Source organism: Nocardia otitidiscaviarum NBRC 14405 (assembly GCF_000308635.1).
Classification (GTDB): Bacteria; Actinomycetota; Actinomycetes; order Mycobacteriales; family Mycobacteriaceae; genus Nocardia; species Nocardia otitidiscaviarum.
Genome location: NZ_BAGD01000061.1, coordinates 114,135 through 170,983, shown reverse-complemented (window position 1 = coordinate 170,983; position 56,849 = coordinate 114,135). Strand labels below are relative to the sequence as shown.

The 56,849-nt window shown below is 68.3% G+C and carries 51 protein-coding genes and 1 pseudogene (2 of these 52 cut by a window edge); 20 read left to right on the top strand and 32 right to left on the bottom strand.

What is annotated here, in order from left to right:
* Positions 1–1,067, bottom strand: partial view of an alkaline phosphatase family protein gene (locus ON31_RS11995; RefSeq protein ID WP_172544852.1) — the 5' portion only. The gene continues 76 nt to the left of window position 1, outside the view; 1,067 of the gene's 1,143 nt are visible here — the first part of the coding sequence; it begins with the start codon at positions 1,065–1,067; the stop codon falls past the left edge of the window.
* A gap of 177 nt (positions 1,068–1,244) precedes the next feature.
* Here ON31_RS11995 and ON31_RS11990 point away from each other — a divergent pair, with 177 nt between their 5' ends.
* Entirely contained in the window at positions 1,245–1,736 is a 492-nt protein-coding gene (locus tag ON31_RS11990) for a nitroreductase/quinone reductase family protein (protein ID WP_051037120.1), read from the top strand.
* Between the two features lie 34 nt (positions 1,737–1,770).
* On the opposite strand, the gene ON31_RS11985 is transcribed toward ON31_RS11990, so the two are convergent.
* The 7 genes from ON31_RS11985 to ON31_RS11955 form a co-directional block, all read right to left on the bottom strand.
* Positions 1,771–2,130, bottom strand: a complete 360-nt coding sequence (locus tag ON31_RS11985) for a DUF6188 family protein (RefSeq protein ID WP_039812799.1) — start codon at positions 2,128–2,130, stop codon at positions 1,771–1,773.
* A 117-nt stretch (positions 2,131–2,247) separates the two neighbouring features.
* Positions 2,248–3,285, bottom strand: a complete 1,038-nt coding sequence (locus tag ON31_RS11980) for a hypothetical protein (RefSeq protein ID WP_039812796.1) — start codon at positions 3,283–3,285, stop codon at positions 2,248–2,250.
* Between the two features lie 41 nt (positions 3,286–3,326).
* Positions 3,327–3,833 (bottom strand): PspA/IM30 family protein, encoded by a 507-nt coding sequence (locus tag ON31_RS11975; protein WP_039812793.1) that lies wholly within the window; start codon positions 3,831–3,833, stop codon positions 3,327–3,329.
* A gap of 90 nt (positions 3,834–3,923) precedes the next feature.
* Positions 3,924–5,369, bottom strand: a complete 1,446-nt coding sequence (locus tag ON31_RS11970; RefSeq protein ID WP_039812790.1) for a GntP family permease — start codon at positions 5,367–5,369, stop codon at positions 3,924–3,926.
* Positions 5,370–5,372: 3 nt separating this feature from the next.
* On the bottom strand, positions 5,373–5,999 hold the full coding sequence (locus ON31_RS11965; protein ID WP_039812788.1) for a bifunctional 4-hydroxy-2-oxoglutarate aldolase/2-dehydro-3-deoxy-phosphogluconate aldolase: 627 nt from the start codon (positions 5,997–5,999) through the stop codon (positions 5,373–5,375).
* Positions 5,996–7,657, bottom strand: coding sequence for an N-acyl-D-amino-acid deacylase family protein (locus tag ON31_RS11960; RefSeq protein WP_081592393.1), 1,662 nt, complete (start codon positions 7,655–7,657; stop codon positions 5,996–5,998). Before ON31_RS11960 ends, ON31_RS11965 begins: the two co-directional genes overlap by 4 nt.
* Positions 7,611–8,915 carry a type III PLP-dependent enzyme domain-containing protein gene (locus tag ON31_RS11955; protein WP_039812782.1) on the bottom strand — a complete coding sequence of 435 codons (1,305 nt, stop codon included), beginning with the start codon at positions 8,913–8,915 and terminating at the stop codon, positions 7,611–7,613. The genes ON31_RS11960 and ON31_RS11955 overlap by 47 nt, the downstream gene beginning before the upstream one ends.
* A 160-nt stretch (positions 8,916–9,075) precedes the next feature.
* On the opposite strand from ON31_RS11955, the gene ON31_RS11950 reads away from it, so the two are divergent.
* The 3 genes from ON31_RS11950 to ON31_RS11940 are packed head-to-tail and all read left to right on the top strand — an operon-like array spanning position 9,076 to position 11,281.
* Positions 9,076–10,104, top strand: coding sequence for a sugar kinase (locus tag ON31_RS11950; protein WP_051037119.1), 1,029 nt, complete (start codon positions 9,076–9,078; stop codon positions 10,102–10,104).
* Entirely contained in the window at positions 10,101–10,844 is a 744-nt protein-coding gene (locus ON31_RS11945; protein ID WP_039812778.1) for an IclR family transcriptional regulator, read from the top strand. Before ON31_RS11950 ends, ON31_RS11945 begins: the two co-directional genes overlap by 4 nt.
* A 29-nt stretch (positions 10,845–10,873) precedes the next feature.
* Positions 10,874–11,281 (top strand): RidA family protein, encoded by a 408-nt coding sequence (locus tag ON31_RS11940; protein WP_029928933.1) that lies wholly within the window; start codon positions 10,874–10,876, stop codon positions 11,279–11,281.
* Here the strand turns inward: ON31_RS11940 and ON31_RS11935 are convergent.
* From ON31_RS11935 to ON31_RS11915, 5 genes are all read right to left on the bottom strand, one after another.
* The gene (locus ON31_RS11935) at positions 11,271–12,044 is read right to left on the bottom strand and encodes an alpha/beta hydrolase (protein WP_039812773.1); all 774 of its coding nucleotides are present in this window, start codon (positions 12,042–12,044) and stop codon (positions 11,271–11,273) included. The genes ON31_RS11940 and ON31_RS11935 overlap by 11 nt on opposite strands.
* Before the next feature lie 535 nt (positions 12,045–12,579).
* Positions 12,580–15,081, bottom strand: a complete 2,502-nt coding sequence (gene pheT, locus ON31_RS11930) for a phenylalanine--tRNA ligase subunit beta (protein WP_039812771.1) — start codon at positions 15,079–15,081, stop codon at positions 12,580–12,582.
* Positions 15,082–15,109: 28 nt separating this feature from the next.
* Positions 15,110–16,171 carry a phenylalanine--tRNA ligase subunit alpha gene (pheS, locus tag ON31_RS11925; protein WP_051037118.1) on the bottom strand — a complete coding sequence of 354 codons (1,062 nt, stop codon included), beginning with the start codon at positions 16,169–16,171 and terminating at the stop codon, positions 15,110–15,112.
* A gap of 189 nt (positions 16,172–16,360) precedes the next feature.
* A complete protein-coding gene (locus ON31_RS11920; RefSeq protein WP_039812768.1) occupies positions 16,361–17,323 on the bottom strand; it encodes a DUF8129 domain-containing protein in 963 nt (320 codons plus the stop codon).
* Between the two features lie 108 nt (positions 17,324–17,431).
* Positions 17,432–18,091 carry a nitroreductase family protein gene (locus ON31_RS11915; RefSeq protein ID WP_039812765.1) on the bottom strand — a complete coding sequence of 220 codons (660 nt, stop codon included), beginning with the start codon at positions 18,089–18,091 and terminating at the stop codon, positions 17,432–17,434.
* A 69-nt stretch (positions 18,092–18,160) separates the two neighbouring features.
* Between ON31_RS11915 and ON31_RS11910 the strand changes: the two genes are divergently transcribed.
* On the top strand, positions 18,161–18,547 hold the full coding sequence (locus ON31_RS11910) for a winged helix-turn-helix transcriptional regulator (protein WP_029928943.1): 387 nt from the start codon (positions 18,161–18,163) through the stop codon (positions 18,545–18,547).
* On the opposite strand, the gene ON31_RS11905 is transcribed toward ON31_RS11910, so the two are convergent.
* Both ON31_RS11905 and ON31_RS11900 read right to left on the bottom strand, forming a co-directional pair.
* Complete coding sequence (locus tag ON31_RS11905; RefSeq protein WP_051037117.1) at positions 18,501–19,019, bottom strand: DoxX family protein; 519 nt, start codon at positions 19,017–19,019, stop codon at positions 18,501–18,503. The two genes, ON31_RS11910 and ON31_RS11905, sit on opposite strands and share 47 nt — an antisense overlap.
* Positions 19,020–19,055: 36 nt before the next feature.
* On the bottom strand, positions 19,056–20,507 hold the full coding sequence (locus tag ON31_RS11900; RefSeq protein WP_051037116.1) for an MFS transporter: 1,452 nt from the start codon (positions 20,505–20,507) through the stop codon (positions 19,056–19,058).
* A gap of 67 nt (positions 20,508–20,574) precedes the next feature.
* Here ON31_RS11900 and ON31_RS11895 point away from each other — a divergent pair, with 67 nt between their 5' ends.
* The gene (locus ON31_RS11895) at positions 20,575–21,180 is read left to right on the top strand and encodes a TetR/AcrR family transcriptional regulator (RefSeq protein ID WP_255222065.1); all 606 of its coding nucleotides are present in this window, start codon (positions 20,575–20,577) and stop codon (positions 21,178–21,180) included.
* Between the two features lie 145 nt (positions 21,181–21,325).
* Here the strand turns inward: ON31_RS11895 and ON31_RS11890 are convergent, their stop codons facing one another.
* The 4 genes from ON31_RS11890 to infC all read right to left on the bottom strand — a co-directional run bounded on the left by ON31_RS11890 (position 21,326) and on the right by infC (position 23,613).
* Complete coding sequence (locus ON31_RS11890) at positions 21,326–22,129, bottom strand: TrmH family RNA methyltransferase (RefSeq protein WP_039812763.1); 804 nt, start codon at positions 22,127–22,129, stop codon at positions 21,326–21,328.
* A 114-nt stretch (positions 22,130–22,243) separates the two neighbouring features.
* On the bottom strand, positions 22,244–22,624 hold the full coding sequence (rplT, locus tag ON31_RS11885; protein WP_029928952.1) for a 50S ribosomal protein L20: 381 nt from the start codon (positions 22,622–22,624) through the stop codon (positions 22,244–22,246).
* A 101-nt stretch (positions 22,625–22,725) separates the two neighbouring features.
* A complete protein-coding gene (rpmI, locus tag ON31_RS11880; RefSeq protein WP_029928954.1) occupies positions 22,726–22,920 on the bottom strand; it encodes a 50S ribosomal protein L35 in 195 nt (64 codons plus the stop codon).
* A gap of 69 nt (positions 22,921–22,989) precedes the next feature.
* A complete protein-coding gene (gene infC, locus ON31_RS11875; protein ID WP_081592384.1) occupies positions 22,990–23,613 on the bottom strand; it encodes a translation initiation factor IF-3 in 624 nt (207 codons plus the stop codon).
* A 380-nt stretch (positions 23,614–23,993) separates the two neighbouring features.
* On the opposite strand from infC, the gene ON31_RS11870 reads away from it, so the two are divergent.
* From ON31_RS11870 to ON31_RS11850, 5 genes are all read left to right on the top strand, one after another.
* Complete coding sequence (locus ON31_RS11870) at positions 23,994–24,365, top strand: DUF1844 domain-containing protein (protein WP_029928958.1); 372 nt, start codon at positions 23,994–23,996, stop codon at positions 24,363–24,365.
* 465 nt (positions 24,366–24,830) lie between these two features.
* A complete protein-coding gene (locus tag ON31_RS11865) occupies positions 24,831–25,658 on the top strand; it encodes an LppX_LprAFG lipoprotein (RefSeq protein WP_039812758.1) in 828 nt (275 codons plus the stop codon).
* A gap of 315 nt (positions 25,659–25,973) precedes the next feature.
* A complete protein-coding gene (locus tag ON31_RS11860; RefSeq protein ID WP_029928962.1) occupies positions 25,974–27,434 on the top strand; it encodes a fatty acid desaturase in 1,461 nt (486 codons plus the stop codon).
* A gap of 176 nt (positions 27,435–27,610) precedes the next feature.
* Positions 27,611–28,723 carry a type III polyketide synthase gene (locus ON31_RS11855; protein ID WP_081592392.1) on the top strand — a complete coding sequence of 371 codons (1,113 nt, stop codon included), beginning with the start codon at positions 27,611–27,613 and terminating at the stop codon, positions 28,721–28,723.
* Between the two features lie 35 nt (positions 28,724–28,758).
* Positions 28,759–30,744 carry an ATP-binding cassette domain-containing protein gene (locus ON31_RS11850; RefSeq protein ID WP_039812754.1) on the top strand — a complete coding sequence of 662 codons (1,986 nt, stop codon included), beginning with the start codon at positions 28,759–28,761 and terminating at the stop codon, positions 30,742–30,744.
* Positions 30,745–30,904: 160 nt separating this feature from the next.
* Here ON31_RS11850 and ON31_RS11845 read toward each other — a convergent pair whose 3' ends face one another.
* On the bottom strand, positions 30,905–31,756 hold the full coding sequence (locus ON31_RS11845; RefSeq protein WP_039812940.1) for a helix-turn-helix transcriptional regulator: 852 nt from the start codon (positions 31,754–31,756) through the stop codon (positions 30,905–30,907).
* A gap of 150 nt (positions 31,757–31,906) precedes the next feature.
* Here ON31_RS11845 and ON31_RS11840 point away from each other — a divergent pair, with 150 nt between their 5' ends.
* The gene (locus tag ON31_RS11840; protein WP_039812938.1) at positions 31,907–32,692 is read left to right on the top strand and encodes an SDR family NAD(P)-dependent oxidoreductase; all 786 of its coding nucleotides are present in this window, start codon (positions 31,907–31,909) and stop codon (positions 32,690–32,692) included.
* Positions 32,693–32,819: 127 nt separating this feature from the next.
* On the opposite strand, the gene ON31_RS11835 is transcribed toward ON31_RS11840, so the two are convergent.
* The 3 genes from ON31_RS11835 to ON31_RS11825 form a co-directional block, all read right to left on the bottom strand.
* Positions 32,820–33,890, bottom strand: a complete 1,071-nt coding sequence (locus ON31_RS11835) for a DUF6585 family protein (RefSeq protein ID WP_039812752.1) — start codon at positions 33,888–33,890, stop codon at positions 32,820–32,822.
* A gap of 464 nt (positions 33,891–34,354) precedes the next feature.
* Positions 34,355–37,435 carry an excinuclease ABC subunit UvrA gene (gene uvrA / locus ON31_RS11830; protein ID WP_039812749.1) on the bottom strand — a complete coding sequence of 1,027 codons (3,081 nt, stop codon included), beginning with the start codon at positions 37,433–37,435 and terminating at the stop codon, positions 34,355–34,357.
* Between the two features lie 110 nt (positions 37,436–37,545).
* A complete protein-coding gene (locus tag ON31_RS11825) occupies positions 37,546–38,352 on the bottom strand; it encodes a sigma 54 modulation/S30EA ribosomal C-terminal domain-containing protein (RefSeq protein ID WP_174385104.1) in 807 nt (268 codons plus the stop codon).
* A gap of 216 nt (positions 38,353–38,568) precedes the next feature.
* Between ON31_RS11825 and ON31_RS11820 the strand changes: the two genes are divergently transcribed.
* Positions 38,569–40,299: a GAF domain-containing sensor histidine kinase gene (locus ON31_RS11820; RefSeq protein WP_081592383.1), complete on the top strand. Its 1,731-nt coding sequence runs from the start codon at positions 38,569–38,571 to the stop codon at positions 40,297–40,299.
* Positions 40,300–40,321: 22 nt separating this feature from the next.
* Here ON31_RS11820 and ON31_RS11815 read toward each other — a convergent pair whose 3' ends face one another.
* Entirely contained in the window at positions 40,322–41,512 is a 1,191-nt protein-coding gene (locus ON31_RS11815; RefSeq protein WP_255222064.1) for a beta-ketoacyl synthase N-terminal-like domain-containing protein, read from the bottom strand.
* Between the two features lie 197 nt (positions 41,513–41,709).
* Here ON31_RS11815 and ON31_RS11810 point away from each other — a divergent pair, with 197 nt between their 5' ends.
* The 3 genes from ON31_RS11810 (at position 41,710) to ON31_RS11800 (ending at position 45,784) form a co-directional block, all read left to right on the top strand.
* Positions 41,710–43,044: a sensor domain-containing diguanylate cyclase gene (locus tag ON31_RS11810; RefSeq protein ID WP_039812931.1), complete on the top strand. Its 1,335-nt coding sequence runs from the start codon at positions 41,710–41,712 to the stop codon at positions 43,042–43,044.
* Positions 43,045–43,053: 9 nt separating this feature from the next.
* Positions 43,054–43,398 carry an antibiotic biosynthesis monooxygenase family protein gene (locus ON31_RS11805; protein ID WP_039812743.1) on the top strand — a complete coding sequence of 115 codons (345 nt, stop codon included), beginning with the start codon at positions 43,054–43,056 and terminating at the stop codon, positions 43,396–43,398.
* Positions 43,399–43,486: 88 nt separating this feature from the next.
* Positions 43,487–45,784: a HelD family protein gene (locus ON31_RS11800; RefSeq protein WP_039812740.1), complete on the top strand. Its 2,298-nt coding sequence runs from the start codon at positions 43,487–43,489 to the stop codon at positions 45,782–45,784.
* A 101-nt stretch (positions 45,785–45,885) separates the two neighbouring features.
* On the opposite strand, the gene ON31_RS11795 is transcribed toward ON31_RS11800, so the two are convergent.
* The 3 genes from ON31_RS11795 to ON31_RS11785 all read right to left on the bottom strand — a co-directional run bounded on the left by ON31_RS11795 (position 45,886) and on the right by ON31_RS11785 (position 48,155).
* Positions 45,886–46,338, bottom strand: a complete 453-nt coding sequence (locus ON31_RS11795) for a universal stress protein (protein WP_039812738.1) — start codon at positions 46,336–46,338, stop codon at positions 45,886–45,888.
* A 446-nt stretch (positions 46,339–46,784) separates the two neighbouring features.
* Positions 46,785–47,201 carry a DoxX family protein gene (locus tag ON31_RS11790; protein ID WP_039812735.1) on the bottom strand — a complete coding sequence of 139 codons (417 nt, stop codon included), beginning with the start codon at positions 47,199–47,201 and terminating at the stop codon, positions 46,785–46,787.
* A 75-nt stretch (positions 47,202–47,276) separates the two neighbouring features.
* Positions 47,277–48,155, bottom strand: coding sequence for an AraC family transcriptional regulator (locus tag ON31_RS11785; protein WP_081592381.1), 879 nt, complete (start codon positions 48,153–48,155; stop codon positions 47,277–47,279).
* 59 nt (positions 48,156–48,214) lie between these two features.
* Here ON31_RS11785 and ON31_RS11780 point away from each other — a divergent pair, with 59 nt between their 5' ends.
* Positions 48,215–48,685 (top strand): VOC family protein, encoded by a 471-nt coding sequence (locus tag ON31_RS11780; protein WP_039812732.1) that lies wholly within the window; start codon positions 48,215–48,217, stop codon positions 48,683–48,685.
* Between the two features lie 56 nt (positions 48,686–48,741).
* On the opposite strand, the gene uvrB is transcribed toward ON31_RS11780, so the two are convergent.
* Together uvrB and ON31_RS11770 are read right to left on the bottom strand one after the other, a co-directional pair.
* Complete coding sequence (uvrB, locus tag ON31_RS11775) at positions 48,742–50,907, bottom strand: excinuclease ABC subunit UvrB (protein WP_039812729.1); 2,166 nt, start codon at positions 50,905–50,907, stop codon at positions 48,742–48,744.
* Positions 50,908–51,068: 161 nt separating this feature from the next.
* Positions 51,069–51,509: a hypothetical protein gene (locus ON31_RS11770; RefSeq protein WP_029928996.1), complete on the bottom strand. Its 441-nt coding sequence runs from the start codon at positions 51,507–51,509 to the stop codon at positions 51,069–51,071.
* Positions 51,510–51,680: 171 nt separating this feature from the next.
* Here ON31_RS11770 and ON31_RS11765 point away from each other — a divergent pair, with 171 nt between their 5' ends.
* A complete protein-coding gene (locus tag ON31_RS11765; RefSeq protein WP_039812726.1) occupies positions 51,681–52,205 on the top strand; it encodes a ribonuclease FAU-1 family protein in 525 nt (174 codons plus the stop codon).
* A 41-nt stretch (positions 52,206–52,246) separates the two neighbouring features.
* Here the strand turns inward: ON31_RS11765 and coaE are convergent.
* A pseudogene (coaE, locus tag ON31_RS11760) lies at positions 52,247–53,176 on the bottom strand (dephospho-CoA kinase); the annotation flags it as partial.
* Positions 53,177–53,467: 291 nt separating this feature from the next.
* Here coaE and ON31_RS11755 point away from each other — a divergent pair.
* Positions 53,468–53,680: a hypothetical protein gene (locus ON31_RS11755; RefSeq protein ID WP_029929002.1), complete on the top strand. Its 213-nt coding sequence runs from the start codon at positions 53,468–53,470 to the stop codon at positions 53,678–53,680.
* Between the two features lie 238 nt (positions 53,681–53,918).
* Here ON31_RS11755 and ON31_RS11750 read toward each other — a convergent pair whose 3' ends face one another.
* Both ON31_RS11750 and rpsA read right to left on the bottom strand, forming a co-directional pair.
* A complete protein-coding gene (locus ON31_RS11750; protein ID WP_039812723.1) occupies positions 53,919–54,284 on the bottom strand; it encodes a DUF5655 domain-containing protein in 366 nt (121 codons plus the stop codon).
* Positions 54,285–54,385: 101 nt separating this feature from the next.
* Positions 54,386–55,846, bottom strand: a complete 1,461-nt coding sequence (rpsA, locus tag ON31_RS11745; protein WP_029929006.1) for a 30S ribosomal protein S1 — start codon at positions 55,844–55,846, stop codon at positions 54,386–54,388.
* A gap of 284 nt (positions 55,847–56,130) precedes the next feature.
* Here rpsA and ON31_RS11740 point away from each other — a divergent pair, with 284 nt between their 5' ends.
* Positions 56,131–56,849: the 5' portion of a class I SAM-dependent methyltransferase gene (locus ON31_RS11740; RefSeq protein WP_039812721.1), read on the top strand. 154 nt of this gene lie beyond the right edge of the window; only the first 719 of its 873 coding nucleotides appear in the window; the start codon lies at positions 56,131–56,133; its stop codon lies off the right edge, out of view.

Below are 56,849 nucleotides of genomic sequence, written 5' to 3'. Positions count from 1 at the left end.
TGCAGCGGTTCGACGGCCGATCGCACGATGCCCGCGCGCTGGCGGGCCACCACGACCAGATCGCCGATGCGGTCGAAACTCTCCGGAGCGATGACCGGACCGAACCACCCGCGCTGGATGGCATCCGCGCGCAGTACCACGTCGAACCGGTCGCCGAGGAGTTCGGACCAGGCGGCGGCGACATCCGGGGCCGCGCCGTCCAGGGTGTAGACGTGGCGGGCGCGGGGTTCGCCGCCCAGATCGCCGACGCCGTCGGCCAGGGCCGGATCGGTGTCGAAGTCGATGCGCTCGTCGACCTCCACCATGCCGTGGTCGGCGGTGACCAGCAGCGCGGCGTCCGCGGGCAGTCGTTCGGCGATGGCCTGCGCGGCGCGATCGACATTGGTCAGCTCGAATTTCCACGCCGGTGAGCCCGGACCGCGCACGTGGCCGGTGGTGTCCAGGTCGGCGTGGTAGGCGTAGACCAGGGAGCGGTCGCCCTGTCGCAGCGCGGTGAGCGCGCCGTCCACCAGATCGCCCATGGAGACGTCGAAGCGGAAGTCGCTGCCGCGGAAGGCCGCCCGGGTCAATCCCGATCCGGCCTGGAAAATCGGCCCGACCTGGGTGACCGCGACCCCGGCTGCCGCGGCCCGCTCGAACACCGTCGCCCGGGGCTGGAATTCCTCCGGGGACAGTTCCTTCAGCAGATCGACCTTCGGCCCGGCCCCGAACAGGCCCCACTTGAGCGGCGTCATCAACCGATCGTGTCCGGGCACCCGCAGCAGGTACCCCACCAGACCGTGCTCCCCCGGCGGCACGCCGACACCCAGGGATGTCAGGCTGGTGGTGGTCGTGGTCGGGAATCCGGCGGTCAGGCTCCGGGGATCGGCGCTGGCCAGGAATGGCGCGATATCGGCGTGCTCGGCCAACTGTTCGGAGCCCAACCCGTCGATCAGCAGGACGCACACGCGCCGCGCGTCCAATCCCAGTCCGAGCCGGTCCGTCTCTCCCGGAATTCCCAACCCGGCCAGGAGCGAAGGGAACAGATCGGACAGCGATGCCTGTCCGTAGCGCGGCACAGTGAACACGCCTCCCACCATCCCAAGATCACAGACGGCGGACAAGGGGATTGCCGCGACGACGCCCCGGTCGGCCCGAGCACCGCCCGCCCGCGGTGCGCGCCGCCGCCGAGGCGAACGACGCTGACGAACTACCAAGCAGTCGGTAGGGTGGGTTCGTCACCGCCACCGGCACGAGGAACAGGTATGGCAGACAAGCAATCCGACGTCCCGCTCCGACTGACCGGACGGTTCAACCACTTCGCGAGCACCCGCCTCGGGCCGGTGACGCGGTTCTACGCGCGACTGCACGGCAGGCTCTACACCCGTTTCGGCGGCTCCCGCTTCACCACCCTCGAGGGCAAACCGGTCTTCCGCCTGACCGTGCCCGGCCGCAAGTCCGGCGAACCCCGCCCGGTCATGCTCATGCTCATCCGCGACGGCGACGACCTGCTGGTCTGCGGCTCCAACGGCGGCAACCCGGGCGCGCCGAACTGGTGGAAGAACCTCATGGCCGCGGGCACGGCACAGGTGCAGGTCGGACCGGAGACGTGGCCGGTCGCGGTGCGCCTGGTCGAGGACGAGGTGGAGTACGACCGACACTGGCGCACGCTGGTGGCCGGCTACCCCAACTTCGCCACCTACCAGGCCCTGAGCCCACGCCGGTTCCCCATCGCGGTGCTGCGCCGTACGGAATGAGTGCCGCACGGCACGAGTACGGTCAGGCCACCGTTCAGGTGGACCAGACCGCGAGTTCGCCGCCCGGCATGGAGACGGCCAGGTAGTTCGGGCCGGTGAGCGACCATGCCTCGAAGTACCGGTCCGGCTCGATCACCACCGTGCGGCCGGTGTCCAGGGTGAGGCGGAGGCCGCCGGAGTCGGGGACGGTGGCCGTGGTGATCACACCGTCGAGCAGGACCACCAGGTCACCGTTGTCGCGGGTCGGGTCGCCCACGACGAAGTGTTCGATGCCGTTGGAGGTTTCCACGGCGAGTTCGCCGCCGATGTGCAGTTCGTATTCGCCCACGCCGAGGGCGAGCAGTGGCTCCGTCGACAGTACGCACAGGTTCCGGCCGGTGATCGGCAGTTCCATGTTTCCTCCTCGGGCTCTGTTTCCACTGTGCCCGAGGGGCGGACCGGTGCGCCGGGGGCGCTCCGGTCCGTGCGCGGCCTCATAGCGCGGCCGCGACTGTGAGCCGTCGCACTCCGGTCAGGCGTCCGCGAGGATGCCCAGCACCTGCTCGGACAGGAAGAACGGCTCCAGCCGCTCGCGAATCAGCTTGGACAGCACACCGTTTCGCTTGGCCTGCTCGATGACCGCCGGACCGTAGCGCAGGATCTCCCCGGCGATGTCCTCGCCCGAGAGTCCGAGTTCGGGCAGCATGGCGGCGAGGGTGTGATCGCCGTACTTGGTGAAGAACACGTCCACACATTCGTCGACGAGCAGCCCGAAGTACTCCTTCTCGCGAGTGGTGAGCGCGATCTGGTAGATGATCACCGCGAGTTCGCGCAGTTCCTGCTGCGAGAGGTATTCGCGCAGACCGCTCACCGGCTCCCCGGCGTGCAGATCCCAGAATTCCATGGCGGCGTCGTGCACGGGCGCGTCGCGCAACATCTCGCGAATCGCGTTGTTGGTGCGCTTCAGCGCGAATTGCGCTCCCTTACCGGCCATTTCGCCGAGGAAGGTGCCATCGCCGGCGGCCTTCTCGGCGGCCTTGCGCGCCTGCTTGGCGGCCGAGGTGCCCAGCGACACCAGCGATCCCACACCCGGGATCTTGCCCGCCATCTGCCGATTGGACTCCATGAAGTCGTTGATCAGCTTGTCCACGAACTTCGAGGCCACGGTGGCGATGAGCGGACTCTCGGTGAGCCGCTCCAGAATTCGCTCCTGCGCCTGGTGCATGCCGAAGATCTTCTCCAGCAGCTGTTCGACGGGTTCGCGGTCCACCACGTCACCGAGGGTGTAGTCGTTGTTCTCGGCGATATTGTCGTAGATGGAGTCGGCGAAGACGCTCACCACATCCCGCAGTACGGGGCTGCCGCCGATCAGGTTGATCACAGTGGCGACGGTCTGCTTGGCCTCGTCGATGCCGACGACCTCGCGGAAGACCATGGTGTCGGCGACACCGAGCACGGCCTCCACATCGCGGGCGACCACCTCGGCGAACCGGTCGCCGCTCACTTCTCCGACAAGGTATTCGACCTGGGCGTCCAGGAGTCGTTCTGCGATCTCACGCGGCTCGGTCATCGGCTTCCACCCATCTGCTGATCCGGGACCGCCCGCGCAGGCTACGGCTGATCGGAGTCCTGTTCGTGGACCGATTTCCGGATCTGCTCGAGGCGTTCCCGCGCGGCCTTCTCCCGCGCATCCCACTGTTCGGCGACGCTGCGGCCCACAGGTGTCTGCCGATCCAATTCGCCCATCCCCCGCGCGGTGCCGTAGCGCTGCTCGACCTTATCGCGAACTGACTCGAAAGTAGGGACTCCACCGGGCGAATAGCCCCCGACCGCTTCGATACCCGGCGTCGGCTCCGGTATGCCGGCGGTCACAGGAGCGGCCCCGACCTGCCCGAACGCCCCCGGCGCGTCGGGCTGTGGATAGTTCGCGCCAATCTGAGTGTCCGTACTCACACCCACCGCGACCGGCACATGACCGGTGGTCGCGGCCAGTGAGGCCGCCACCTCGTGCAGCGCTCCCAGGGCGGCGCGACCATCGGTGGCGGCGGCCACCACGGCGGCCACGTCGGCATCGGACAGGCTCGAGAGGGCTCTCGCGAGTTCACCGGCATCAGTCATAGAGCCAGGTTACGCACCGAATCGGACATTCGGCGCGAAGTAATAGCGGCGGGCTCTGGCTCCCGCCGCCATCGACCACCGTCGATCGCCTCAGGCGAGGAGCGCGAACAGCAGGCCCGCGACCGCGAAACTCACCACCGACAGCACCGTCTCGAGCACCGTCCAGGTTTGCAGCGTCTGTTTGACGGAGAGGTTGAAGTACTTGGCGATGATCCAGAAGCCGCCGTCGTTGACGTGGCTGAGGATGATGGAGCCCGCCGCGATGGCCATGGCGATGAGCGCCAGTGCCAGCTGCGAGTATCCCTGGTCGACCAGCAACGGGGCGACGATGCCGCCGGTGGTGACGATGGCGACCGTCGCCGATCCCTGCGCGATGCGCAGCCCGCAGCTGATCAGGTAGGCCAGCACGATGACGGGCAGCCCGGCCGCGGACATGGTGTCGGCCAGTGCCGCGCCGATTCCGGTGGCGGAGATGACCTTTCCGAAGAACGCGCCCGCGCCGACGACCAGCAGCAGCATGCCGATGGGCCGCAGCGATTCGCCGGTGAGCACACCCAGTTCCTGCACGCTGGACCCGCGCCGGATACCGAGCACGTAGAAGGCGATGAGCACCGCGACCAGCAGGGCGACGGCGGGCGTGCCCAGGAACGTCAGCACGGCCAGCGCGCGCGAGCCGTCGTCGAGAATCTGGCTGCCGAAGGTCGCGCCGAGGATGAGCAGCAGCGGAATGGCGATGATGGACCCGATGAGCGCGACGGAGGGCGCTTTCTGTTCCAGCACACCGGTTTTCGGGTCGGTCGCGGTACCGGGCCCCTCCCCGGCGGCCGACTGGCGCGGCCGCACCAGGAAGTCCTCGGGCACCTCGACCTGCACGCGCTTGCCGATCCAGCCGCCCCACACGATGCCCGCCGCGATGAAACCCGGGATGCCGCAGACGAATCCGATCAGAATGAGCCAGCCCAGGCTGACCCCGAGCAGGCCGCCCAGGGCGACCGGCCCCGGATGCGGCGGCAGGAAGGCGTGCGTCATGGACAGTCCCGCCAGCATGGGCATCGCGTACAACACCAGCGACCGACCCCCGCGTTTGGCGGCCACGTACACCAGCGGCGCGAGTACGAAGATGCCCACATCGAAGAACACCGGGATGCCGAAGATGAGGCCGAGCAGGCCCATGGCGATGGGAGCGCCCCGGTCGCCGAAGAGTTTCAGCAGTTTCTCGGTGAGCACGTCCGCGCCGCCGGAGCGTTCCAGGATCGCGCCGAGCACGGTGCCGAGGCCGATGATGACCGCGATATGGCCGAGAATGCCGCCGAATCCCGTCTCCAGCAGGGATTCCCCGGCCTTCAACGGTGTTCCGACAATGGTGGAGACCGGCAGTCCGGCGGCCAGGGCCAGGCCGAGGCCGGTGAGCAGCAGGGCGATGAACGGTTCGAGTTTGAACCGGATGATCGCGAGCAGCAGCACGGCGATGGCGAGCCCGCACAGCACCAGCAGCCCGGGGGTGGTGGTGCGCAGCCAGTCGACGGTGGCGCCCATGGGTTACCTCACTTCAAGGGATCGAACGAACGAGGCCGCGCGCGAGGCGATGGCGGACCAGCGGCCCGCGGCGACATCGGAGGGTGCGACGACATCGGTTCCGGCCGTGACGGCCACCGCGCCGTGCGCGAGGAAATCGACGGCATTGGCCGCGTTGACACCGCCGGAGGGAATGAGATCCACCTCTGGGAAGGGGCCACGCAGATCCTTCAGATAGCCCGGCCCGAGGGCGCGGGCGGGGAAGATCTTCACCGCCGCCGCGCCCAGATCGAGTGCGGCCATGACCTCGCTGGGTGTGAAAGCCCCCATGACGACCGGGATGTCGCGCCGCACGGCCACCGCGGCGACGGCGGGGCGCAGCCCGGGCGTCACCAGGAAGCGCGCGCCGCTGTCGATGGCGGCCTCGGCCTGGTCGGCGGTGAGCACCGTGCCCGCACCCACCACCGCGTGCGCCGACTCGGCGGCCTTGCGCAGGCAATCCAGCACGCCGTGGGTGGTGAAGGTGAGTTCCAGTGCTCGAATTCCAGCCCCCGCCAAGGTATTCGCGAGTGCGAGCGGGTCGGGGATCTCGGGCGCACGCACCACCGTCAACGCGCGATCGGTGCGGATCACCTCCAGGGCGGTGGTCACCGGGTCTCCTTCCGCTCGGAATTCATGCGCAGCGCGCGACCGGCCAGCGCGCCCGTGGGTCTGCCCTCGTCGAGGGCGAAGACGCCGTTGACGAGTACGTGGGAAATGCCGCGCGCCTGCTGTTTCGGCTGCTCGAAGGTGGCGGTGTCGGCGATGGTCGCCGGATCGAAGATCACCAGATCGGCGGCGTACCCGGCACGGATGAGCCCGCGGTCGCGCAGTCGCAGCCGCTCGGCGGGCCGTCCGGTGAGGTGGTTGACGCAGTCCTCGAGTTCCAGGTGCCCGAGTTCGCGCACATAGTGCCCGAGGTAGCGCGGGAAGGTGCCCCACGCCCGGGGATGCGGCCGCTCACCGACGAGCAGGCCGTCACTGCCGCCCATGTGACGCGGGTGGCGCATGATGGCGCGCACGTTCTCCTCGTGGCCGACATGCTGAAGAATGGTGGTGCCCAACTGGTCTCGGGTCAGCAGGTCGAAGAACACCGCCACCGGCGGCAGGTCGCGGTCGACGGCGATCTCGCTGACGGTGCGGCCGACGTACGCTCCGAGTTCGGGGTTGCGCACGCCGCTGAGCTGGATGGTGTCCCAGTCGACGGTCACGCCGTGGCAACCGTCCGAGCCGTTCACGGTGACGTCGGCGGCGATGCGCACCCGCTGGACCGGGTCGGCGATGCGGGCCAGCGCGGCATCCGGCCCGCCGGACATGACCCAGCTCGGCAGCAGCGCCGACAGCGTGGTGGAGCCGGGCAGATACGGGTACGTGTCGAGGCTGATATCGCAGCCCTCGGCCAGTGCGTCGTCGATCATGGCGAGCAGTTCCGGTGCGCGCCCGCGGTTCTCGCCGAAGTTCATGGTGGCGTGGGTGAGGTGCACCGCGCAGCCGGTGCGCCGGGCCAACCCGATCATCTCGGCGTAGGCGGCCAGTGCGCCCTTCCCGTAGGAGCGGGTGTGCGGGGCGTAGAAGCCGCCCGCCGCCGCGACCACCTCGCACAAAGCCGCCAATTCGTCGGTGTCGGCATACATTCCGGGCGTATAGGTGAGGCCGCTGGACATGCCGACCGCGCCCTCGGCCAGGCTGCGCGCGAGCAGTTCACGCATGAGGTCGATCTCGGTGGGTGTGGCGGGCCGCTGCTCCGGGCCGACGACGAGCAGCCGCAGCGTGCCCTGCGGCACCAGGTAGGCGGCATTGGGGGTGATGCCCCGGTCCAGCCGGTCCAGGTACTCCCCCACCGTGCGCCAGTCGAAGTCGAGATCCGGATTGCCGTTCCACCCGGCGATCTGGCGGCGCACGATATCGAGGGTGGGCCCGTCGACGGGTGCGTAGGACAGGCCGTCCTGCCCGATCACCTCGGTCGTCACCCCCTGGCTGAGTTTGGGGAAGTGGCCCGGATCGGTGAGCAGGTGCAGATCGGAGTGGGCGTGCATATCGATGAAACCCGGAGTGAGAACCAGGGATTCACCCGGTATCACCCGGTCGGCAGCGGCGATCGAGCCGGGTTCGGCGAGGGCGGTGATGCGGCCGCCGTCGACCAGGACGTCGCCGCGCCGTCGCGGCGCGCCCGTCCCGTCGATGATGTCGATATCGCGAATCAGCAGTTCGGACACGGTCGCCTCAGAAGAAGGTGTGCAGCAGATCGACCACGCGGGGCCGCTCGGCATCGGCATCGTCGATCACGGGTATGAGCCGCCATTTGTCGAAGGCGGTGCAGGGATGCGACAACCCCAGCCGCACCACGCTGCCGACCGGCACCTCGTGCGGGGCAGCGCCGGGCAGCCGTAGAAAGGTGTGCTGGTCGTTGAGCGCCGACACCGTGGCCCCGGCGGGCAGTGCGCGCACTGCCGGTCCCGCGATCCGCTGCGGGACCGGCAGCCCCTCATCGAACGGGAGATCGCGCTTTCCGGCATCGAGCAGCGCCAACTCCGGTTCCGGCCGGGAGACGGTGCGCGCCCACCCGTGCATGGCCGAGCGCAGCGGGCGCTCGGTGTGCCCCGCGGCGAGCGGGGAGATTCCGGCATAGAAGCCGTCGTCGTGGATCAGGTACGCGCCGGAGCGCAGCACCACCGTGGTCGCGACGCCGCGTGCGCCGTCCTCGTCCGCGAGTCCGGCGAGGTGTTCGACCACCAGTTCCGGGTAGGCGCTGCCGCCCGCGGTGATCACCGCCGCACCGGGATACATTCCGGCGGCGGCGATCTCACCGTGCAGTCGGGTCAGATCGTCGAGGTAGCCGTGCACCGCGGCCAGCGCGCCATCGGTCCGGTCGTGGGCGAGCGCACCCTCGTAGCCGCCGACACCGCCGAGGCGCAGCCGCTTCGACGCGCTGATCGCCGCCGCGATCTCGAGTCCCCGCTGCACCGAACGCGCGCCGGTGCGCCCGTGCGGCCCGCCCAGTTCGACCAGGACGGTGAGCCGATCGGTGCGCGGGGCGGACTCCAGGACGCGGTCCATGAGTTCGACCGTGGCGACACTGTCGGCCCAGCACAGGAATTCGAACTCCGGGTGGGCCGCCAGCTCCGCCGCGACCCACTGCAGCGCGACCGGATCGACCAGGGCGTTCGCCAGCAGGATGCGGTCCACGCCGAAGGAGCGGGCCACCTGCGCCTGCCAGCCGGTGGCCAGGGTGATCCCCCAGGCTCCGGCGGTGAGCTGGCGCTCCCACAGCCGCGGGGCCATGGTGGTCTTGCCGTGTGGGGCCAGTCGCACCCCGGCGGCCCGGGTCCAGTCGGCCATGACGGCGAGGTTCGATTCCATGGCCGCGGCGTCCACGGTCAGCACCGGGGTGGCGAGGTCGTCGAGATGCGGTGCGGTGTCCAGGTATTCGCGCACGGACAGTCCCCACGCGGCGGGCGGGAGGGACTTGTGTTCCGGACCCAGCCTGCGCTCGTCCAGCGCGGCGACGGCGTCCTTGTCGATGGCCACGGAACTCCCTTCGGTATTCACGGTTCGCGGCGGGCGGCGAGATAGCCGCTATGCATTGCATATTTCGCAACGCTTGTTGCGTAATATGTAAGTGGTGGTTAGTCTGCACGGGATGGCCGAAAGCCGCAAGGGTTCGAAGGGAGTTCGTGTGATCTGGCCTATGCCGAACCGGCCGCGGGCGGTGACCGTGGGCGAGGGACTGGCCGTGCTGGTGGCCCAGCCGGGACCACTCGAGGACTCCCCCGTCTTCGAGCGCGGGGCGGGCGGCGCCGAGGCCAATGTGGCGGCCGTGCTGACCCAACTCGGGGTGCCGACGGCCTGGATCTCCCGTGTCGGCGACGACGGCTTCGGCCGGTACCTGGTGCGGCATCTGGGCGAACGCGGCGTGGACATCTCCGCCGTGGCCGTCGATACCGAGCGGCCCACCGCCGTCTATGTGAAGGAGCGCGGCGGCGGCTCGGACACACCCGGCGATCTGGCGGCCGGTGCCAGCCGAATGCTGTACTACCGCACCGGATCCGCCGCCAGCGCGCTGTCCCCCGCCGATCACGACGCGGCCGCCGCCCTGCTCGACGGCTGCGAGGTCGTCCACTTCACCGGCATCACCACGGCGCTCTCGGATTCCGCAACGGCGCTCACCGACTCCCTGCTCTCCCGGCCGCGCGGCGACCGGCTGCTCAGCTTCGATCTGAATTACCGTCCGGCGCTGTGGCATCGACGCACCGCGAATGCCGCCGAGGTGCTGGCCCGGCATGTGCGCGGCGCTGATGTGGCGTTCCTCGGCTCCGACGAGGCCGCGGCGGTCTTCGGCACCGGCGATCCGGATCGGCTGCGCGCACTGTTCCCGCAGCCGCGGCATCTGGTGGTCAAGAACGACGCGCACGCGGTGATCGGCTTCCTCGGCGAGCGCCGACTCGAGGTGCCCGCCCTCGCGCTCACGGTGACCGAACGCATCGGTGCCGGAGACGCTTTCGCGGGCGGCTACCTGGGCGCGCTGCTCCAGGGGCGACCGCACGAGCACCTGCTGCGCTTCGGTCATCTGTGCGCGGCGGCGGCGCTCACGGCCGTGGGCGACGGCGCCGAACTCCCGCCACCGGCGCGGTTGGCGACGCTGGCCGCCCTGGATACCGCCGAATGGTCCCGACTGCGCTACCCCGACGCCGTCATGACCGAGAATGTGGCCTCATGAGCCAGAGTCTGCTGCGCGCGCTGACCATTCTCACCGAACTGGGTGAGGACTCGAAATCCCTGGACGAGTTGGCCACTCGGCTGGGTGTACACAAATCGACGGTGCTGCGGCTGTTGCAGACCATGGAGGGCGAGCGTTTCGTCACCCATGACGCCGAACACCGGTACCGCCTCGGTTCACGACTGTTCGAGCTGGCCAATCGCGCCCTGGAGAGCCGCGATATCCGCACGGTGGCGCGACCGCATCTCACCGACCTCAATGCCGCCACGGGTCAGACCATCCACCTCGCGGTCTACGAGTCCGGTGAGGCGGTCTACATCGACAAACTCGATGCGACACAGAGTGTTCGGATGTACTCGCGGGTAGGCCGTCCCGCACCGCTGCACTGCACGGCGGTCGGGAAGGTGCTCGTCGCCGCGCAGCCGCGCACGCGGTGGCGGGCGATCGCCGAGGGCATCGAATACACGCGGTTCACCGATCGCACCATCGCCGATCCGGACGCCTACCTGACCGAACTGGAACTCGTCGCCGCACAAGGCTATGCGGAGGACCACGAGGAGCATGAGAGCTTCGTCAACTGCATCGGCGTCCCGGTCCGCGACGGCACCGGGGCGGTGGTGGCGGCGCTGTCGATGTCGGTGCCGGACATGCTGCTCGATCACGATCAGGTGCTCGCCCAGCTCCCCCGGGTGCGCGCCGCCGCCGACGCCGTCTCCGCCGAACTCGGCTGGAGTCCGTGACATCACCAACGACATCCGAAAGGTTCACCATGAGTGAGAAGATCGCCATCCGCACCACCGCCGCGCCCGCGCCCGCGCACACCTTCTCGCAGGGGGTGCGCAAGGGGCCGTTCGTGCAGGTATCCGGGCAGGGGCCGGTGGATCCGGTCACCAACGAGTACCTGTACCCCGGCGATGTCGCCGCCCAGACCACCCGCACCCTCGACAACGTGAAGGCCATCGTGGAGGCCGGTGGCGCGAGCTTCGACGATGTGGTGATGCTGCGCGTCTACCTCACCAAGCGCGAGGATTTCGCGATCATGAACGACGCCTACGGGGCCTTCGTCACCGCGCACACCACCGGTGATGTGCTGCCCGCGCGCACCACGGTGTTCACCGGTCTGCCGCGCGCGGAGATGTTGGTGGAGATAGACGCGGTGGCGATCGTCAGCGCGTGATGCCGAGACTGGCCGCGACCCAGGCGGAGAGGGTCGCGGCCCACTCCGGTTGCGCCACCACCTCGTTGTGGCCCGCGCCCGGAAACACCACGAGCCGTTTGGGTTCCGGCGCGGCCGCGTACAACTGCTCCCCCATGCGCAGTGGCAGTAGTTCGTCGTTGTCGCCGTGCATGATCAGCACCGGCGCACGCAGGTTGCGGATGCGGCGCAGACTCGGGTAGGCGTCGGGCACGAAGAGCTTCGGCAGGATCGGGTAGACCGCCGCGGCCGCGTCCCGCAATCCGGTGAAGGTGGAGATGAGCACCAGCGCGGCGGGCGGATAGGCGGTGGCCAGTTCCAGCAGCACCGCGCCGCCCAGCGACTTGCCCAGGTAGACAATCCGGTTCGGGTCCACCCCGGGCCGCTCCAGCAATGCCGTCCGGGCGGCCCGAGCGTCCAGGTAGGTGCCCTGTTCGCTCGGCCTGCCGGTACTGCGCCCGTATCCGCGATAGTCGAAGATCAGCACATCGAATCCGGCCCGCGACAGCAGCGCCAGAATCGGCGACCGGTCCCCGATATTCCCCGCGTTCCCGTGCGCGAACAGTATGTGCGCCACCGGTTCTCCCCGCGCGGGCACCCACCACGCGTCGATGGTCTCCCCATCCCCGGTCCGCAGCCGCAATTCCTCGTAATCGGTCCCGTACACCGCGGGCGTCAACTCGATCCGCCGCTGCTGCGGCAGGAACGTGAGCAGATTGAGCACGGGCCGGGCGGGATGCTGCATGGTCTCTTCCTACCAGCAGGTGGTGCATGCGATTCCGCTGCCCGCCGGAGTGTCCGCCGACACCGGTTCGGAGGTGTCGTCCGACACGCGGACGATGGGAACTTCGCACCCGCAAACAGTCTCGGAGCTGGTCAACCCGCAGATACGGTGTGGCTACCTCTTTTCGAGGGGGGTGGCGACCTGGCCTGATCCTCGTCGCCCCGCCAGAAAGGAGGTGGTGGGTCATGGGGAAGCACTCCCGCACACAGGAAACCCCGGTCAACTGGGCAGTAGTCTCGTTTGCCTCTGCTGCTGCAGTCGCCGGGGTCGTGTGCCTGATCCGACTGATACGTCGGTTTAGGTAACCCACACGGGTCGGGTGCCGTAGCAGCGGCACCTGACCCTCTCAGCCATCACACGGGGTGACGTCGTTCATGCTACGCGACCGCTGCGCGACACGACAGCGAAACGCGCAGAACATTGCAGGTCACCGCGATGACGACGGCCCGGATCCACGCGGATTCCGGGCCGTCGTCTGCCGTCGTCTGCCGATGTGTCAGCTGCGCAGCACCGCTCCCACCGCACCCGCCGCCGCGGTGACGGCGGCGTCGCGGGCGGCGCTGGCCTCGTCCTCGGTGAGGGTGCGGTCGGGGGCGCGGAAGCGCAGCGCGTAGGTGAGGGATTTGCGGCCCTCGCCCGCCTGCGCGCCCTCGTAGACGTCGAACAGGGCGATGTCCTCGAGCAGGTCGCCCGCACCGGTGCGCAGCGCGGATTCCACGGCGGCGGCCGGGGTCGATTTCTCGACGCTGACCGACACGTCCTGCAGGACCGCCGGGAAGGCGGAAACCACAGGGGCGGGCCGGTTCTCGCGCAACGGCAGGGCGTCCAGGTCGAGTTCCAGGGCGCAGGTGCGCGGGGGCAGACCCGAGCGCTCCAGCACCGCGGGGTGCAGTTCGCCCGCATGGCCGACCACGGTGCCGTCCACCACCAGTTCCGCGCAGCGGCCCGGATGCCACGGCAGGTACGCGGCGGTGCGCCGCTCGATCACGACTCCGGCGGCGTCGGCGATGGCGTCGACCAGTGCGAAGGCATCAGCCGCCTCGACCTGGCGGCCCTGCCCCCACGGGCCGCGCGGTTCGCGCTTACCGGTGAGCACGGCGGCGATGTGCACCGGCTGCTCGGGCAGCGAGCGCAGCAGGGTGCCGATCTCGTCCTCGGTGGGGCGACGGTCCACGGGCAGCGGATCGACGGCTCCGGTTTCGGCACCGGGCAGCACCACCTGGGCGATGCCGTAGATGGCGATATCCCGTGCGCCGCGCGAGATATTGCGACCGGCCACCTCCAGCAGTCCGGGCAGCAGGGTGGAGGCGAGGTCGGGGCGCTCGGCGTCGAGCGGGTTGAGCACCTTCAGCGTCTTGCGGCGCGAATCATCGGCGTCCAGGCCCCAGGTGTCGAAGACGGTGGCGGACATGAAGACCGGCGGCGGCACCTCCACGGCCCCGGAGAAGGCCAGCGCCTTGCTCACGGCGCGGCGGCGGCGCTGATCGGCGGTGAGGCCGCGCCCGGCGGGGGCGGTGGGCAGCACCGACGGGATCTTGTCCAGACCCTCGAGGCGCAGCACCTCCTCCACCAGATCGGCGGGCTGCACCAGATCCGGTCGCCAGCTCGGCGGGGTGACCACCAGCTGACCGTGGCCGGACTCGCTGACATCGACGTCCACGGCGCAGCCCACCTGCTGGAGGCGACGCGCGGAGGTGCCGGGCTCGTAGGTGACGCCCGCGGTGCGGTCGGCCAGATCCAGGTCCATGGCGATGGGTGCGGGGGCCCGGGTCGGCACCCGCACGTCGGTGAGCACGGATTCCACGGTGCCACCGGCGATCTCGGCCAACAGGGTGGCGGCCCGGTCCAGCGCGGCGAGATTCAGCTCCGGGTCCACCACGCGTTCGAAGCGGCGGCTCGCCTCCGAGCCCAGCTTGTGGCGGCGCGCGGTGCGGGCGATGGCGACCGGGTTCCAGGTCGCCGCCTCCAGGATCACGTCGGTGGTGGCGTCACCGACCTCGGTGCTGGCCCCGCCCATGATGCCCGCGAGCGAGATGACGCCCGAATCATCGGCGATCACCACGTCTTCGGCGTCGAGGACGCGTTCGGCCTCGTCCAGGGTGCGCAGCGTCTCGCCCTTGTTGGCACGGCGCACCACGAAACCGCCGGTGACCTTGGCGGCGTCGAAGGCGTGCAGCGGCTGGCCGAGTTCCAGCATGACGTAGTTGGTGACGTCGACCGCCGGGGAGATGGGCCGCACGCCCGAGAGCAGCAGTCGCCGCTGCAACCACCACGGGCTCACGGCCTTCGGGTCCACCCCGGTGACGCGGCGCACCGCGAACCGGGTGCACAGCGATTCCGGTTCGATCTTCACCGACCAGGCCGGTTCCTCGGCGTCGGGCAGCAGGCGTACGGCGGGATCGGCGTATTCCAGGTCGAACCCGCAGGCCAGTTCACGCGCCAGGCCGCGCGCCGAGAAGGCGTAGCCGCGGTCGGGGGTGATGGCCAGTTCGATGACGGTGTCGTCCAGGCCGAGCAGCTCATTGGCGTCGGTGCCCGGTTCGGCGGTGCCCGGTTCGAGCACCAGGATGCCGCTGTGGTCCTTGCCGATACCCAGTTCGGCGACCGAGCAGATCATGCCATTGCTGGTGTGCCCGTAGGTCTTCCGCGACGTGATCTGGAAGCCGCCGGGCAGCACGCCACCCGGCAGCACCACCACGACCAGGTCGCCGACTGCGAAATTCCGAGCGCCGCAGATGATCTCCTGCAACTCCGGATTGCCGACATCGACCTTGCAGAAGCGGATCGGCTTCTTGAACTCGGTCAGTTCGGTGATCTCGGCGACCCGGCCCACGACCAGGGGCTTGTCGATCTCGCCGCCGACCGGCCGCAGCCGATCGACCTCTTCGACCTCCAGCCCGACCCGGACGAAACCGGCGTCGAGTTCCTCCGGCGTCACCGACCACTCGCGGGTGGTCCGCCGCAGGATTTCCGTCAGCCACGACTGCGCTACTCGCACTTTTTCGCTTTCCTCGTTGGGTCGGGGATCAGGACTGGATGCCGAACGGCAGCGTGAACCGCACGTCGCCCTCGACGATGTCGCGCATATCGGGCAGGCCGTTGCGGAACTGCAGGGTCCGCTCCAGGCCCATGCCGAAGGCGAAACCGGAGTACACGTCGGGATCGATGCCGGAGGCGATGAGCACCTTCGGATTCACCATGCCGCAGCCGCCCCACTCGACCCAGCCCGGCCCGCCCTTCTTGTCCGGGAACCACACGTCCACCTCGGCGGACGGTTCGGTGAAGGGGAAGAAGCTGGGCCGCATGCGGGTGGTGGTGTCCGGGCCGAACAGCGCCCGCGCGAAGGCGTCCAGGGTGCCCTTGAGATGCGCCATGGTCAGACCCTTGTCCACGGCCAGACCCTCGATCTGCGAGAACACCGGGGTGTGGGTGGCGTCGAGCTCATCGGTGCGGAAGGTGCGCCCCGGGCACACCACGTAGATGGGCAGCTCGCGCGAGAGCATGGACCGCACCTGCACCGGCGAGGTGTGCGTGCGCAGCACCTGCCGCGAACCCTCCGGCGCGATGTGGAAGGTGTCCTGCATGGTGCGCGCCGGATGATCGGGCAGGAAGTTCAGGGCGTCGAAGTTGAAGTGCTCGGTCTCGACCTCCGGGCCCTCGGCGACCTCCCAGCCCATGCCGACGAACACATCGGCGACGCGCTCGGACAGCACGGTGATGGGGTGGCGCGCGCCGACCGCCGCGCGCGACGCGGGCAGCGTCACGTCGATGGTCTCGGCGACCAGCACGGCGGCATCGCGCTCGGCCAGCAGCTCCCGCTGCCGCGCCTCGAACGCCTGCGACACCCGCTGCCGGGCGACATTGACACGCTTGCCCGCGTCGGCCTTCTCCTCCTTGGGCAGGGTGCCCAGCGACCGCTGTGCCAGTGCGATGGGCGACCTACCGCCCATGTACTCGGTTTTCGCGGCCGCCAGTGCCTCCAGGTCGGCGGCCGCGGCAAACGCCTTCTCGGCTGCTTCCGCGGCGGCGGCGAGCGATTCCTCGCTCAATGCCGCGGTCTGCTCGGCACGGTCGATATCGTCGGCCACGATGTCCGTCTCTCCCCTGGGCTGGTACGAGTAGGGCGGATGCCCACCAAACATTCTTGCTGGTGGAATCCTAGGCGACGCACGCAGCCCATCTCACCCGCATTTGCCCGCGCCACGGCGGACGTGGCGCGGGACACCTACCGCGCGGGTGAACGCGGTGGTCGAGAGACGGTGGACGGTACCGGAAGCTCAGTTGCGCCCGGTCACATCCTGCGCGATCGCCGCGAGCCGGGTCTGGGCCGCGGAGACCACGCCGTGCCGATTCTTGTGCGCCTCCTCGTAGGCCACCACGGCGCGGACGTCGGCCGGTTCGGTCAACTCCTTGATGGCGGCGACGGCCTGGTTGACGTTCAACTCCTCGTAGTCGTCGATCGGCAGTTCGTCGGGGTCGAGCACGCCGGTGCTGGTGCGCAGGGCGTGCAGGGCGTCGGCGGCGCTGTCGGCGCCCTCCCGGCGGGCGACCCGCTCGGCCGTCTCCAGGGCGGCGTCACGGGAGGCCGAGATGGTCCGGACGGCGATATCACCGGCGTGCTGGCCGCGCTCGAGCAGGTCGCCGAGTGCGGGCGGGGTGGTGCGGAAGGTGTCCAGGGCGCGGTCGATGCCGCGCACCGACAGCGTGACCGGCACGTTGACCAGCCGCATCGTCGCACCCGTGGCCGCCTGCAGCGGGGTGCGGCGCAGGGCGGCCGGACCGCCCAGCGCGTCCTCGGCCAGCACGGTGGTCAACCACTCCACGGTGGCCGAATGCGCGGTGATCAGTCGATCCGCCAGCGCCACCACATCGGGCCGCCGCGCGGCGGTGGCCAGGGCCTTGATGTAGCGGGCGCGGTCGAGGAGCTGGTGTTCCAGGGCGAGGTCGCCGAGCAGCGCCTCGTCGAAGGGCTGCGCCTGTTCGACCAGCGCCTTGATCGCGGCGACGAGCCGACCGAGGAAGGGACCGACCAGCTGCGGCACGCCGCCGAGTTCGCGAATGGCGGATTCGATGGCCTCCACCCGGCGGCGGGCATTGTCGGCGTTCTCGGACAGTTCGCGGCGCACCGCGTCGGTCCGGGCCTGCGCGACACGGGTTTCGGCGATCTGGATCTCGGTGTCGGTCAGATCGCGGACGGTCCGCAGCTGGGCCAGCAGGATCGTGATGTCGCGTGTGCTCATGGTTTTCGTCCTTAGTCGCGTTGACATCGCATCGGCGCACCATTGCACCGCTCTGGTGACTACCCCGCTGTAGCGTCCGAAACGTCGTGCCGTGCCGCGGATCCGGCCCTATCGGCCGCCGGTGCGCGCCGGATAGCGATCTCGGAACACCGTCGCCGTGACCGGACGGCGGCCGGGATGGGCACGCCGCTCCGCGGGATAGCCCACCGACATGAGCAGGGCGATGGCGAGGTCGTCGCGATCCTCGATGCCGATAGCCTTCTTGACCGCATCCTCGTCCCAGCCGTTCATGGGCGAGGTGGCCAGGCCGAGTTCGGTGGCGGCGAGCATGGTGTAGGTGGCGGCGATCACGGCGTCCTTGACCGCGTATTCGCGCAGCAGGTCGCGCTCGGCCAGCGACTGCTGGAATCGGCTTGCCGCCGTGTCGAATCCGGAGATGAACTCCTCGGTCCACGCGCCATTGCGGCGGGCGAGGTCGAAGACGTCGGTGCGGTCGGCGCGCCACACCTGCGGTTCGGCGACGAAGACCAGCATGACGGGGGCCTCCTGCGGCTGCGGCTGCCCGTCGGTGGCCCGGACCAGATCCGCCCGGACCTCCGGATCGGTGACGACGACCAGCGAGCGGTCCTGGAGGTTCCAGCTGGAGGGGGCCTCCATGGCCAGTTCGGCCAGGGTGTCGAGAGCGGCGGCGGACACCGGGTCCGGGCGGTAGTGGCGAATGGTGCGGCGGGTACGGATGGCCGTGGCGACGGACATGATGTTGGTCATGTCTCTCACTATTGGAGAGTTACCGCCTTCCGGGAAGAAGGCACTAATTGGTGCGCTACTCTCCTACAGGTGACAACCCTGGTGGACTCGTCGGGACTGATCGCCGACTGCTATTCCGAGAAGTGCCCGACCCGACAGGTCCTCGACCACATCGCGGGCAAATGGACCGTGCTCATCGTGGACGCGCTCATGGAGCGCGGCACCATGCGCTACACCGACCTCAGCCGCCGCATCGGCGGGGTCTCGCAGAAGATGCTCACCCAGACGCTGCGCATGCTCGAAACCGACGGGTTCGTCACCCGCACCGTGCATCCCACCATTCCCCCGCGCGTCGAGTACGAACTCACCGCACTCGGCCGCAGCCTCGCGGAACCGATCGCGGCACTGCGAGACTGGGCCGAGCGGAATATCAACGAGATAGAGCGGGCGCGGCGGGCGCACGCCGCGCCCGAATGAGCGGGACCGCCACCCCGGCCGCCCAGAGTGCGACCGCGATGTAGACGATCTGCTCGGGCAGGCGGAACCACAGCGGTGTGGCCGGATCACCGTTGAGCGGAATGTCGTTCACCGCCACGTAGATGTTCGCGGGGGTCATGAGCACGAACAGCACGGCCAGGCCGATGCCCGCGACGCGGCGGGTACGGGTGACGATCAGCCCCAGCGCGCCGAGCAGTTCCAGGACCCCGGTCACGTAGACCAGGGCACCGGGGAACGGCAGGGCCGACGGGACCATGGTGGTCAGGTCGTCGTGGCTCGGCATCACATCGATGCTGTCGGGCGCGAAATGCGCCGCGCCGGTGAACATCAGCAGTACGGCCAGGCCGTGGGCGAAGGACACCCGCCAGGTGCTGAAGCGGCGGACGCCGAGTGCGCCCAGCAGGCGGAAGACCAGGGTCGGGACGACCATGAGCATGAGGGTTCCGAACATGAGACGCTCGCAATCGAATCGGTGGGCAGGGCGGGATCAGGCCGCGAATTCCGCGGCGGGGGTGCGTTCTTCGAGGAGCGCGGGGCGGGGGCGGCCGGGCAGCAGCAGGGCGATGAGCCCGCCGACCGCGACGATCGCCGCGCCGACCCACACGGCGGGCACCAGCCCGTCGGTGTAGGCGTCCGGACTCAGATACGAGCCGTAGGAGGAGAAGACCGACGCCAGCACCGCCACGCCCATGGCCACGCCGACCTCGCGAATGGTGTTGTTGGTGCCGGAGGCCATGCCCTGATCGGCGGGGTCGGCGCTGGCCATCACCACCGCCGAGGCGGGCGCGAAGGTCAGGCCCATACCGATACCGCCCAGCAGGAACGGCGGCACCAGGGCGGCGTAGGCGACGTCCCCGGTGGTGACCAGCGCCATCCAGGCCAGCGCCACCGCCAGGCACAGCTGGCCCACCGCGATGAGCACCCGCGCCCCCACCCGGTCGACGACGAGTCCGGCCAGCGGCGCCACCACCATCGGAGCCAGCGTCCACGGCAGCGTGCGGATACCGGATTCCAGCGGCGAGAGTCCCTGCACCACCTGGAAGAACTGCGCCAGCAGGAAGATCGAGCCGAAGACGCCGACGGAGAAGGCGAACAGGGTCGCGTTCACCGCACTGAACCCGCGCGAGCGGAACAGCCGCAACGGCAGCATGGGCTCGGGCGTCCGCCGCTCCCACAGCACGAACGACAGCAGCAGCACCGCACCGCCGACCAGTCCGGTGAGCACCCCGGCCGAGGTCCAGCCGTCGTCGGCTCCGTGGATCACGCCCCACACCACGGCGAGCACACCACCGGCCGAGAGCACCAGTCCCAGTACATCCGAACGCCGTGCGCCGCCGAAGGATTCGCGCAGCGCCCAGGCCGCCAGCGGCAGCGCCAGCAGTCCGACGGGCACATTGATCCAGAAGATCCACTGCCAGCTCAGTCCGTCCACCACGGCGCCGCCCACCACCGGGCCGAGTGCGACACCGAGGCCGGAGATGCCGCCCCAGATGCCGATGGCGGCGCTGCGCATCCGTTCCGGGACCGCCGCCGACAGCAGGGTCAGCGACAGCGGCATCACCGCCGCCGCCCCGAAGCCCTGGATCGCCCGAGACAGGATCAGCATCCACGGTTCGGTGGCCAGCGCACAGGCCGCCGAGGCGAGGGTGAACAGCGTGATACCGGCCAGGAAGACGCGGCGGCGGCCCAGCCGGTCGCCGAGGGCCGAGGCGGTGAGCAGCAGCGTCGCGAACGACAGCGTGTAGGCGTTCACGAACCACTGCAGGTCGGTCAGGGATGCGCCGAGTTCGGCGCGGATGACCGGCAGCGCATTGGTCACCACGAGGTTGTCGAGCGTGACCATGAACATGGGAATTCCGACCGCGGCCAGGACCGCGGCGAGCGGGCGGGGTGACGCCGGGGGCGCGACGGCCGGGGCGGTGGTGAGGGTGGAGGACATACCCGAGATCCTTAAGTTGTTATCCACTGATAACTTACTGCCGAAAGAGTATGCATCCGCTGATAACATGTCAAGGCATACCGAGACGGAGGAGATGGCGGATATGACCAGGACCCGGATGACGGCGAGCGAACGCGGCGAACAGGTGCTCACCGCGGCGATCGGAGCCTTCGCCGAATCCGGTTACGCCGCGACCAGAACCGATGAGATCGCGCGCCGCGCGGGCGTCTCACAGCCGTATGTGATCCGCCTGTTCGGCGGTAAGCGACAGCTGTTCCTGGCGGCGCTGCAGCGCGTGTGCGACCGCATCGAGGAGATCTTCCGCACCGCCGCCGCAGCAGCCGTACCCGACGCCGCACCCGCCGAACGCCTGGCCACCATGGGCGAGGCGTTCCACACCTTTCTCGCCGAACGCGAACTCGGCCTGGTGCTGCTGCACGGCTTCGCCGCCAGCTCCGATCCGGAGATCGGCACCGCGACCCGCGACCGCTACGGCCGGATGTACTACCTGGTCCGCGACCTCACCGGCGCGTCGGTGGCCGAGACCCGCCGCTTCATGGCCACCGGCATGCTTCTCATCGACATGGCCGCCATGGGAGCCATCACCGGGGACGGCTTCGGCACCGAGTGGGCCGCCGAGATCGTCACCGACCTCGCCGAACACGACGACTGATCGGCATCGCGGGATTCCGGTGCGCGGACAGCGCCCTTGGCGGCCGATCCTGGTCGGCCCCATACACATCCGCCACCGCGGCGGGCACCGAGCCCTGGACCGGCGGCGCTGCATGTGCCGAACCCATGGCACCCGTGCCGGATGTTCACCCGCTGTGCTGGACCCGGGCGCTCGCGTAGAGGCAGATGGCCGCGGCGGCGGCCAGATTGAGGCTTTCGGCACGGCCGTGGATGGGAATGCGCACCCGGTGGGTGGCGCGGGCGGCGACGGCGCGGTCCAGGCCGTGCGCCTCGTTGCCGAACAGCCAGGCGACGGGGCCGCGCAGGATGTCGTCGGCGTCGTCGAGGTCCACCTCGCCGCGGGCGGTGGTGGCCAGGACGGCGATACCGGCCGCCTCCAGCGCGTCGAGGGTGGCATCGATATCGCGTTCACGGGCGACGGGGACGTGGAAAAGGCTTCCGGCGCAGGCGCGGACGCATTTGCCGTTGTGCGGGTCCACCGAATCACCGGCCAGGACCACACCATTCGCGCCGACCGCGTCGGCGACCCGGATGAGGGTGCCCGCATTGCCGGGGTCGGCCATCGCCACCGGCACCGCCAGCATGCGCGGCGACGCGTCCAATACGGTGCTCAACGGCACGTCGACCTGGCGGCAGACCGCGACCAGGCCGGGCGGGGTCACCGTCTCCCCCAACGTTTCCGCCGCGCGGTCGCTCACCAGCGTGGTGCGCACACCCGTCGCGGCCGCACCTGCGACCAGTTCGTGTTCGCGCCCGGCGGCCTTGGCGGAGTAGAAGAGTTCCTCGACGCGCCCGGTATCCAGCGCCGCCGCCACCGAGTTGGCCCCCTCGGCGAGGAAGAGCCCGGTCTTGCGGCGGGTGTGGGCGCGGTGCAGTTTCACGGCGGCGACGACCCGCGAGTTGCGCCAGTCGATCGCTTCAGCGGTCACGGCTGCCCCGTCCTTTCTCACCCGTCGACAGTGACAAAGCGACGACCCGCGGAATGCGCTCGAAGAGCGCGTCCACGGGTCGTCGCGAGAATTCGGTTGTCACGCAGCCGCGAATCAGGCGGCGGGGGCGTTGACATCCTCCGGCAGCGCGGCCTTGGCCACGGCCACCAGACCGGCGAACGCCTCGGCATCGGAGACGGCGATCTCGGCGAGGTTCTTGCGGTCCACCTCGACACCGGCGGCCTTCAGGCCCTGGATGAAGCGGTTGTAGGTGATGTCGTTCAGACGCGCGGCGGCGTTGATACGAGCGATCCACAGCTTGCGGAAGTCACCCTTGCGCGCGCGGCGGTCGCGGTAGGCGTAGGTGAGCGAGTGCAGCTGCTGTTCCTTGGCCTTGCGGTACAGCCGCGAGCGCTGGCCGCGGTAGCCCTTGCTGGCCTCGAGGATGGAACGGCGCTTCTTCTGAGCGTTGACGGCCCTTTTGACGCGTGCCACTTGTCAGTCCTTGTTCGAATCGTGGGCGCTGCGGTCGCGCCCGGAGTTGGTCGGTTGAAAGCGTCCGTAAACGGATCGCGGATGGCTGCCTCAGCCGGAGATCAGAGGCCGAGCAGCTTCTTGACGCGAGCGACGTCCGCCTTGGCGACGACCTCCACGCCGTCCAGACGACGAGTCCGACGGGTGGGCTTGTGCTCGAGCAGGTGGCGGCGGTTCGCCTGCTGACGCAGCAGCTTGCCCTTGCCCGACAGCTTGAAACGCTTCGACGCGCCGCTGTGGCTCTTCATCTTCGGCATGGAATCCTCGTATCTGTCTCATACCGGCGGAACACAGACGTGTCCCACCGGTGCTACCTGAATCGTTCGTTACTGCGGTTTGTCCGCCTGCGCCGGAGCCGGCGCGTCGGCGGAGGCCGCAGGGGTGGAGCTCGGCGCGCTGCCGGCCTGAGCCGTCTTCTGCGCCTGCACCCGCGTCTTCGCACCCTTGTGCGGCGCGAGGACCATCGTCATATTCCGGCCGTCCTGCTTGGCCGAGGTCTCGACGTAACCGAATTCAGCGACGTCGGAGGCCAGCCGCTGGAGCAACCGGTAACCGAGTTCCGGACGCGACTGCTCGCGGCCGCGGAACATGATCGTCACTTTGACCTTCGAACCCGCCTGCAGGAACCGAAGGACGTGACCCTTCTTGGTCTCGTAGTCGTGATCGTCGATCTTCGGACGGAGCTTCTGCTCCTTGATCACGGTCTGCTGCTGGTTCTTCCGCGACTCGCGCGCCTTCTGCGCGGTCTCGTACTTGAACTTGCCGTAGTCCATGATCTTGCAGACCGGCGGGCGCGCGTCCGGTGCGACCTCGACGAGGTCGAGGTCCGCCTCCATGGCGACGCGAAGTGCATCTTCAACACGCACGATCCCAACCTGCTCACCCCCCGGTCCGATGAGTCGGACCTCCGGGACGCGGATGCGATCGTTGATGCGGGTCTCAGTGCTGATGGGGCCTCCTAGGTCAAGCGGTGTCGTCCAACGACCGCAAACGCTTAAACTGCAACCCCAATTTCAACACGAAAGCCCCGTGTCGGTATTTCTCCAACACGGGGCCCGAGTCGACCGGCCTGCGACGCAAACAGCTCGCATCGCACCTGTGCAGGAAAAATCCCACACGAGGAACCCATCAGAAAAAGATGGGCGACCGGACCGTCGAGCCTGGCAGTGACCGGCTGACGGTGGGAGTCGGGCTCCACTTGAAGCCCCGGGTCGATCGCAGGAACCGATCCGGGACGGTCGTCGCAGGTCAGTCTAACAGCTGCGGCACGATCCGCCGAATCGGTCCCCCCGAGACCATTGACAAGCCGCTCGGTGCCATGCTCATAGCCATGAGCGAGGCGACTGCTAATCCGGAATCGGACCTCATCGACGGCGAGTTGAGCGTACGCGAGCTGGCCGAGATCCCGGCCGTCGAGGTCATCAGCCGGGCCGCGGTCATGCTGATGAGCTCCGCCGCGGAGAAGCTGGGACTCGGCGAGGCCGATCCCGCCGCCAGCCCGCACCTCGATCTGGACGAGGCGCGCCGCGTCATCACCGCCCTCGCGGGCCTGGTGACCGCCTCGGTCGAATACCTGGGCCCGCACGCCGGCCCCATTCGCGACGGACTCCAGTCACTGCAGCGCGCCTTCCGCGAAGCCTCCGAACATCCCGACGCTCCGGGTGCGGGGCCGGGCGAGAAGTACACCGGCCCGGTGTACTGACCGCGCCCGCCGCGGCGGTAGCCCAGCGGTTGCGAGATGCACCGGAGGTCAGCCTCTTCGACGAGTTGACGCATATCGAGGCCGACTACCTCGACCTACCCACGGGCCACCGACCGATGTTCTCGCGTCCGAAGGATCTCGCCGAGCTGATTCACGGAATTGCCGACCGATGAGCCGCGATTAACACTTCCCGCGATCGAATCGATTGTCAGACGGCACCGCCACCGCGGCGGCGCTGAGCGTTGCCTGATATTTGCCAGTCGACGGCACAAGTGTGAAACAGCAACTATGAACATGGTTGCCTGGGAATAGTTCTCGCTGCACTTCCGACTCGATATGCGTAATGTCTTGCGCGGCCTATGATCGTGCCCGGCCTGTGCCAGGCCCGGACATAGGACGCAAACCGCTCGGGCAGTCCACTGCCCACCAACCGGGTCGTACGAGAACTCTCAACGGGGGTTGAACATGATTGAACTGTTGACGCGCCAGCGGACACCGCGCCGCTCGCGCACACGGGCCGGGATCGCCCCGGTCGTGCTGGCGGCCTCGGTCGTCGCCGCACTGGTCTCGGGCTGCTCCAGCGGCTCCGATGATCCCGCCACCACCGCGGCCACCCCGCCGCCGACCGAACTGCCCGACGGCGCGCAGATCGTGCAGGAATCCGCCCGCACCACCCAGACCCTGCAGTCGGTGCACCTCACCCTGAACGTGAACAACATCCCGAACCTGCCGGTGGAGATGGTGGACGCGGATGTCACCAACCAGCCCGAGGGCTCGGGGCAGGCCATGGGTGAGGCCAAGGTCCGCACCGCGGAGAACGAGCCCTTCATCGAGACCAAGTTCCTGGTCGTCGACAAGACCCTGTACGCGGCGCAGGACGGCGTGAAGTACGCCCCCGTCGGCCCCGCCGAGAAGATGTACGACCCCGGCGTCATCCTCGACAAGGACAAGGGTCTGGCCAATGCCATTGCGCAGGTGCAGAACCCGCAGGTCCAGGGACGGGAGAAGGTCAACGGCGTCGATACCGTGAAGGTCACCGGCACCATCAGCGGGTCGGTCATCGATCCGATCGTGCCGCGCGTCGGCGACGGCGTCGGCGAACTCCCGATCACCCTGTGGATCCAGGACGTCGCACCGCCCACCACCTCCGCCGCTCCCCTGCCCTCCACCGCCGCCTCGCCCGGCACCGGACCGAATCTGATCAAGGCCGAGGTCACCAAGGATCAGGGCAGCATCGAGCTGGAACTGTCGGACCACGGCAAGCCCGTCACCGTCGCCAAGCCCGCGGGCTGACGGCGGACACGAGCCCACGCTCGTGGATCGGAACCGGTCCGGGAAAGCGCCAGGGCGGCAAGGATTGCCGTCGCGCGCCCCGGACCGGCTGTCGTTCCCGGGTCCGGCGAGCGACACTCCGCTCGCGACCCGATGAGATATGAGACTCGCGAATCCCGGCACGGCCGGTTACGTATTCGGCCCGGGCGGCGATATCTGTGCGAACCGCACGTCCCGTCCGGCCCGCTGTAAGAGATTGTTCAGTGGAATGCAAGGCGCGGCAAGGACGATACGGTCCGAAGGCTATCGACTTGCTCGCGCGCGTGGAGGAATGACATGACCGACCGCCCAGACGTAGAGGAGCGGGAATTCCGTCGTCCTCCCCGTCCCGAGGGCCCGCCTCCGGTCTCCAATGTGTGGGTGTACAACGGTCGAGCCTACGACCTCAGCGACTGGATTTCCAAGCATCCGGGCGGCGAGTTCTTCATCGGCCGCACCAAGAATCGGGATATCACGTCGATTGTCGGTTCCTATCACAAGAATCCGGAAGGAATCGCCAAACTCATCGAGCGCTACGCACTCGACCGCGAAGCGCTGCCCGAGGACATCCATCCGAAGGCCAACGCGCCCGACTTCCTGTTCAAGGAGGGCTTCGACAGCTGGCGCGACACCCCGAAATATCGCTTCGACAACAAGGACGACCTCCTCCACAAGGTGAAGGCGCGGCTCAAGGATCCCGAGCTGGCGGCCCGCATCAAGCGGATGGACCGGTACTTCGACATCGTCGTCGCACTGTTGGCCGTCGCCTACTTCGCCGTACAGGGTCTGCGGCTGTGGGATACCGGCTGGATGCCGTTGCCGCTGTTCGTCGTGCTGATGGTGCTGCTGCGCAGTTCGCTGGCGGGCTTCGGCCACTACGCCATCCACCGTGCCCAGAAGGGCATGAACAAGATCTACACGAATGCCTTCGACCTCAACTACGTCGCGCTGGCCTTCGTGACCGCGGACGGTCACGCCCTGCTGCACCACCCGCACACCCAGAGTGAAGTCGATATCAAGAAGAACGTCTTCACCATGATGATGCAGGTCCCGCGGCTGTACCGGGTGCCCGTGCACACCGTGCACAAGTTCGGGCACACCGTCACCGGCATGATCATGCGCCTGCTCGACGTCTGCCGCCTCACCCGCAAGGTGGGCATCAAGGACATGTACGGCACCTGGGGCGGCGCGCTGCCGCACTTCATCGGCTCGTTCGGGGTGCGGTTCCTGCTGGTCGGTGAGCTGGTGGTGTTCACCCTGGCGGGCGACTTCTGGGCCTGGGCACTGCAATTCGTGATCACGCTGTGGATCAGCACCTTCCTGGTGGTGGCCAGCCACGACTTCGAGATGGAGACCGAGGAGATCGAGTCGAACACCGAGGACTGGGGCATCAACCAGCTCGAGCAGGCCTACGACCTGAAGGTGGTCGGAAACCGCTATGTCGACTGCTTCCTCTCCGCGGGATTGAGTTCGCATCGGGTGCATCACGTACTGCCCTATCAGCGCAGCGGATTCGCCAATATCGCCACCGAGGACGTTTTGCGCGAAGAGGCGGCGAAATTCGGAGTCGAATGGCTGCCCGCCAAGAGCTTCTTCACCGATCGCTTTCCCAAACAGATTCGCACCTACATCCTCGCGCCGTCGGACGAGGCGAAGGACAAGAAGTGGGGCCTGGTGCGGGAGCACTGTTCACCGTCGGCCTTCAAAACCTGCGGAATCTACATGGTCCAGGGTTTCACCGGAATCGGAACGGTCTGAACCGATTCCGTTGCGGGCGATCACGTCACTGTTCGGCACGGGGGCCGATCGCCCGATTCTTATCGAAAGAAGGGGAGAATTTCGTGTCCGTCACCATCGACGAGGGGGGCATCGAACCCACGGGGGCCATTTCCCACCGTAGCGAGGGCGAAGGGTTCGCCTACGATCTCGTGCACATGCTACCCACCCCGCCGACCACGGTCGGCGTGATCGAGGGCATCGCGACCGGGTCGCCGAGCGGGGTCTTCGATCAAGCCGAGGCGGCCGGTAGGGTGGCGGAACTGTTCGCCGATCCCGCTCAGCGGGCTCGCATTCCACGCGTCTACCAGAAGACCCGCATCGACACCCGCCACCTCGTGGTCGATCCGCTCGACGATCGGTTCCTGCCCTTCAGCCGCCGCCCCGGCACCATCCGGGAGCGCATGGACCTGTTCTACGAGCACGCGGTGCCGCTGGCCGTCGACGTGGCCCGGCGCGCGCTGGCGGGGGTCGCGGATCCCGCCGCCGAGGTCGGCCAGCTCATCTTCGTGACCAGCACCGGCTTCATCGCGCCCGGCGTGGACGTGGCGGTGGTCAAGCAGCTGGGGTTGTCGCCGACGGTCGGGCGCATCGTGGTGAACTTCATGGGCTGCGCGGCCGCCATGAACGGCATTCGCACCGCCACCGATTACGTGCGGGCGCATCCGGACAAGAAGTCGCTGGTCATCTGTATCGAACTCAGTTCGGTGAACGCGGTTTTCGACGACGATGTCAACGACGTGATCATTCACAGCCTCTTCGGTGACGGCTGCGGGGCGGTGGTCATCGGCGCGAGTCAGGTGCACCAGCCGCTCGCACCCGGCCGGGTCGTCATCCGGGACAGTTTCAGTCAGCTGTTCGACGATGCCGAGGACGGCATCGTGCTGCGCGTCAACGACGACGGCATCACCTGCGAGCTGGCCGAGAGCCTGCCGCACTACATTCTGCGCGGCGTCGATCCGGTGGTCACCGAGGTACTGCACCGCAACGGCCTGCACAAGACCGATATCGACCTGTGGGCCATCCATCCGGGTGGGCCCAAGATCATCGAGGAATCCGCGCGCTCGCTGGGCATTCCGGTCGAGCGGGCGGAGCTGAGCTGGAATGTGCTCGCCGAGTACGGCAATATGCTCAGCGTCTCGCTGATCTTCGTGCTGGAGCGGATGATCCAGCAGTCCGAGACCGCCGCCCCGATCTCCACCGGGGTGGCCTTCTCCTTCGCGCCGGGTGTCACCCTCGAAGGGTTGATCTTCGACATCATCCGCCACTGATCGACCTCGTCGCTGTCGAAAAGAGCGCAGTAGCAATGCAACTCATCAGATTCCTGTTCTCGATCTCCTGGATGCGGATCGCGGCCGTCATCGCCGCGGGCCTGATCTGCGGTGTGGCCAACACCTATCTGCTCACCCTGATCCGCGGGGTGGTCTCCCCCGAGCCGCACCCGAACATCACGCTGCGGGCCTTCGTCCTGACGGCGATGGTCATCCTGGTCAGCGGGGTGGCGTCGCAGGTGCTGCTCATCCGGCTGGCCCAGGACGCCATCTACCGGCTGCGGGCGGAGCTGAGTTCCGGAATCGTCTCGGCCCCGCTGGAACATCTGGAACGGCTCGGCATGCACCGCCTGATGGCGACGCTCACCGAGGACGTGCGGTCGCTGTCACAGGCCGTGACGGCCATTCCGAGCATCTGCATCGACGTGGCCACCATCGTCGGCTGCTTCGTCTACCTCGCGGTGGTGTCCGGGCCGATCTTCGCGGTCACCGTGGCGGGCACGCTGCTCGGCATCGCCTGTGTGGAGATGTTCCTGAAGCGGGTGCGCCGGATCTACCAGGAGGCCCGGGAGAACGACGACGCGCTGCTGCGTTCGTTCCAGGCGGTGACGCTGGGCATCAAGGAACTCAAGCTGCACCGGGGCCGCCGCCGCGACTTCATGGACAAGCATCTGCTGGGCACCGCCGAGCGGCTGCGCTCCCAGAATGTCGAGGCCGGGTCGAAATTCGCGCTGGCACAGGGGCTCGGACAGGTCCTGCAGCTGGCGACGATGGCGCTGATCCTGTTCGTGCTGGCCGCCGCCATGAACCTGCCCAAGGAGGTCATGATCGGGTACGTGCTGGTGACCACCTTCCTGTCCATGCCCATGCAGAACTTCATGCACCGGATTCCGGACCTGCTGCGCGGCGATGTGGCGCTGGCCAAGATCCGAACCATGAACCTGTCCATGGAGACCATGCACGACGAGGAGCGGCTGCCGTTCGGCGATCGGCCGCCGGTCACCGCGGCGCGGCTGGAACTGGTGAATGTCGGCTACAGCTATATGGCCGAGCGACCACCGCTGTTTCCGACGCCGGGAGCCGATGGGCCACCGCCCGTGCCGGGCCGAAAGGCGGGCAGTCCGGGTGGGCATCCGGCCCTGCCGGGCGGGCCGCCCACACCGGGCGGACGGCCTGGCAGCCCCGCCGGACATCCCGGCGGGCAGGTCGGACCGGGTGGTCACGGGGGTCCGCCGCCGGGAGGTCCGCACGCCGGGGGTCCCGGTCCGCTCGGCGGCGGGCCGGGAGCGCACAACGGGACGCTGCGACCCGATGTCAACGGCAAACAGCGAATCGTCCACGGCGGCCATGACGGTCGGCCCGTTCCGCTGGACGCGCCACCGCCCGAACTCGCTTCCGACGACGACGGTGGGTTCCGCCTCGGCCCCATCGACCTCACCTTCGAGCCGGGCCAGATCACCTTCATCGTGGGCGGCAACGGCAGCGGCAAATCCACCCTGGCCAAACTGATCACGGGGCTGTACGTGCCGCGCAGCGGGTTCGTGGAGTTCGACGGCGAGCAGATCAACCACGAGAACATCGAGTGGTTCCGGCAGAACTGCTCGGCCATCTTCACCGACTTCCACCTGTTCGAGGACTACCTCGGCTTCGACCGCCCCGGTATCGACGACGAGGTGCGGCACTACCTCGAGGAGTTGCAGATCGCGCACAAGGTGACCGTGCGCGACGGCCGACTGTCCACCATCGACCTGTCCCAGGGGCAGCGCAAACGGCTGGCGCTGCTGACCGCGCTGCTCGAGGATCGCGCTGTCTACCTGTTCGACGAGTGGGCAGCGGATCAGGAACCCCGCTTCCGCGACGTGTTCTACCGCGAGATCCTGACCAAGCTCAAGGAGCGCGGGAAGACGGTCATCGTGATCACCCACGACGACCGGTACTTCGATCTCGCCGATCAGCTGGTGAAGCTGGATTACGGTCGGTTGGAGGACGTTTCGACCCCGGCGGCGGTGACGGCGGAGTAGGGGGTGATCGCCCCGGACCGGCTCGCCGCCGGTCCGGACGCTGGCGCATCGGCGGCGACATCCGGCCGGACCGCCCTGAACTCCGAATACCGGCGGATCGGCATCGACATCCGGCCCGACCACGCTGAGCCCCCGGCGCGGTCGGGTCGGCGGCGATCGGTCACACCGCGGTGAGTTCCGCCTCGTGAAGCAGTGCCGCGAGCCGTCCGGCGGTCTCGGTGCCGGGCCGGGGGTTGTAGAACTCCAGGTACCAGTCCGGGTGATCGATGACCGCCAGGGTGGTCTTGTCGAAGATCAGGTCGCCGACCTCGGGATGCTGGACCGCCTTCACCGACCGGGTGGGTGCGGCCACATCGTGGCGCTCCCACAGCCGTGCGAATTCCGGACTGACCGTGAGCAATTCGTCGATCACGCGGGCGAAGGCAGGGTCTCCCGGGGCGTGAGCGGCGTCGGCGCGATAGGCGGCCACCACCTCCGGGGCGATGGCCTCCCACTCGGTGTGCCGATCGCGGTAGCGCGGATTGGTGAAGAACGAGATCAGACAGTTGTGGTCGGCGTCGTCGTAGCCGAACACCACGGTCGATCCCGCGTTGACGGCCAGGATATTCCAGTACCGGTCCCGCAGAATCGCCGGTCGCGGCGTCCAGGAGTCGAGCAGCTGCCGCAATTCGGGTTCGACCGTGGTGGTGGTCCCGTGCGGGCGCGGCGGCCGTAACCCCGCCAGCACGAACAGATGCGCGCGCTCGGGGTCGGACAGCCGCAGCGCCCGGCTCACCGCATGCAGGATCTCGTCGGAGACATTGATATCGCGTCCCTGCTCCAGCCACGTATACCAGGACACGCCGACCCCGGCGAGCTGCGCCACCTCCTCACGCCGCAGTCCGGGCGTGCGCCGCCGTCCCGAGGTCACCAGCCCGACATCGCCGGGGGTGAGCCGGGCGCGTCGGGTGCGCAGGAAGTCCCGGAGTTGCGCGTGCCGTTGCTCTTTCGCCGCCGCGGTTTCGCTGACCATGCCCAGCACAACGCGGCGACGCGCCCGGCTACTCCCGAGACCGCCGAATGTTCCCGAACGCCCGGACGACTTCGTCGCCAGCCTGGTGGTGATGAACCCGGGTTGATCGCGCACTGTTTGCGCTCCGGCGCGCTGACCAGACTCGACGGCATGACGCACAGCACTTCCCGATTCGAGAACAAGATCGCGCTCGTCACCGGCGGCACCAGCGGTATGGGGCTGGCCGCCGCGCGGCGGCTGCTGACGGAGGGCGCGACCGTCGTCATCACCGGGCGGGACAAGACCCGGCTGGACGCCGCCGTCGCCGACCTGCGTTCCGCGGTCGGCGGGTCCGAGGACCGGCTGCTCGCGGTGCGGGGCGATGTGGCCGAACTGGCGGAGATCGACGCGCTGGTGGAGTCGATCCGCGAGCGCTACGGCCGGCTCGACGCGGTCTTCGCCAATGCGGGTGTGGCCTCGTTCCAGCCCAGCGCCGAGATCGCCGAGGCCGAATTCGACCGCGTGGTGGACATCAATTTCAAGGGCGTGTTCTTCACCATCCAGAAGACCCTGCCGCTGCTGGCCGACGGCGGCGCGATCGTGATCAACGCCTCCTGGACCCTGCACCGCGGCATGCCCGGCGGCGCGCTGTACGCGGCCACCAAGGCCGCCGTCCACAACCTGGCCCGCACCCTCGCGGCGGACCTGGCCCCCAGAGGAATTCGGGTGAACTCGGTGAGCCCCGGTTACATCGAAACCCCCATGTTCCACGACAATGTCTCACCCGACGCCGCCACCGAGGTCGTGGCCGCCGTCGCCGCGGGCCGCACCGGCACCGCCGACGAAGTGGCGGCAGCGGTCGCCTTCCTCGCCTCCGACGAGGCCGGCTACATCAACGGCCAGGACCTCGTCATCGACGGCGGCTTGGTCGCGGCCACTCCCGGCGCGATGGTCTGACACGGCCTGCCGCACGACCGGGGGCGACGGGTGATACGACAGCGCCCTCTCCGCCCGGGCGGTGCCGTGGGTGCGGAGTCTGCGTTCGTCCACCGCGCTCGGGGCGAGTCCTGGTCGTGGTCGACGTTCAGCCCTGTCGTTCCCGATCTCGCCGCAACCGTTCGACGGCCTTCGCGATACAGGTCGCCCGGTCCGCGCCGGGTAGCTTCCCGCGCTCATAGGCGATCAACCGCTCAGCGGCCGCATGGTCCTTCATCACCATGCGGAGCAGCACCTGGAACCCGTCCGGCGTGGCCACCGGCACGGTCGACACCGGTCGCGGTGCTGGTCGGCGGGTGCTCGGCCTGCGTTTCTCGGCGAGCAGCCGGTGTGCCAACGTCAGGAATACATGGACATTGGGAACCTTGCGGACCGGGATGCTGATCGGCATGAGGCGACGCTCTCCCTCGAATACACACACATCGCCGTGCCGCACCTCGATCTGGTGGACCTGGGACCACCGAACAGACTTCGCACCGACACCGACCTCGTGCCTTGTCAACCAGAGCGCGCCGAACACCACGGTCTCCCCCCGGTACAGCTTCTCGACCGCGGCCGGCAGTTGGGCAGCCGTCACCTTCTCCTGGATGACGGCGCCCCAGCGGGCGGCGTTGGGCAATCCACCTTGCGAATAGTCTTGCAGTCGCAGTTGCTCGCCCTCGACATCGAGCAGGGTGTAGTCATAGGTGGTCTTGGTCTCCACCACCCCGTACAACATATGCCGGACGTGCTCCTGATGAAGCACCGTCGTGTCATAACGCACGGCGCGTACCTCGTCTTCGTGGGCGAATACCAGGCCGCGATCGTAGAGATCCAACCGGACCGCCCGATACGTCGCGGATCCGAACAGGCTCTGGTTCATATCCTTCACGAACGCGACACCGAACAGCAGGGTCAACGGCACGAAGACCACCAGACCGATCACGTTTCCGGCCTTGCCGCCCATTTGGTCTGTGCGGGTGAGGAGTTCGCTGATCATCGCCACAACTATCGTGGCGAATACCGCCACGGCGATCCCCAGCAGGAGCATCCCGCCCTGAATCCTGGCGGCCATGCGCGCGAAAACCTCGCGGTGAGCACCCAGATCCGCGTCGTACGCGGCCTGACGCACCCGATCGCGCAGGGCGCGCGCGTCGTATCCCTGCGGAGCCTCGACCATCGAACTTCCTATCCGTGGCAACCCGAGCCACTGCCCCCGAGGTATTCCCCATCCCATCCGGATCGTCCGAACCGGCGTCAGCGTGCACCGGCCACGGCGCGGCGGGTCCGGTGCGCGAACCGGGAAGACGGTCCGAACCGTCGATTCGGACGCTAACGGCTGTCGGTCGAACCCGCCATGGGGATCCCGGCTGATTCGGTTGTGACCGACGGTCGCGCGGCGGCTGCCCGGTGATCCGACGTCGCTTTCCGAACCGCGGTCGCACCGGTCGACGTATTCATACGGCCGACGATATGGGCCGACACATATCGGCAGCGTATCGAAAACTCGATGGGCGTCGAAAAGGCTTGCGGCAGTACCTCTCGAGCGATGCCGTCACGGCTCACGGCGGTAGGTAGCGGAGTGGCCCGGAGCCGAAAGGTTCCGGGCCACTTGCCATTCGCCACCGGCGGGCGCCGCGGCGGCTAGCGCAGGGCGGCGGCCTTGCGTCGGGCGGCGGCGGCCTTCTTGGCGGCGGCCTGTTGTTCCGGGGTGGTGGTCTCGGACTTCGTGGTCGCCCGCTTGGTGGTGGACTTCTTGGCCGCCGGGGCGGCTGTGGACTTGGTCGGGGCTGTCTTGGTCGCGGCGGTCTTGGTCGCGGCAGTCTTCTTCGCGGGTGCGCCGTTGGTGGTGGCCTTGGTGGTGACGGCGCTCTTGGCCAGGACCTCGCGCAGGAACTGGCCGGTGTAGCTGTCGGGGACCGCCGCGACGTCCTCGGGGGTGCCCTGGGCCACGACCGTGCCGCCGCCGGAACCGCCCTCGGGACCCATGTCGATCAACCAGTCGGAGGTCTTGATGACGTCCAGGTTGTGTTCGATGACGATGACCGTATTGCCCTTGTCCACCAGGCCGTTGATGACCGCGAGGAGTTTGCGGATGTCCTCGAAGTGCAGGCCCGTGGTGGGCTCGTCGAGGATGTAGACGGTGCGGCCGGTGGAGCGCTTCTGGAGTTCGGCGGCGAGCTTGACGCGCTGCGCCTCACCGCCGGACAGCGTCGGCGCGGACTGGCCCAGGCGCACATAGCCGAGGCCGACGTCGACCAGGGTCTTGAGGTAGCGGTGGATGGAGGTGACCGGTTCGAAGAACTCCGCCGCCTCCTCGATGGGCATATCGAGAACCTCGGCGATGGTCTTGCCCTTGTAGTGCACCTCGAGGGTTTCCCGGTTGTAGCGCGCGCCGTGGCAGACCTCGCACGGCACGTACACATCCGGCAGGAAGTTCATCTCGATCTTCAGGGTGCCGTCACCGGAGCACGCCTCGCAGCGGCCGCCCTTCACATTGAAGGAGAAGCGGCCGGGCTGATAGCCGCGCACCTTGGCCTCGGTGGTGGCCGCGAACAGGGTGCGGATCTTGTCGAACACCCCGGTGTAGGTGGCCGGATTCGAGCGCGGGGTGCGGCCGATGGGCGACTGGTCCACCTGCACCAGCTTGTCCAGGTGGTCGAGTCCGTTCACCCGCTGATGCCGCCCCGGCACCTGCCGCGCGCCATTGAGCTTGTTGGCGAGCACCGTGGCGAGAATGTCGTTGACCAGCGTGGATTTTCCGGAACCGGAGACGCCGGTGACCGAGGTGAGCACACCCAGCGGAAAACTCACGTCGATACCGCGCAGATTGTGCTCGTGCGCGCCGACCACGGTGAGCTGCTTCTTCCTGTCGATCGGCCGCCGCACCAACGGCACCTCGATCTGCTCCCGCCCCGACAGGTACGCACCCGTCAGCGAGGTCTTGTCCGCCAACAGCCCGGGATACGGTCCCGAGTACACCACCTGGCCGCCGTGCTCACCCGCCATCGGTCCGATGTCGACCACCCAGTCCGAGGAGTGGATGGTGTCCTCGTCGTGTTCGACCACGATCAGCGTATTGCCGAGATCCCGCAGCCGCGTGAGGGTTTCGATGAGCCGCCGGTTGTCGCGCTGGTGCAGGCCGATGGACGGTTCGTCCAGCACGTACAGCACGCCCACCAGACCGGACCCGATCTGGGTGGCCAGCCGGATGCGCTGCGCCTCACCGCCCGACAGCGTGGCGGCGGCCCGTGACAGCGTCAGATACTCCAGCCCCACATCGAGCAGGAAGCCCAGCCGGGCCTGGATCTCCTTGATCACCTGCGCGGCGATCGCGGCCTGGCGCTCGTCCAGGGTCAGTGCGTTGAGGAAGCGCGCCGCCTCGCCGATGGACAGATCCGAGAGATCCGCGATGGATTTGCGCTCCGCACCGGTCTTCAGCGTGACGGCCAGGATCTCCGGCCGCAGGCGCGCGCCGTTGCACACCGGGCACGGCACATCGCGCATGTACCCGTCGTAGTGCTCCTTCATCTGCTCCGATTCGGTGTTCTCCATGCGCCGCTGCAGGAACGGCATCACACCTTCGAAATCGGCGTAGTACGAGCGCTTGCGGCCGTAGCGGTTGGTGTAGGAGACGTGCACCTGATCGGAGCTGCCCTCCAGCACCGCCTTGCGCGCCTTGGCCGGCAGGTCCTGCCAGGGGGTGTCCATGGAGAAGCCGATGGCCTCGGCCAGGCCCGACAGCAGCCGGGTGAAGTATTCGGCGGTCTGCCCGCGCGACCACGGGGCGATCGCGCCCTCGTTGAGGCTCAGCTCCGGATCGGGCACCACCAGTTCGGGATCGACCTCCTTGCGGATGCCGAGGCCGGTGCAGTCCGGGCACGCGCCGTAGGGCGAGTTGAAGGAGAACGAGCGCGGTTCCAGATCCTCGATGTCGAGGGGGTGACCGTTGGGGCAGGCCAGCTTCTCGGAGAAGCGGCGCTCCCGGTCGTGCGCGTGCTCGTCACGGTCCACGAAGTCCAGCACCACGATGCCGTCGGCCAGCCGCAGCGCGGTTTCGATCGAATCCGTCAGGCGCTGCTTGGAACTCGGCTTCACGGCGAGGCGGTCGACGACCACCTCCACATCGTGCTTCTCCTGCTTCTTCAGCTTGGGCGGATCGGTGAGCGGATACACCACACCGTCCACCCGGACGCGCGAGTAGCCCTGGGTGTTCAGCGATTCGAACAGGTCGACGAATTCGCCCTTGCGGGTGCGCACCACCGGCGCGAGCACCTGGAACTTGATGCCCTCGTCCATGGCGAGCACCTGGTCGACGATCTGCTGCGGCGTCTGCTTCTGAATGTGCTCACCGCAGACCGGGCAGTGCGGGGTGCCCGCGCGGGCGTAGAGCAGGCGCAGATAGTCGTAGACCTCGGTGATGGTGCCGACGGTGGAGCGCGGGTTGCGGTTGGTCGACTTCTGGTCGATCGACACCGCCGGGGACAGTCCCTCGATGAAGTCCACATCGGGCTTGTCCATCTGGCCGAGGAATTGCCGGGCGTACGCCGACAGCGATTCCACGTACCGGCGCTGTCCCTCCGCGAAGATGGTGTCGAAGGCCAGCGAGGACTTGCCCGAGCCCGACAAGCCGGTGAACACGATCAGGCTGTCGCGGGGTAGGTCCAGGTCGACCCCTTTGAGGTTGTGCTCCCTCGCACCGCGCACAGTCAGGTGTTCCGCCACAGGGCTGTCCTTCCAACGTTTCGGCATCCAGAGTTACCCCCGACGCCATGCTATGCGCGCCCACCGACAAGTTTCGCGGCGCGCGCTGCGACGCTGGTCAACCGTGGAATTCAGTCGAAGATCGGGACGCGCCGCACCGCGGTCGCGCTCTGCACCGTGGGCCGGAAGCAGGCACTGCCCACGATACGGGACTGCGCGGCCCGGTCGCCGCCGCTGCGCTCATCGGTGGCGGGGGTCACCAGTCCGAGGTCACCGTCGAAGCGGCGGTATAGAAGCCGCCCCCGGCCGGTGTCGGGATGGCCGAAGAACAGGTACGGGAGTCCGCGGCGGCAGAGCCGGTCGGCGGCCTCGTCGTCGGTGAGATTCGGTATGCCGTCCCGCTGCCGCAGCGTCCGGACGCCGAGCGGTCCGGTCCAGCACACCACCGCGTCCGATCCGGACTCGGCGTCGGTGAACAGATGCGCGTCGTAGTCCATGGCGTCCAGGACGCGCGCGGCGTGCGCCGCCGAGATCACCTGGAGCCGGCGGTCCTTGCGCCGCACGATCGGTCGCGGCTCGCTGACCACGGCGAGTGTGGGCCGGGCAGGGTCGGGCCACGGTCGGGATGGCTCCTCCGGCCCACACTCGAGGCGCAGATCGAGACGTTCCAGCGCGAAGGTCACCGCGAACCGTCCCGGTCCGGCGACCTGCACCCGGTATTCCGTGCCCACCGAGCGCAGCACCACCTGCACCAGGGTGGGTGCGTCGGTCGTGGACCACTCCAACCGCGCCCGCACCGCGCCCTCGACGCCATGCCTGCGCAGGATCCGGCCCAGACCGCGCACCACCCTGGTGACCTCGGTGGCGGGCGCCGGACCACGGGTGGCGACTACGAAGTCGGGATCGATACCGCTCGACCACACGTCGTATGCGCCCATCGCCGTCCCCGCTTCCTTGTCGATCACGACTGTCGATCTCGATCCGGCAACCCTCGTCTATGGCAGCACTCCGACCGCATGACGTGACAGGGCCTAAAGTCCCCACTCGGTCATATTTCAGTAAAATTTTCCTGCAAAACCGTGGCGAACCCCCGTGGCGGCCCGCGACCGCTCGTAGGATTCCGGTACCGAGTGCGTCACGCCGGAGGACCGCCCATGGCCGACCATTCCCGCACCGGCTCCTACCGGGTACGGGAAACCTTGTCGCAGTTACGATTACGAGAACTCCTCACCGAGGTCAAGGACCGGGTCGAGCAGATCATCGACGCCCGCGACCGCATCGACGGCCTGGTCGAGGCGATGCTCACGGTCACCGCCGGACTCGATCTGGACGACACCCTGCGCACCATCGTCGGCGCGGCGACCGAACTGGTGGACGCCCGCTACGGCGCGCTGGGCGTGCGCGGACACGGCGAACGGCTCACCAACTTCATCGTGCACGGCATCGACGAGCGCACCCGCACCCGCATCGGCGCCCTGCCCGAGGGGCACGGCGTCCTGGGCGTGCTGCTGCGCCAGCCGGTATCGCTGCGGCTCGAGGACCTGGCCGGCCATCCCGCCTCGGTCGGCTTCCCGAGACACCATCCGCCCATGCACAGCTTCCTCGGCGTCCCGGTGACCATTCGCGGGGAGACGTTCGGAAACCTGTACCTCACCGAGAAGTTCGGCGGCCACCCGTTCACCGAGGACGACGAGGTACTGGTGCGGGCGCTGGCTGCGGCGGCCGGTATCGCCGTGGACAATGCCCGACTCTACGAAGCGGCCCGGACCCGACAGGCGTGGATCGAGGCCACCCGCGATATCGCCACCGACTTCCTGGCCGGCACCGAACCCGGCCGGGTGCTGGCCCGGATCGTGTCGCACGCACGGGAACTCACCGGCTCGGACCGCGCCGTCCTGGCCGTCGTCGCCGACCCGGAGGCACCCCCCGAAGCGGACGCCGAGCTGGTGGTGGCGCAGTGGTCCGGCCCGGGCGCCGAATACCACGGCCGCACCGCGCGCACCACCGGCACCGTACTCGGTGAGGTACTCACCGACCGCACCCCCGTGCGCTGCGACGACGCCCGCCGGGTCGATCTCGGCGTACCGCACGGCGACGCCGGGCCCGCCCTGGTGCTGCCGCTGCACACCACCGATTCCACCCTGGGTGTGCTGATCACGCTGCGTTCGGCCGGATCGGCTCCCTATTCCGACGAGGTGACCGACCTCATCGCCGCCTTCGCCGATCAGGCCGCACTCGCCATGCGACTCGCGGTGGCGCAGCGGCGCGTGCGCGAACTCGGCATCCTCACCGACCGTGACCGCATCGCCCGCGATATGCACGACCATGTCATCGGGCGGCTGTTCGCCATCGGTCTGTCCCTCCAGGGCACCGTGCCGCGCGCCCAGGATGTCGCGGTGCGGCAGCGACTTTCGGATGCCGTCGGCGAGCTACAGGAGGTGGTGGAGGAGATCCGCACCTCCATCTTCGACCTGCACGGCGACGCGGAGCACGGTACTCGATTACGACGACGCCTCGAACGCACGGTGCGGCAGCTGACCGCCGCCACCGCGGTCCGCGCCGAGTTGCACGTCAGCGGACCGCTGTCGGTGGTGGAACCCGGACTGGCCGAACACGCCGAGGCCGTGGTGCGGGAGGCGCTCGGCAACGCCGTCCGGCATTCCGGCGGCGACCGGGTCATCATCGATATCGACGTCGCCGACGACCTCACCATCGTGGTGGCCGACAACGGCCGCGGCATCGGCGAGCAGATCGTTCCCAGCGGCCTCACCGATCTCGCGCGCCGCGCCGAGAAGTCGGGCGGCCACCTCGCGGTCTATCCGTGCCGCGACGCCGACGGCGTCGTGACCGGCACCAAACTGCGGTGGTCCGCGCCCCTGCACTGAGGCCGCGAGGCCGCCGCCGACATCAGCGCGCCGGACCCAGCACCACGGCGGAATTGTGCCCGCCCATCCCGAGTGCGGTCTTGAGCGTGATGCCGCCGCTCATGGGGGTCGGGCCGTCGAGTAGTCGGGCGTGTGCGGCCGCCACGATCGGGGCGGCCGCCACGATGCCCCGGTCGTAGCCGATGGCCGCGGCCGCGACCTCCACGCCCGCCGAGGCGGCCTGGCAGTGACCGGCCAGCGGTTTGAGCGCCGTGACCCGGGGCCGCCCTCCCAGAATCCGCTCCAGCACCGCGGTCTCGGCATCGTCGCACTGTCTGGTGCCGGAGCCGTGGGTGTTGAAGTAGTCCACCTGATCCGGCCGGATCCCGGCATCCGCGAGCGCCCGGTGCACGCAGTCGAAGATCTGCTCGTGTGAGGGATCCACCGAGAGCACGTGGTAGGCGTCATTGGACATGGCGCCGCCCAGCACGCTCACGTACGGCCGGTCGGCGTCGCGGGTGAGGACGAAGCCGATCGACGCCTCACCGAAGCCGAACCCGCGACTGCCCTCCTGGAAGGGGCGGCACGCCTGCAACGGTTCGGTGTCGTCCACCGCCGCGCCCAACTGCACGAACGGCTCGACCATATCCGGCGTGGCGGACAGATCGCTGGCCACCACCAGCACGTCGTCGGCGAAACCGCTGTCCAGCCACAGCTTGGCGGTGATCAGCGCGACATTGCTGGAGCTGCACGCCGCCGTGACGTTCATGGACGGGCCGTGGAATCCGAACTCCCGCATGAGCATGGCGATGGGTGTGGAGGGCAGCAGGCGCAGATAGTCGCGATTGCGGCGTCGAGCCCCGTCGACAACGTAGAAGTCGCGCCATTCGTAGACGTCGCCGAGCACAATGGCGTGCAGCAGTCCCACCCGCCGACCGGGCCGCCAGCCGCGCTCGGTGGCGTCGGCGACGGCCTCGCGCGCCGCCTGCTGCACAGCACGCCCGTAGCGACTCGGACTCACCGCCGAATCGCCGCCGTCGGGGACACGCGCGACCCATCCCTGTCGATCGCGATCAGGCCCGTACCCTGGAAAGAGCCGGGCGGCGGGCTTACCGCTCAGCAAACCCTCCCAGAGGGTCTCGCGGCCCCAGCCGTAACCGGTGACCGCGCCTATCCCGGCGATGGTCATATGATCTTGGTGCTGTGCCGTGGACTTCGACGTACTACTGGTCATGCATCGCTCCTTCGCGAGCTGGTGCCTGTAATGATCACCAATCGGGTCCCGATGCAGTGCGGGATCGTGATTCATTCAATACCGCCGGGACTGTGCAGCGCTGCCACCCGGCACCACAATGATCCCGTGCTCCAAGGACAATGATCCCGTGCTCCACCGACGTAGGTCGACGACGATCAGGGGGTACAGACGTGGAAGTGGGTAACGATCGGGCAAACGACCCGACCGATGCCGAACAACTGGCTCAGCGGTACCGATCCCTCGTCGAGCACAGCCCCGACGGGGTGGTGGTGCATGAGCGGGGCATCCTCGTCTACGCCAATCCGGCAATCGTCCGGTTACTGGGCGCGGACAGTACCGAGGACCTCGTCGGTCAGCCGGTGACCCGCTTCGTCGACCCGAAATCCGTCCCCGGCATGCTGGCTCGCATCGGCCGCCTCACCGAGGCCGGCGCCGCCTCCGAACCCGCCGAGATGACCCTGGTCCGCACCGACGGCAGCCTGCTGGACGTGGAAACCGTCTCGGTGCTCACCGCCTGGCACAACCGGCTGGCGTACCAGGTGGTCATCCACGATCTGTCCGCCCAGCGCGCCGCCGAGGCCGCGCAGCGCCGGGCCGAACAGCACTTCACCACCGTGGTCTCGCAGCTCGAGGAGGGCGTGGTGGTGATCGACCGGCAGGGCCGCATCGAATCCATCAATCCGGCGGCGCTGCGCATCTTCGGCCACGAGGGCGAGGATCTGGTCGGCACCCCGATCTACGCGCTGCCGCTGACCCTGCTCGACGCCAACGCCATGACCCTGCCGCCCACCCGGCATCCGGTGGCGCGCACCCTGGCCACCGGGGAGACCGTGGTCGGCTACGTGTTCGGCGTGGACCGGCCGGACGGGCAGCGCCGCTGGCTGTCCGGGTCGAGCCGTCTGCTCAATCCCGGCGACCCGCAGTCCTCGGCGGTGTCGTCGTTCAACGACATCACCGAATTCCGGGCCAGCCGAAGGCAATTGGAGTATCAGGCCACCCACGATCCGCTCACCGGGCTGGCCAACCGGGCGCTGGTGCTCTCGCGGCTGGCGGCGGCGCTGGGCACCACCGAGGATCTGCCGGTGTCCACGGTGCTGTTCATCGACCTGGACGGTTTCAAAGCCATCAACGACACCCTCGGACACGCCATCGGCGACACCGTGCTGCAGATCGTGGCGCAGCGTTTGCAGCGCGGCCTGCGCACCGACGACATCGTGGGGCGGATCGGGGGCGACGAATTCCTGGTGCTGCTGTCCGGCCGCACCCTCGGCGAGGATCTGGAGGCGCTGGTCGCACGCCTGCGCCAGACCATGGCCGAACCGATCATCGCGCGCGGCCACCGCATCCAGGTGGACGCCTCCATCGGCATCACCCCGCTGCACCCCGGCGACTCCCGCACCCCCGAGGCCGTCCTGCACGACGCCGACGTGGCGATGTACCGTGCCAAGCCGCCGGGCCACCGCGACAGCTCCCCCGTGACCCGGCGGCCCAACAACACCCACGCCTCCTGAAAGCCGCGCATGATCCTCGAGCACGCCCTGCTGCCGGTGCGCCCCGGACAGTCCGCCGACTTCGAAGCCGCCTTCGCCCGTGCCCGGCACATCATCGCGGGTATGCCCGGATTCCGATCGCTGTCGCTGTCGCGCTGCCTGGAGCGACCCGACACCTATCTGCTGCTGGTGGAGTGGGATCGACTCACCGACCACACCGAGGGTTTCCGCGGTTCGGCCGAATATCGGGAATGGAAGGCGCTGCTGCATCCGTTCTACGAGCCGTTTCCCGTGGTCGAGCATTTCGCCCCGGTGTCCGAGCTCACCACCGCCGCCTCACCTGCGAATACGGCGGGGTCGCCGGAGGGGAACTAGACTCGACTGCTCTGTTCTCGAACGTTGCGCGTGTATCCGCGCGGTGACAAGGAGTTCCGTTTTGCCCGACCTCACCGAGGAGCGTCCTGTGTCCGCGACCGACTCCGACACCGCGGAGCTGGAGCGGGAACAGCGGCATCTGACGCTGCTGTACGAGCGGCTGGACGGGATGCGCCAGTACGCGCAGCGCCGACTACGCACCGTCCTGCTGGAAACCGGCGGCACCCCGCAGGCCCGCAGCGAACGCGAATCGTTCACCCAGCTCTACCACGAGGACCTGGCCAAATACGATGCCGCCGAGCACGGCCTGTGCTTCGGGCGCATCGACCTGGCGGCCACCGCGGACGGTGAGCCGAGCGGGAACGGCGACGGCGAACACCGCTATATCGGCCGCATCGGCATCCTCGACGAGGACGCCGACTACGAAACCCTGCTGCTGGACTGGCGCGCGCCCCTGGCCCGGCCGTTCTACCTGGCCACCACCGCCGCACCGGACGGGGTGACGCGGCGGCGGCACATCCGCTCGCGCAATCGCAAGGTCACCGCCGTCACCGACGAGTACCTCGACCTGGCGGCCGCCCAGCGCGCGGGGGCCATCGCCTCCGACGGCGGGGTGGGTAGCGAGAGCGCCCTGCTGGCCGCGCTCAACGCCGCCCGCACCGGGCATATGAACGACATCGTCGAGACCATTCAGGGTGAGCAGGACGCCATCATCCGCTCCGAGCACAAGAGCGTGCTGGTGGTGCAGGGCGGCCCGGGCACCGGAAAGACCGCGGTGGCGCTGCACCGCGCCGCGTATCTGCTGTACACCTACCGGCAGCAGCTGGACAAGGCGGGCGTGCTCATCATCGGGCCGAACTCCACCTTCCTGGACTACATCGGCCAGGTGCTGCCCTCCCTCGGCGAGACCGGCGTACTGCTGTCCACCATCGGTGACCTGTATCCGGGAGTCCGTGCGACGCTGGAGGATTCGCTGCGCGCGGGCGAGCTCAAGGGTTCGCTCGACATGCTCGACGTGTTGAAGAAGGCGGTGCGGGACTGGCAGGAGGTGCCCGCGGAGCCGATCCGGCTGCACTTCGACGGACACGATCTGACCCTGGACCGCAAGATCGTCACCAAGGCGCGCGGGCGGGCCCGGTCCTCGCGCCGGCCGCACAATCTGGCCCGGCCGGTGTTCGCCGCCGCGGTGGTGGACGCGCTGACCGACCAGCTGGCCGAGCTGATCGGCGCGAATCCGCTGGGCGGGCGCAATCTGCTGTCGCAGACCGATCTCACCGAGATCCGCGATGAGATGCGGGCGGATCCGGAGATCCAGCGGGCCATCGCGCGGCTGTGGCCCATCCTCACCCCGCAGGAGGTGCTGGGCGGGCTGTGGGCCGATCCCCAGCGCCTGGCCCGCGCCGCCGGAAAGCTCACCGACGAGGACCGCCGGGAGCTGCGGCGCGGTGACAGCGGCGAGTTCTCCCCCGCCGACGCGCCGCTGCTGGACGAGCTGGCCGAACTGCTCGGTGTGGACGATACCGAGGAGCGCGAGCGCGCCCGCCGCCGCTGGCGGGCCCAATTGGCCGAGGCGCAGGACGCCCTCGACATCCTCACCGGTTCGGCGCCGCAGGATCTCGAGGACGAATTGGATCCCGAGATCCTGATGGCCTACGACCTGATCGACGCCAGTCAGCTGGCCGAGCGGCAGCGGGTGGGACGGCGTGAGACCACAGCCGAACGCGCCGCCGGCGACCGCACCTGGACCTACGGGCATGTCATTGTCGATGAGGCGCAGGAGCTTTCGGAGATGGCGTGGCGAATGGTGATGCGCCGCATCCCGAATCGCTGGATCACCGCCGTCGGCGATGTGGCGCAGACCGGCGATCCGGCGGGAGCCTCGTCGTGGCAGCAGGTGCTGGAACCGTATGTGGCGCGGCGGTGGAAGCTCACCGAGCTCACCGTCAACTACCGCACCCCGGCCGAGATCATGGCGGTGGCCGCGGATGTGCTGGCCGAGATCGACCCCGAGGCCAGTGTGCCGCGCTCGGTGCGCGAATCCGGGTTCACGCCCGCCGCCCACCGGGTGGAGCCGAGCGGGCGCGCCGACGAGGTGAAGCGACTCGTCGCCGCCGAGGCCGACCGCCCCGGCACCACGGCGGTGATCGCACCGCACGATCTGGTGGCGGAGCTGTCCGAGGTGGGCGGCGACTCGGTGCGGGTGCTCACCGTCCACGATGTGAAGGGTCTGGAGTTCGACGCGGTCATCCTGGTCGAGCCCGGTCGACTGCTCGGCGAGTCGCCGCGCGGGCTGAACGACCTCTATGTGGCCCTGACCCGCGCGACGCAGCGACTGGCCGTGGTGCACACCGAGGACCTGCCCCCGGTACTGCACCGGCTCGCCTGAATTCGCGCTGCCGACAGCGCCGCGGCCCGTACCCCGGTCGGGTACGGGCCGCTCGGTCTTCGATGAACCGGGCTCGGCGGTGCCGACGCCCCGGACGGGGCTCAGCGCACGGTGTGCACGATCAGCACATCGGTACGGGACTTGCGCGCCACATCCGACGGGACCGAGCCGAGCAGACGGCCGGTGATGGTGTTGAGGCCGCGGTTGCCGACGACCAGCAGATCGGCCTCGACCTCCTTCATCAGCGACAGCAGCGATTCCACCGGCTCGCCGACGACGGACTTCTCCACGACATTGGCGGCACCGGCGGCGACGGCCTTCTCGCGGGCGATCCGCAGGATCTCGCTGGTGGGTGCGGAGCCGCGCACCTGGTAGGCCTCGTCCTTGAGCACATCGGCGGCCGCGGCCACATCCCGGTCGTCGGTCGGGTAGTAGGCGCAGGCGATGTACAGGGTGGCGCCCTCGTCACCGGCCAGTGCCGCGGCCCGCTCGACGGCGACGTACGACGAGTTCGAGCCATCGGTACCGACGACAATGCTCCGGTAGGCGGTCATTCTCTCCTCCAACGTGAGTCGGGTGCGGACACCGATACGTGGTGTCACGGCAACTTCGCCTGACAATAGCGGCATATCCGGCGGAACTTTTCGATATCGCCGCACATCACACTTGTGTGCCGTCACAGCATCAGCACACATTCCGCTGTGTCGCAGCGACACGACCCGCGCTACCAGCACTTGTCGCGCCTATCCCGACGCCGCCGGAATTAGCCGAACGTTATTGCGGGCGTGGGATATTCGTCACAAACAGCGATGGAACCGGATAGGAAACGGCCCGCCCGCCGCGGATGATCCGGGGCGGACGGGCCGGGTGATCAGCTCGTGGATCAGGGCCACGGGCGGTGATCGGCCCAGAACAGCCCCAGAATCCAGCCGATGAGGTCCATGCGTTTCACTCCCTGTCGAACACGATATTGCGCTGCGATACTAGCGCGCCGCCACGCTCAGCCGAGGCTGAAAAGAGGTTCGGTCACCGTGATTCCGAGTTCGGGAGTATGGGCGAAGAAGGCGAACAGCATGAGCGCCGCACCCGCCAATGCGATGTCCTTGTTGAACTGGATCATCTCGGTCTGCTTGGCCGTGGCGTCGGTTTCCTTCCAGAAGGCATGCATGAGGAAGGCGGTCGGCACCAGGAACAGCACCAGCAGCAGCGAACCCAGGTCCGCGAAGATGCCGAACAGCACCATGAGCGCGCCGACCAGCATCAGAACACCCGAACCCGCCACCGCGAGCTTGGGCGAGGGGATGCCCTTGGCTTGCGCGTATCCGGCCATGGCATCGGCCTGCGTGAGATGCCCGATGCCCGAGCCGAGAAAGAGAACGACGAACAGGACCCGTCCGATCAACACCACAACATCCATTGCCAGCTCCTCTGTCGGGTTGACTGCCGGGTACCCGTTCGGGTGATATGGCAACCAACTAGCCGTGGGATGTGCTCATTCCTGCGAGGAGGCTAGCGAGGCGCGGGCGTATTCCAGCGGAGGCATACCGATCTCCGCGGCGAACTCCTTGCAGAAGTGGGCCTGATCGAAGTAACCCAGCTCCACGGCCAGGTCGGCGAGGTCGGTGGTGCGCCCCCGGGCGAGCAGATACGCCCCGTCCTGCAGCCGGTAGCGACGCAGCACCCACTTCGGACCCGCGCCGACATAACGGCGGAACAGACGCTGCAGGGTGCGGACCGGGACGTCGAAACGATCGGTGACCTGGTCCACGCGGGTGAGTTCCGGATCGTGCTCCATGGCATCGACGATGCGCAGCACCAGCTGGTACGCCGTATCGTCGACGATCGCCCGGCGCTGGGCCACCTCGCGGAAGAAGTCCTCCACGAGCAGGCGGCGGTCGGCGAGAGTGGTGGCGGCGAGCACCTTGTCGGCGAGCCCGACCGCCTCCGGCAGCACCTCGGTCAGTTCGACGGCGGTGTCCCGGATGGCCCCGACATCCATTCCGGTGAACGCGCCGAACCCGCCCGCGCGGAACTTCACCCCGAATGTCTCACCCTCACCACGCAATTCGCGGACGTACTTGCTGGTGGTGACGCCGGTGACGAAGCCGCCGCGATGACCGGGCTCGCGCTCGAAGGTCATATTGACGGCCGGATAGGACAGGATCTCGGCGCGATAGGGCGGCATACCGCGCCGATCCCAGCGCACCGCCCAGTACCACTCGACATACCGGCTCACCTCGGGCCCGGCCGCCGATCGCTCATGGCTGTAGACCCGCAGCTGCTCCCGCGGCCGCAGAATGCCCTTCGCGGTCTCGGGCGGCACCCGCCGCGGGGCGAAGGGGGCGGCGGGGTCGGGCGGGTCGGCGTTCATCGGTGTGCTGTCGCATTCTTACAAGACCGGGGCGGGGCCGGGTGGCGAGACTGGTTCCCATGAGCGAAACCGTGAATCCCATTGCCCCGGGCTACCATTCGATCTCCTGCTTCCTGGTCGTCCCGGACGGCAACAAGGCCATCGAGTTCTACACCGCGGTCTTCGGCGCGGAACTCGTCACCCGCAACGATCTCCCCGACGGCCAGCCCGCACACGCCGAACTGCGGATCGGCGATTCCACCTTCCAGCTCGGCGTCCCCATGCCCGATCACGGCGTGCGCCCTCCCGAAGCGGAGTGGGTGCATTCCAGCGTGATCCACTACTGCCCCGACGTGGACGCGGTGGCGAAACTCGCCCGCGAGCACGGGGCGCGCGAGGTCGGAGATCCGGAGACCTTCGTCAACGGCGAGCGCTTCAGCCGCGTCATGGATCCCTTCGGCCATCGCTGGATCGTCATGACCCGGGTCGAGAACGTCTCCCGCGAGGAGGCCGATCGCCGCGTCAACGAATGGATGGCGCAGCAGAGCTGACGGTCGGCGCAGCGGAGCCGAGGCGACGGCGGGCGGCGGCGGGATCGCCCGACCGCTCACGACAGTCCGGCGGCGTCCATACCGCGTAGTTCCTTCTTGAGGTCGGCGATTTCGTCGCGGAGGCGGCCCGCGAGCTCGAATTGCAGTTCGCGGGCCGCGTTCATCATCTGGTCGGTGAGCTCCTTGACCAGGTCGGCCAGTTCGGCGCGCGGCATATTCTTCACATCGCGGCCCTCGTAGACGCCTGCCGAGACGGCGCGGCCGGGTTCGCCCTGGGCGCGGCGGCCGCGCGAGGCATTGCGGCCCGAACCGCCGACCTCGACCTCGGTCTCCTCGGCTTCGCGGTAGACCTGATCGAGGATGTCGGCGATCTTCTTGCGCAGCGGCATCGGATCGATGCCGTTCTCCTCGTTGTAGGCGATCTGCTTGGCGCGGCGGCGTTCGGTCTCGTCGATGGCCTGCCGCATGGAGTCGGTGATCTTGTCGGCGTACATGTGCACCTCGCCCGACACATTGCGGGCGGCGCGGCCGATGGTCTGGATAAGCGAGGTGCTCGACCGCAGGAAGCCTTCCTTGTCGGCGTCGAGAATCGCGACCAGCGACACCTCGGGCAGATCCAGACCCTCGCGCAGCAGGTTGATGCCGACCAGCACGTCGTATTCACCGAGCCGCAGCTGCCGCAGCAGTTCCACGCGGCGCAGCGTGTCGATCTCGGAGTGCAGGTAGCGCACCCGGACACCGAGGCCGAGCAGGTAGTCGGTGAGGTCCTCGGCCATCTTCTTGGTCAGCGTGGTGACCAGGACGCGTTCGTCGCGTTCGGTGCGCAACCGGATCTCGTGCACCAGATCGTCGATCTGCCCCTTGGTCGGCTTCACCACCACCTGCGGATCCACCAGCCCGGTGGGGCGGATGACCTGCTCCACGAACTCGCCGCCGGTGCGTCCCAGTTCGTACGGGCCGGGGGTGGCGGACAGGTAGACGGTCTGCCCGATGCGGTCGGCGAACTCCTCCCAGGTGAGCGGCCGGTTGTCGATGGCCGACGGCAGCCGGAAGCCGTACTCGACGAGATTGCGCTTGCGCGACATATCACCCTCGTACATACCGCCGATCTGCGGCACGGTGACGTGGGATTCGTCGATGACGAGCAGGAAGTCGTCCGGGAAGTAGTCGAGCAGGGTGGCGGGCGCGGACCCGGCGGGGCGGCCGTCGATATGGCGGGAGTAGTTCTCGATACCCGAGCAGAAGCCGACCTGCTTGATCATCTCCAGGTCGTACTGGGTGCGCATGCGCAGCCGCTGCGCCTCCAGCAGTTTGCCCTGCTTCTCCAGGTCGGCCAGCCGTTCGTCGAGTTCGACCTCGATATCGCGCACCGCGCGCTCCATGCGCTCGGGACCGGCGACGTAGTGGGTGGCCGGGAAGATGCGCACCACGTCCACCTGCCGCACCACATCTCCGGTGAGCGGATGCAGGTAGTACAGCGCCTCGATCTCGTCGCCGAAGAACTCGATGCGCACCGCGAGTTCCTCGTAGGACGGAATGATCTCCACGGTGTCCCCGCGCACCCGGAAGGTGCCGCGGGTGAAGGACATGTCATTGCGCGTGTACTGCACATCCACCAGCAGCCGCAGCAGCCGATCGCGGTCCACCTCGGTGCCCACCTCGAGCTGGATGGACCGGTCCAGGTAGGACTGCGGCGTGCCCAGGCCGTAGATGCACGACACCGACGCCACCACCACGACATCGCGCCGCGACAGCAGACTGGACGTGGCCGAATGCCGCAGCCGCTCCACATCGTCGTTGATGGAGCTGTCCTTCTCGATGTAGGTATCGGTCTGCGCGATGTACGCCTCGGGCTGGTAGTAGTCGTAGTACGAGACGAAGTACTCGACCGCGTTGTTCGGGAGCATATCCCGCAGCTCATTGGCCAACTGCGCGGCGAGGGTCTTGTTCGGGGCCATCACCAGTGTCGGCCGTTGCAGCCGCTCGATGAGCCACGCGGTGGTCGCCGACTTGCCGGTGCCCGTGGCACCCAGCAGCACCACATCGCGCTCCCCCGAGTTGATCCGCCGCTGCAACTCCTCGATGGCCGCGGGCTGGTCACCGGCGGGCCGATGCTCGCTGACCACCTGAAACCGGCCGTCGGCCCGCTCGATCTCACCGATGGGCCGGAACTCCGAATGCGCCAGCGGTAGATCATCGGGGATCTCGGTTGCGAAAGCCATGCTCACCAGCCTAGGACCAGGCACCGACAAAGTCCGCCGGAGCGGGCCCGGACCGGGCGAACGCGCCGTTGGGCCGTCGTCGGCGCGCAACGCACGGAGCCGCCCGGCTCGAATCAGGTTCGAGCCGGGCGGCTCCGGTTCCCGGACTGCCAGACCTCCGACTAACCGGACAGGCTCGGGAGCAGGCCGCCCAGGCCGCCGCCGCAGGCGCTGCCCGAGGCGCTGCCGGAGCCACCGCTGGATTCGGCCACCTGCACGGTGATCGAATCGCTGATCAGGATCTGGCGGGCCTCCAGCCGGTGGCTGCCCGCGGTCTGCGGGGTCCACTTGATGCTCACCTTGTTGCTGAGCAGTGACGGGCTGACCGGGCTGCCCGGAATCTCCTTGCCGTTGTCGGAGAACTTCACCGAGCTCAACCGATCCACCTCGACCGAGGCGGTGAGCGTGTAGGTACAGCCGACCTTGTGGTCCTTGCCCGACACCTCGAGATTGCCGACCCATGCGCCGGCCTGGGGCGCGGCCAGCACGATGGTCGCGGCCACGGCCCCGAAGGTGGTCAGTCCCATACCTACCCGCCGCGCGCGGGTCCCCTGTGCGTTCATACTCTGCTTCCCTTGTCCTACCGCCCACCGGTGTGAGCTAGCCGCACAGTATCGAAACAGATATGTTTCAGATCGGGTTTTCCCAGAAATCGCTGCGGGAAATCTCACGCCGCGAGCGACGCGACCCACACTCCTCTGGACGATCTCCACGCGAACAGCGATGCTGAGTGCATGACCCAGGCGCCCACGGTGGACCTGCACCGACCGAAGGTGGAGTACTTCAACGTCGACGAACTCACCAATATCGACCCCAAAGGCTTCGTGCGGAGCGTCGAGCGTTACCACGTGGAGCCCTGGGGGCTGTACATGGCCCGCACGTCCGACCATCCCGAATTCCACTACATCGAATCCTGGCTGCTGCCGAAACTGTCCCTGCGCGCCACGGTATTCCACTTCACCCCGGCACATCTGCGGGATCAGGACTACTACGTGGACATCGGCGAGTTCAGCCAGGTGGAGCCGACCACGTGGAAGTCGGTGGACCACTACCTCGATCTGGTGGTGCGCACCGGGCGCGAGGTGGAGCTGCTCGACGTGGACGAGCTACTCGCCGCCCACGCCGCCGGCTATCTGGACCTGGACCGGGCGCAGCGGGCCATCGAGATCGCCACCTCCACCATCGACGGAATCGCCCGGCACGGCCATGATTTCGAAGCCTGGCTGGGCGCACAGGGCATCAAGCTCAGCTGGCTGTAGTCCCCTCAGCGGGCTGTAGTACCGGGCGCGGCCGAGATCAGCACCCGCGCCGGGCGGCCCGGATCCGCATTCGCGTGCAGCCGTTCACCTTCCGCCACCTGAGCCGCGCCGACGACGGGAAAACCGATATCCGCCAGGCGATCCCGCAGCCCGTCGGCCACCGCCGGGCCCGCCACCGTGATCCGGATGTCGATGACGTCCTCGGCGGGCTTGCCGGGCACGGCGGTCGGGCCGATATGGTCGATGGCCGAGGCGTCGGCGGCGCAGGCGACGGCGAGACGGGCGATGATGCGCCGCGCCTGCGCCCCCCACTCCGGATTCGCCGCCACCACAGGCGGATCCACCGGCAGCACCGGCTTCCGGGTGCGCAGATTGCGCTCGAAGGGCACCAGCCGCTCCTCCCAGAGCCGATGCACCGCGGCGATCACGGCATCCTCCGCGCCATTGTTGTCCAGCAGCACATCGGCGGTGGCCCGACGCTGCTCGTCGGTGGCCTGAGCGGCGATGCGGGCGCGCGCATCGGCCTCGTCCACCCCACGGAACTCCACCAGTCGGCGCACCCGGGTCTCCTCGGCCGCGTCCACGATCAGCACCAGATTCATGAACGGTGCCAGACCGTTCTCCACGAGTAGCGGAATGTCCTGCACCACAATGGCGTCCGCCGGTGCGGCGGCGATCAGTTCGGCGGTGCGGCGACCCACCAGCGGATGGGTGATCGAATTGAGCGTGGTCCGCGCCGCATCGCTGGCGAATGCCTTGGCCGCCAAGGCCGGACGATCCAGCCTGCCGTCGGCGGCGAGGATATCGGAACCGAATGCGTCCACGAGGGCCGCCAGCCCCTCGGTGCCCGGTGCTACCACCTCCCGGGCGATCACATCACTGTCCACCAGCACCGCGCCCCGTGCGACGAGGCTGCGCGCCACCGTGGACTTGCCCGCTCCCATGCCTCCGGTGAGACCGATTCGCAACATTCGACCAGTCTCGCATCCAGCACGCAATCGGCGCGCAGCGGGCCTTTACCAGCCGAAAAAGGTGATTACCCACCGGGCCCGGCAATTCCACTTCCCCGCGCCGAGTTTTCCCATTCCGTAATAATTACGAGACCGGCCCGCAACTATTTTTCACCAATCCCGACCCCCCGTCGGCAACATTCCGACACGCCAGGGAGAATGTCACGGAAAATCCGGTACGGCACACTTTTGTTCCGCTAAGGTTCGCCGGAGGCGATACCCGGCCGGTTACACGCAAGCAAAGGAAGTTCAGTGGGCACCAAAAACATCCAGACGGGTCGCCACCGTCTGGGCCTGGCGGGCACAGTGCATTGCATCGAGATCCCCGCCGTCGCAGCCGCTCTCGCCGAGCATCGCCGTTCGTGGCTGACCATGCTGATCAGCCCCGCCCGCCACAGCTTCGCAGCCATGCGCAAGCGTTCCGCCGAGGCCGCCGCGCACTGGGTACCCGCCACCGCCAGCTGAGCCTGTCACGCGCACCGGCGCACCGGTCGCGATTCGTACGCGATCCCGGGTCAGGTGTCGCATCTCGCGCGGCACGGGCAATGCGGCACGGCGAATTCCGGGTACCGGATGTGCGGCGCCGCGTCGGAAAATTCACCGGAACTCGAATCCCCGCTCCCGTCGATCGACGCTGCGGCTTCTCGCCAATTCGCGCGAATATCCGGAGGGTGATCGCGGAAGCGGGCGATTGGGGTGCGGATTAACCGGCGTTCTCATACGCCTCCGCCAGCCAACCTCGTACCTCGTCGTCCACCTGGCCGGGTTCGCGTAGCTCGAGGTGATGGGTCCAATGCGCGGTGGCCGGGTGTGCGACCTCTTTGAAACGGGGCGAATCCAGTCGGTACGGCAGCTCGATGGTCAGCACCGCGGGCACATCGGATCGCACGTACCGCCCGGGCCGCCACACCTGCGCGAAGGCGCGCCCGCGCCGAAACCCGATCTGGCTCTTGCTGATCCGCATCTCCGCGGCCCCGGCCGCCGCGATGGCGGCCCGCACCGCCTCGGCGATACGGGCACCGGTCTCGTCGCCGTCGAAGAACTCCGCGATTCCCTGCGCGACAGCCATTGCCCCACCCTACGCCGCGGGCGGGGCCCGGAAACGCAATGTCCCCCGGGTCCGTCTGGACCCGGGGGACATGCAGCTCAGCTCACGCCATCAGGCGTGAATCAGGCGTTGCCCGACAGCTTCTCGCGCAGGGCGGCCAGCTGGGCATCGCTCGCCAGCGAGCCACCGGCGGGCTCGTTGGTCTGCGCGGCCTGCGCGCCGCTCTCGGAGGAGTAGTTGGACGAACCGCCGTTGGCGGCCTCGGCCGCGGCGTCGGCCGCCATCTTCTCCATCTGAGCGGTGTGCATCTTGTGGCGACGCTCCGCCTCGGCGTAGCGGGACTCCCACTCCTCACGCTGCTTGTCGTAGCCCTCGAGCCATTCGTTGGTCTCGGGGTCGAAGCCCTCGGGGAAGATGTAGTTGCCCTGCTCGTCGTAGCTGTCGGCCATGCCGTACTTCGACGGATCGAACTCGGCGGAGTAGTCCTCGTTGGCCTGCTTCAGCGACAGCGAGATCCGGCGACGCTCGAGGTCGATGTCGATGACCTTGACCATGGCGTCGTCGCCGACGGCCACGACCTGGTCCGGCACCTCGACGTGGCGCTCGGCCAGCTCGGAGATGTGGACGAGGCCCTCGATGCCCTCCTCGACGCGCACGAACGCACCGAACGGAACCAGCTTGGTGACCTTGCCGGGCACGATCTGGCCGATGGCGTGGGTGCGGGCGAACTGACGCCACGGATCTTCCTGGGTCGCCTTGAGCGACAGGGAGACACGCTCGCGGTCCAGGTCGACGTCGAGCACCTCGACGGTGACCTCGTTGCCGACCTCGACGACCTCGGACGGGTGGTCGATGTGCTTCCAGGACAGCTCGGAGACGTGCACCAGACCGTCCACGCCGCCCAGGTCCACGAAGGCACCGAAGTTGACGATGGAGGACACGACGCCCTTGCGGACCTGGCCCTTCTGCAGCTGGTGCAGGAACTCGCTGCGCACCTCGGACTGGGTCTGCTCCAGCCAGGCGCGACGCGACAGCACCACGTTGTTGCGGTTCTTGTCGAGCTCGATGATCTTGGCCTCGATCTCCTTGCCGACGTACGGCTGGAGGTCGCGGACACGGCGCATCTCGACCAGCGACGCCGGGAGGAAGCCGCGCAGACCGATGTCCAGGATCAGGCCGCCCTTGACGACCTCGATGACGGTGCCCTTGACGGCCTCGTCACGCTCCTTGAGCTCCTCGATCGTGCCCCAAGCCCGCTCGTACTGAGCACGCTTCTTCGACAGGATCAGGCGGCCTTCCTTGTCCTCCTTGGTGAGAACGAGGGCCTCGACCTCATCGCCCACGGAAACGACCTCGGCCGGGTCGACATCGTGCTTGATGGACAGTTCGCGGGAAGGGATGACGCCTTCGGTCTTGTAACCGATGTCGAGAAGGACCTCGTCGCGGTCGACCTTGACGATGGTGCCTTCGACGATATCGCCGTCGTTGAAGTACTTGATCGTCTTGTCGATAGCGGCGAGGAAGTCCTCGGCAGAGCCGATGTCGTTGACGGCTACCTGCGGCGAGGTGACAGTGGTGGGCATGTGTTGGGAGGCTCCGGACGGATTGTGGTCGGTAGTGGACATGTGGGCTTTCGGTATTGCTGCGAACACACAGCGATGGAACTAACGTTGGCTCATGCCACAGCGCGTCGCTGTGGCGGAGCACAACGCTGCACTCAAAGCATGCGGACTCACAGCACGAATCTCCGCCGATACCCAGGTCTTGCGATCCGAGTACAGTAGACACTCGCGGAAAACAGCGTACGCGACGTCAGTTGCACCAAGCAAACACGGGTCCACCCCGCGCGGGTCGATAGGGTGCTGCCATGTCCGAAGATCATCGCGTGCTGCCCGACGACGCCCGCCACGCCGAGGCCAATGCCCTGCTCGGGACCATGGCGGTGACCCGCGCCAAGATCGACTCGGCGGCGAGCCAGCGCGCCAGCCGCCGCTGGTGGGACGCCGATGCCGGACAGTATCACGACACCCACGCGGATTTCCTCGGCGTGGACTCGCCGACCGGGGAGTTCGTGTGGTGTCCGGAGGGGCTGCACGAGGGTGACTGGCGGCTGCTCGGCGACATCACCGGTAAGCGCGTGCTGGAGATCGGCTGCGGGTCCGCGCCGTGCTCGCGCTGGCTGGCCGCGCACGGCGCGCATCCGGTGGGCCTCGATCTGTCACGCGGCATGCTGGAGCGCGGGCTCGCGGCCATGGCGGCGGGCGGGCCGCGGGTGCCGCTCGTCCAGGCCGGTGCCGAGGAATTGCCCTTCGCCGACGCGTCCTTCGACATCGCCTGTTCGGCCTTCGGCGCGGTGCCCTTCGTGGCCGACTCCGCGCGGGTGATGCGGGAGGTGGCGCGGGTGTTGCGCCCCGGCGGGCGCTGGGTGTTCTCGGTCAACCATCCCATGCGCTGGATATTTCCCGACGACCCCGGCCCGGAGGGGCTGCGCGCGACCATCCCCTACTTCGACCGCACCCCTTATGTAGAGGTGGGCACCGACGGCGAACCCACCTACGTCGAACACCACCGCACCATGGGCGACCG

What these genes read in the sequence shown, in the direction of transcription:
- ON31_RS11990 (WP_051037120.1), top strand. Translation starts at nt 1,245, where the DNA reads ATGGCAGACAAGCAATCCGACGTCCCGCTCCGACTGACCGGACGGTTC.
- ON31_RS11985 (WP_039812799.1), bottom strand. Translation starts at nt 2,130, where the DNA reads ATGGAACTGCCGATCACCGGCCGGAACCTGTGCGTACTGTCGACGGAG.
- ON31_RS11980 (WP_039812796.1), bottom strand. Translation starts at nt 3,285, where the DNA reads ATGACCGAGCCGCGTGAGATCGCAGAACGACTCCTGGACGCCCAGGTC.
- ON31_RS11975 (WP_039812793.1), bottom strand. Translation starts at nt 3,833, where the DNA reads ATGACTGATGCCGGTGAACTCGCGAGAGCCCTCTCGAGCCTGTCCGAT.
- ON31_RS11970 (WP_039812790.1), bottom strand. Translation starts at nt 5,369, where the DNA reads ATGGGCGCCACCGTCGACTGGCTGCGCACCACCACCCCCGGGCTGCTG.
- ON31_RS11960 (WP_081592393.1), bottom strand. Translation starts at nt 7,657, where the DNA reads ATGCCGAGCGGCCCCGCGTGGTCGATCTGCTGCACACCTTCTTCTGAG.
- ON31_RS11950 (WP_051037119.1), top strand. Translation starts at nt 9,076, where the DNA reads ATGCCGAACCGGCCGCGGGCGGTGACCGTGGGCGAGGGACTGGCCGTG.
- ON31_RS11945 (WP_039812778.1), top strand. Translation starts at nt 10,101, where the DNA reads ATGAGCCAGAGTCTGCTGCGCGCGCTGACCATTCTCACCGAACTGGGT.
- ON31_RS11940 (WP_029928933.1), top strand. Translation starts at nt 10,874, where the DNA reads ATGAGTGAGAAGATCGCCATCCGCACCACCGCCGCGCCCGCGCCCGCG.
- ON31_RS11935 (WP_039812773.1), bottom strand. Translation starts at nt 12,044, where the DNA reads ATGCAGCATCCCGCCCGGCCCGTGCTCAATCTGCTCACGTTCCTGCCG.
- ON31_RS11920 (WP_039812768.1), bottom strand. Translation starts at nt 17,323, where the DNA reads ATGAGCACACGCGACATCACGATCCTGCTGGCCCAGCTGCGGACCGTC.
- ON31_RS11915 (WP_039812765.1), bottom strand. Translation starts at nt 18,091, where the DNA reads ATGACCAACATCATGTCCGTCGCCACGGCCATCCGTACCCGCCGCACC.
- ON31_RS11905 (WP_051037117.1), bottom strand. Translation starts at nt 19,019, where the DNA reads ATGTTCGGAACCCTCATGCTCATGGTCGTCCCGACCCTGGTCTTCCGC.
- ON31_RS11900 (WP_051037116.1), bottom strand. Translation starts at nt 20,507, where the DNA reads ATGTCCTCCACCCTCACCACCGCCCCGGCCGTCGCGCCCCCGGCGTCA.
- ON31_RS11895 (WP_255222065.1), top strand. Translation starts at nt 20,575, where the DNA reads ATGTCAAGGCATACCGAGACGGAGGAGATGGCGGATATGACCAGGACC.
- rpmI (WP_029928954.1), bottom strand. Translation starts at nt 22,920, where the DNA reads ATGCCGAAGATGAAGAGCCACAGCGGCGCGTCGAAGCGTTTCAAGCTG.
- ON31_RS11870 (WP_029928958.1), top strand. Translation starts at nt 23,994, where the DNA reads ATGAGCGAGGCGACTGCTAATCCGGAATCGGACCTCATCGACGGCGAG.
- ON31_RS11865 (WP_039812758.1), top strand. Translation starts at nt 24,831, where the DNA reads ATGATTGAACTGTTGACGCGCCAGCGGACACCGCGCCGCTCGCGCACA.
- ON31_RS11860 (WP_029928962.1), top strand. Translation starts at nt 25,974, where the DNA reads ATGACCGACCGCCCAGACGTAGAGGAGCGGGAATTCCGTCGTCCTCCC.
- ON31_RS11855 (WP_081592392.1), top strand. Translation starts at nt 27,611, where the DNA reads ATGCTACCCACCCCGCCGACCACGGTCGGCGTGATCGAGGGCATCGCG.
- ON31_RS11850 (WP_039812754.1), top strand. Translation starts at nt 28,759, where the DNA reads ATGCAACTCATCAGATTCCTGTTCTCGATCTCCTGGATGCGGATCGCG.
- ON31_RS11845 (WP_039812940.1), bottom strand. Translation starts at nt 31,756, where the DNA reads ATGGTCAGCGAAACCGCGGCGGCGAAAGAGCAACGGCACGCGCAACTC.
- ON31_RS11840 (WP_039812938.1), top strand. Translation starts at nt 31,907, where the DNA reads ATGACGCACAGCACTTCCCGATTCGAGAACAAGATCGCGCTCGTCACC.
- ON31_RS11835 (WP_039812752.1), bottom strand. Translation starts at nt 33,890, where the DNA reads ATGGTCGAGGCTCCGCAGGGATACGACGCGCGCGCCCTGCGCGATCGG.
- ON31_RS11825 (WP_174385104.1), bottom strand. Translation starts at nt 38,352, where the DNA reads ATGGGCGCATACGACGTGTGGTCGAGCGGTATCGATCCCGACTTCGTA.
- ON31_RS11820 (WP_081592383.1), top strand. Translation starts at nt 38,569, where the DNA reads ATGGCCGACCATTCCCGCACCGGCTCCTACCGGGTACGGGAAACCTTG.
- ON31_RS11815 (WP_255222064.1), bottom strand. Translation starts at nt 41,512, where the DNA reads ATGACCAGTAGTACGTCGAAGTCCACGGCACAGCACCAAGATCATATG.
- ON31_RS11805 (WP_039812743.1), top strand. Translation starts at nt 43,054, where the DNA reads ATGATCCTCGAGCACGCCCTGCTGCCGGTGCGCCCCGGACAGTCCGCC.
- ON31_RS11795 (WP_039812738.1), bottom strand. Translation starts at nt 46,338, where the DNA reads ATGACCGCCTACCGGAGCATTGTCGTCGGTACCGATGGCTCGAACTCG.
- ON31_RS11790 (WP_039812735.1), bottom strand. Translation starts at nt 47,201, where the DNA reads ATGGATGTTGTGGTGTTGATCGGACGGGTCCTGTTCGTCGTTCTCTTT.
- ON31_RS11785 (WP_081592381.1), bottom strand. Translation starts at nt 48,155, where the DNA reads ATGAACGCCGACCCGCCCGACCCCGCCGCCCCCTTCGCCCCGCGGCGG.
- ON31_RS11780 (WP_039812732.1), top strand. Translation starts at nt 48,215, where the DNA reads ATGAGCGAAACCGTGAATCCCATTGCCCCGGGCTACCATTCGATCTCC.
- uvrB (WP_039812729.1), bottom strand. Translation starts at nt 50,907, where the DNA reads ATGGCTTTCGCAACCGAGATCCCCGATGATCTACCGCTGGCGCATTCG.
- ON31_RS11770 (WP_029928996.1), bottom strand. Translation starts at nt 51,509, where the DNA reads ATGAACGCACAGGGGACCCGCGCGCGGCGGGTAGGTATGGGACTGACC.
- ON31_RS11765 (WP_039812726.1), top strand. Translation starts at nt 51,681, where the DNA reads ATGACCCAGGCGCCCACGGTGGACCTGCACCGACCGAAGGTGGAGTAC.
- ON31_RS11750 (WP_039812723.1), bottom strand. Translation starts at nt 54,284, where the DNA reads ATGGCTGTCGCGCAGGGAATCGCGGAGTTCTTCGACGGCGACGAGACC.
- rpsA (WP_029929006.1), bottom strand. Translation starts at nt 55,846, where the DNA reads ATGCCCACCACTGTCACCTCGCCGCAGGTAGCCGTCAACGACATCGGC.